A 55319-nucleotide genomic window follows, 5' to 3' on the forward strand; every position below is an offset into this window, starting at 1 on the left:
ATGCCGCAATCGCTGGCAAGCCAGCTCCCACAGGGGCCGCGTTGACTGGTCGACAGGTACTCCGCTGGGGACGAGATGTGCAGGTATCCATGACGTAATGGGGCACCAGCCACAACCTCATCACCTCACCCGCAACAACGGATCCTGCGGATTGATCGCCCGCAGCGTCTCGACCAGCCCATCGACCTTGTCCCGCTCCCCCGCCTGTTGCAGGTAACGCATCAACGCCAGCCGCACCTCGCGGTTGTACGGTTGCTGCCCGAGGCTCTGCCACAGTTGCTGGATGGCCGCGTCAGCCTGGCCCTGGTCATGCAATGCCACCGCCAGCACATAACCGAAACCGACATTCTCCGGCGCCAGTTCTGCCGCCTTGCGCAATGCTTTCAAGGCTTCTTCGCGCTGCCCCGAGCGGACCAGAGCCAAACCCCTGGCATGTTGCAGCAGCGCCGATTCGGGATGCCGGGTCAGGCCTTGGTCCAGTAGCCGCCGGGCTTGATCAGGCTGGCCGCGGGCATCCAGCCATTGCACCAGCGCCACCCGCGCGGGATCGAAGTCCTCGTCCCGTGACATTGCCGCGCGCAGGTACGGCTCGACCTGATCGAGCCGGCCGGTGGCGCGGTAGAGCAGTGCCAGGTTGACGTTGGCCTCGGCCCGGTCCTGCTGGCTCAACTGCGCCTGTTCGTATTCGCCGAGGGCCTTGTCGAAGGCCTGGCCCAAGCCGCTATTGCGCGCTGGCAGCAGGGCATAGGCGCTGGCGATGCGCACCGCGCGGACCGGGTCGTCGAGCAAGGGCGCCAGCAAGCGGATTCGTTGCTCGGCGGGGAGCAGGGCGGCCAGGGCTTCGACTGCCGCGACCCGCACTTGCGGCGCGTCGTTGCGCAGATCAGCGGAGGCGAGGTCGAGCGCACGCTGGCTGGGGTAGTTGGGCAGTTCGGCAAGCAAGGTGGCGCGACGGATCGCTGGCAGGTCGTCTTGCTGCAATTGCTCGAACAGTGCACTGGCCGCACCGGGCTTGCCGCTGCGCAGGGCATCGAGGCTGCGGGCGTAGCGCTGGGTCGGGGTGTCGTGCTCGCCGTACCAGAGGCGGAACTGTTCGGCGACCTTCTGTCCGGGCGTGGCCTGGTGACAGCCGAGGCAGGCGTCCGGGGTGCCGAGCTTCAGCGCCTGGGCCGGTGCCGGGATGCTGAAGCCATGGTCATGCCGCCAGTCGTTGACCATGTAGAACTTGCCGGGCATATGGCAATCCACGCACTGCGAGCCGGGCTGCCCCGGCACGTGCTTGTGGTGCTCCGCCGATTGATAGTCGCGGGCCTTCAAGCCGCTGCCGTCGACGCTGGCGATGCCGGTCTTGCCGGCCGGGTTGTGGCATTGCAGGCAGACACCGTTACCCTCGGCCCGCAGCTTGGTGCTGTGTGGTTCATGGCAGTTACTGCAACGCACGCCCTTGGCGAACATCTTGCTCTGGGTGAACGAGCCGTACTCGAACACCTCGTCCTGGATCTTGCCGTCCAGGGCATAGAGTTCGCGGGTCAGGCGGCTGGGCAGGAAGTCGTCCATCAGCCGGTGGCTATTCTTGAAACCATCGTCCAGCGGTGACCGGCGCGCATGGCAGCGGGCGCAGGTCTCCACTTCCTTGAGGTTGTCGCCGCCGCGCAGGCTTTGCTGGAAGCCGGCATGCTCGAGCGGGGTCTTTTTCGTGGTCCATGCCAGGTGGTCGGAGGCCGGGCCATGGCAGGCCTGGCAGCCTACCCCGAGGCTTTGCCACTGGCTGGCAAAGCGGTTTTCGGCGGCGTTGAAATTGCGCTTGAAGCCGGTGGTATGGCATTCCACGCACATGAAGTTGGCGTTCTGCTGCGGTGAGCTCCAGTGCAGCGGGCTCTTGAAGTCGACGCCCTGGCCCGGGTACAGGTGAAACCACTTCCTTTGCCGGGTATCCCAGGCCACGCCCAGGGCTTGCAGGTGGCCTGCGCCGGTATCGATCAGGTACTGCTGCAAGGGTTCGACGCCGAAGGCATAGGCCACCGGAAAATCCCTGGGCTTGCCGTCGCGCCCCGGGGTGTTGACCCAGAAACCGCCGTCGCGCTTGAAGAAGCGGGTGGTCTCGCGGTCGCTCTTGAAGGTGATGTCGTTGAAGTCGCCGAGCACGCTGGCGTCGTTCGCTGCCTGCATGGCCAATTGGTGATGGGAGCCTTGCCAGTGCTCGACCTGCTCGGCATGGCAGCCCTGGCATTGGTGTTCGTCGACCAGCTGTGGTGCGGCCTGTACAGGGGCGCCCAGGGCGAGCAGCAGACCCGCCAGCAACCCTCGGAGCAGGGACCAGCGGCGTGGCGGCGTGGCCACATCAGGCTTGTTCGGCATGCGGTGTTCCGTGTTTTTCTTCTAATAAGGCCGACCCGTTGCTTGTGGGGCGAACCTGGAATGCCGCGATGATACGGATTTCTCGCCGCGTCTGGGTGAAAGCTCGGCCTATGGTTTTTGTCATCAACAGAAATAGATTTTCATCCGGCCCCCGGGAAACCCGCGCGTAGGATGCACCTCTTATTCGGCAGTGGATTTTTCCTACATCGATCCTCCGAGGAGGCATGCAATGAACACCCGTGGTTTGCTCGATCAACTGCTCAAGTCCGGGCAGGACCTGCTGCAGAAACAGGCCGGCAGTGCTTCAGGTTCGCAGAAAGGCGGCGGCGCGCTTGGCGGGCTGCTCTCCGGTGTCGGTGGCAAGGTTGCGGCGGCAGGAGCCCTCGGCGCGCTGCTGGGCAGCAAGAAGGCCCGCAAGTACGGCGGCAAGGCCCTGACCTACGGCGGCCTGGCCGCCCTCGGTGTGCTGGCCTACAAGGCCTATGGCAACTGGCAGGCCCAGCAGGCCGCAGCGCCCAAGGGCGAGCCACAGACCCTCGATCGCCTGCCGCCGGCTCAGGTCGAGCAGCACAGCCAGGCGATCCTCAAGGCACTGGTGGCGGCCGCCAAGGCCGATGGCCATGTGGATGAGCGCGAGCGCGAACTGATCGAGGGCGAGTTCGTCAAACTGTCCGGCAACGACCGCGACCTGCAGCTCTGGCTGCATTCCGAGCTGAACAAGCCGCTGGACCCGTCGGACGTCGCCCGCGCCGCCGCCACTCCGGAAATGGCGGCGGAAATGTACCTGGCCAGCGTCATGCTGGTGGACGAGGAACATTTCATGGAGCGCGCCTATCTCGACGAACTGGCGCGCCAGTTGCGCCTCGATCCGCAGCTCAAGGTGGAGCTGGAACGGCAGGTTCATGCGACCTGAGTCAATAAAATGGGCAAATGGCCATGTCGTGTAGTCAATTTGCCCATTCAACCATGTAGGATCAGTCCCATAGGCGTGTAGGCCGTGGGCTATACTCAGCCCATTTTTCTTGCCGCGTACAACGCTCGAGGGCTGATTGTGAAGAACTGGACATTGCGCCAACGGATCCTGGCAAGTTTCGCCGTGATCATCGCCATCATGTCGCTGATGGTGGTCGCCGCCTATTCGCGGTTGATAGCCATCGAAGAAAGCGAGCAGGCGGTACGCGCCGACAGCATGCCCGGGGTCTACTACAGCTCGATGATCCGCAGTGCCTGGGTCGACAGTTACGTCCTGACCCAGCAACTGGTCGGCCTGAGCAACCATCGCGAGCTCACCGATGCCGACATGGCCCTGTACAAGAGCTATGACGAGCGCCTGCAACTGCAGATGGCCAACTACCGCAAGACCATGAACGACTCGGACGACGCCTCCAACTTCGCCCAGTTCGAAGGCATGGTCGGCGAGTACAAGCAGTCGCTCACCGCGGTGCTCAATGCCTACAGCAAGAAGGACTACCCGGAGGCCCAGCGCCTGCTCCTGGAAAACCTTGGCCCGACCTGGTCCGAGGGGCGCAAGCAACTCAACAGCCTGATCGACTGGAACCGTCGCTACGCCGATGAGGCCACCGACAATATCGTTTCCGCGGTGACCACGGCGAAGCTGAGCATGATGGTCTCCCTGGCACTGGCGGTGGTGGCTGCCGCGGTCTGCGGCCTGCTGCTGATGCGGGTCATCACCGAACCCATGCAGCGCATCGTTCGCGCCCTGGAAACCCTGCGCGGCGGCGACCTCAGCGTACGCATGAACCTGGACCGCAACGACGAATTCGGCGCCGTCGAGACCGGCTTCAACGAGATGGTCAGTGAACTGACCGGCCTGGTGTCCCAGGCCCAGCGCTCGTCGGTGCAGGTGACCACCTCGGTGACCGAGATCGCCGCCACCTCCAAGCAGCAGCAGGCCACCGCCACCGAAACTGCTGCGACCACCACCGAGATTGGTGCCACCTCGCGGGAAATCGCCGCTACTTCCCGCGACCTGGTGCGGACCATGACCGAAGTGACCACCGCTGCCGACCAGGCCTCGGTGCTCGCCGGTTCCGGCCAGCAGGGCCTGGCGCGCATGGAAGAGACCATGCACCAGGTGATGGGCGCCGCCGACCTGGTCAACAACAAGCTGGCGATCCTCAACGAGAAGGCCGGCAACATCAACCAGGTGGTGGTGACCATCGTCAAGGTCGCCGACCAGACCAACCTGCTCTCGCTCAACGCCGCCATCGAAGCCGAGAAGGCCGGTGAATACGGCCGTGGCTTCGCCGTGGTCGCCACCGAAGTGCGCCGCCTGGCCGACCAGACCGCCGTGGCCACCTACGATATCGAGCAGATGGTCCGCGAGATCCAGTCGGCGGTGTCCGCCGGGGTGATGGGCATGGACAAGTTCTCCGAGGAAGTGCGCCGCGGCATGTTCGAGGTGCAGCAGGTCGGCGAGCAGCTCAGCCAGATCATCCATCAGGTCCAGGCCCTGGCGCCGCGGGTGCTGATGGTCAACGACGGCATGCAGGCCCAGGCTACCGGCGCCGAGCAGATCAACCATGCCCTGGCCCAGCTCAGCGATGCCAGCAGCCAGACGGTGGAGTCGCTGCGCCAGGCCAGTTTCGCCATCGACGAGTTGAGCCAGGTCGCGGTCGGTCTGCGCGGCGGTGTGTCGCGGTTCAAAGTCTGAGGTGGCAATGACCGATCTCAGGCCTCGCCGCAGCCAGGACGCGGCTTGCCAGGGACGCCTGTTCCTGGTGTTCCGCGTTGGTGGTGAGCGTTTCGTTCTGGATACCCGGGAAATTGCCGAGGTGCTGCCACGGGTGCCGCTCAAGCCGATCGCCCATACCCCGGCCTATGTTGCCGGGGTTCTGGCCCATCGCGGCGCGCTGGTGCCGGTGATCGATGTCAGCGCGCTGAGCTTCGGCACTCCCGCGCCGCAGCGCACCAGCACTCGCCTGGTGCTGGTGCACTATCGCTTCGACCCGGCGCGTCCGGACCTGCTGCTCGGCCTGATTCTCGAACAGGCCAGCGACACCCTGCGCTGCGACCCGGCGGAGTTCCGCCCCTATGGCGTCGACAATCGCGAGGCGCCGTACCTCGGCCCGGTGCGCGAGGATGCCCAGGGCCTGATGCAGTGGATCGGCGTGCAGGACCTGCTCGACGATGCGGTGCGTGCCTTGCTGTTCCCTGAAGACGGGGGGCTGGCATGACCATCGAGCGACGCTTTTTCCGTTTTTTGCAGGAGCGCATCGGCCTCGATGTCGCTTCGGTGGGCGAGCAGATGGTCGAGCGCGCCCTGCGCCAGCGCTGCGCGGCATTGCCGGCCCACGACCTCGACGACTATTGGCTGCATTTGCAGCAGTCCCATGCCGAACAGCAGGCCTTGATCGAGGCGGTGATCGTTCCCGAGACCTGGTTCTTCCGCTACCCGGAATCCTTCGCCGCCCTGGTCGACCTGGCCCGCAAGCGCCTGGCCGAGCTCAATGGCGCCCGTGGCCTGCGCATCCTCAGCCTGCCGTGTTCCACCGGCGAGGAACCCTATTCCATCGCCATGGCCCTGCTCGATGCCGGCCTGCCGGCCCAAGCGTTCAAGGTCGAGGCCATGGATATCAGCCCCAATTCCATCGGTCGTGCCCAGCGCGCGGTGTATGGGCGCAACTCGTTCCGCGGTGCGGAGCAGGCTTTTCGCGAGCGGCATTTCAGTGAAGGGGAAGAGGGGCATCTGCTCGATGCGCGGGTGCAGCGCCAGGTGCAGTTCGAGGTGGGCAATGTGCTCGACCCGGCGTTGCTTGGTCGTCAGGGCAGCTATGACTTCGTGTTCTGCCGCAATTTGCTGATCTATTTCGACCTGGCGACCCAGCAGCGGGTGTTCGAGGTCCTGAAAAACCTGACCCATGCCGACGGCGTGCTGTTCATCGGCCCGGCCGAGGGCAGCCTGCTGGCACGATTGGGCATGCGCCCGCTGGGGATTGCCCAGTCATTCGCCTATGTTCGGCACGTGGCGCAAGCCAAGCCGGCGGCGCACAAGGTCGTCACTGCCACGGCACCGGTCGCGCCCTTGTCGCGCCCGATAGCGCCGGTCGTGCCTGCCGCCCCGGTGCGCCGGGCGATCACGCCGGTGCGCCCGCCTGCTGCCCATGGGCGCGACGAACAGGCCGGCGAGTTGCTGGCGCAGATCGCCGTGCTCGCCAATGGCGGTCACAGTGAACAGGCCCGTGCTGCCTGCCAGCGCTACCTCAAGCAATTCGAACCTTCGGCCCAGGTGTTCTACTGGCTGGGCCTGCTCAGCGATACCGCTGGTGACAGCGCCGATGCCATCAGCCAGTACCGCAAGGCGCTCTACCTGGAGCCGCAGCACCCCGAGGCGCTGGTGCACCTGGCCGCACTGCTGGCGTCCCAGGGCGATGCCGTCGGTGCCCGGCGCCTGCAGGAGCGTGCCGCGCGGCGCGAGCGGGAGGCTGATCGATGATCGATGAAATCAACATGCTGAGCGGTGATGTCGAGCGTATCGACGACTGCTGGAACCGCATCGGCGTACACGGCGACAAGAGCTGCCCGTTGCTGGAAGAGCATGTGCATTGCCGCAACTGTGCGGTGTATGCCGCCGCCGCCACGCGCCTGCTGGATCGCTATGCCCTGGCCCAGGACGCGCATGTTCGCGAGGCGGTCGAGGAGCAGGTGGTGCAGGGGCCGTCGCTGCTGCTGTTCCGTCTCGGCGAGGAATGGCTGGCGCTGGCCACCCGCTGCCTGGCCGAAGTGGCGCCGGTGCAGCCGGTGCATTCGCTGCCGCACCAGCGCTCCCGGGTGCTGCAGGGCGTGGCCAATGTGCGCGGTGCACTGGTGCCGTGCCTGTCCCTGAGCGACCTGCTCGGCCTGGAGCTGACCCAGGCCGCGCCGGGTTCGGCCCGGGTCATGCCGCGCATGCTGATCCTCGCGGCCAAGGGCGGCGCGGTGGTGCTGCCGGTGGACGAGGTGGACGGTATCCATGCCCTCGACCTGCGCCTGCATGGCGATGCTGCCTTTGAGAACCGCTTCACCCGCCAGGTTCTCCAGTGGCGCGGGCGAAGCGTACGAATTCTGGATGAAGACCAGGTGTTGTCCGCCGTCGACCGGAGCCTTTCATGACCCCAGAGCAAATGCGCGACGCTTCGTTGCTGGAGTTGTTCAGCCTCGAAGCCGAAGCCCAGACCCAGGTGCTCAGCGCCGGGCTGCTGGCGCTGGAGCGCAATCCGACCCAGGCCGACCAGCTCGAAGCCTGCATGCGCGCCGCGCACTCGCTCAAGGGCGCGGCGCGGATCGTTGGCATCGATGCCGGGGTCAGCGTTGCCCATGTCATGGAAGACTGTCTGGTTGAAGCCCAGGAAGGGCGCTTGCGCCTGCGCCCCGAGCATATCGATGCGTTGCTCCAGGGCACCGACCTGCTGATGCGCATCGCCACCCCTGGCGATGCCTCGGTCGAGGCGGCGGTACAGGCCTACCTGGTGCAGGTGGCCAATCTGTTGCAGCCCGGCTCGGCGGTTACGCCGCCGCCGACGCCGAGCGCGCCGCCAGTGATCGAGCCGGAGCCGGTGCTACCGCTCCCGGTGGTGCTGGAAGAGCCCGAGGCGGAACCCGAGCCCGAGCCGCGCCCGGCGCGCAAGAGCAAGGCGACCGAGGGCGGCGAGCGGGTGCTGCGGGTCACCGCCGAGCGCTTGAACAGCCTGCTTGACCTGTCGAGCAAGGCACTGGTGGAGACCCAGCGCTTCAAGCCCTTCCTCGCTACCCTGCAGCGCCTCAAGCGCGTGCAGGGCCAGGGCCTGCGCGCCCTTGACGGGCTCAAGGCGCAGATCGAGGCGGGCGAGCAGGGTGACGACGTGCGCGAAGCGCTGGCCCTGACCCAGCAGTTGCTCGGCGAGGCGCAGCAGATGCTGCAGCAGCAGGTGGTCGATCTCGACGAGCTGGGCTGGCAGGCCGGCCAGCGCGCGCAGAACCTCTACGATATGGCCCTGGCCTGTCGCATGCGTCCGTTCGCCGATGTGCTGACCGGACAAAGCCGCATGGTTCGCGATCTCGGCCGCTCCCTGGGCAAGCAGGTGCGCCTGGAGATCGAGGGCGAGAAGACCCAGGTCGACCGCGATGTCCTGGAAAAACTCGAAGCGCCGCTGACCCACCTGCTGCGCAACGCCGTCGACCATGGCATCGAGATGCCCGAGCAGCGTCTGGCGGCGGGCAAGCCCATGGAGGGCACCATTCGCCTGCGGGCTTCGCACCAGGCCGGTCTGCTGGTGCTGGAGTTGAGCGATGACGGTGGCGGGGTCGACCTTGAGCGGCTGCGCCGCAGCATCGTCGAGCGCCACCTGTCGCCGGCGGAAACCGTGGCGCAGATGAGTGAGGCGGAGCTGCTGACCTTCCTCTTCCTGCCGGGCTTCAGTCTGCGCGACAAGGTCACCGAGGTGTCCGGCCGCGGCGTCGGCCTGGATGCCGTGCAGCACATGGTTCGCCAGCTGCGTGGCCAGGTCGAGATGACCCAGGGCGATGGCAACGGCAGTCGCTTCCACCTGGAAGTACCGCTGACCCTGTCGGTGGTGCGCAGCCTGGTGGTGGAAGTCAGCGGCGAGGCCTACGCCTTCCCCTTGGCCCATATCGAACGCACCCTGGAGCTGTCGCCGGAGTCCATCGTGCAGATCGAGGGGCGCCAGCAGTTCTGGCACGAAGGCCGGCATATCGGCCTGGTTTCCGCCAGCCAACTGCTCAATCGGCCGGTCAGCCAGAACAGTGAACAGAGCATCAAGGTGGTGGTGATCCGCGAGCGGGAAACCCTGTACGGCGTGGCCATCGATCGCCTGGTCGGCGAGCGGGTGCTGGTGGTGATGCCGCTGGACGCGCGCCTGGGCAAGATCCAGGACATCTCCGCCGGAGCCCTGCTGGACGACGGCTCGGTGGTGCTGATCGTCGACGTCGAGGACCTGCTGCGCTCGGTGGAGAAACTCCTCAGCACCGGTCGCCTGGAACGTATCGAGCGCCGTGGCGCGGCCCGTGAGGTGGCGCGCAAGCGCGTGCTGGTGGTGGACGACTCGCTCACCGTGCGCGAGCTGCAACGCAAGCTGCTCGGCAACCGCGGCTACGAAGTGGCCGTGGCGGTGGATGGCATGGACGGCTGGAATGCCTTGCGCAGCGAGGATTTCGACCTGCTCATCACCGATATCGACATGCCGCGCATGGACGGCATCGAACTGGTGACCCTGGTGCGTCGCGACAGCCGTTTGCAATCGCTGCCAGTGATGGTGGTGTCGTACAAGGACCGCGAAGAAGACCGGCGGCGTGGCCTGGATGCCGGCGCTGACTATTATCTGGCCAAGGCGAGCTTCCATGATGACGCCTTGCTGGATGCCGTAGTCGAGCTGATCGGGAGTGCCCAAGGATGAAGATCGCCATCGTCAACGATATGCCGCTAGCGGTGGAGGCCCTGCGCCGTGCGCTGGCCTTCGAGCCGGCGCACGAGGTCATCTGGGTCGCCAGCAACGGTGTGGAGGCGGTGCAGCGTTGTGCCGAGCAGACTCCGGACCTGTTGCTGATGGACCTGATCATGCCGCAGATGGACGGGGTGGAAGCGACCCGGCGGATCATGGCCGAATCGCCGTGCGCCATCGTCATCGTCACTGTCGATCGCCGGCAGAACGTGCACCGGGTGTTCGAGGCCATGGGCCATGGCGCCCTCGACGTGGTCGATACCCCGGCCCTGGGCGGCGGCGATGCCCGCGAGGCGGCGGCGCCGCTGTTGCGCAAGATCCTCAATATCTCCTGGCTGATCGGCCAGCAGCGCGGCAGCAGCGTGCGCCCGGTGGCCACGCCCTTGCGCCAGGCCGCGCAGCGCCAGGGCCTGGTGGCCATCGGTTCTTCGGCCGGTGGGCCGGCGGCCCTGGAAGTGCTGCTCAAGGGCCTGCCCAAGGCGTTTCCGGCGTCGATCGTGCTGGTCCAGCATGTCGACCAGGTGTTCGCCGCCGGCATGGCCGAATGGCTCAGCAGTACCTCCGGGCAGAACGTGCGCCTGGCCCGCGAGGGCGAGCCGCCGCAACCGGGCCAGGTGCTGCTGGCCGGGACCAACCACCATATCCGCCTGCTCAAGGATTGCACCCTGGCCTACACGGCGGAGCCGGTGAACGAAATCTACCGCCCCTCGATCGATGTGTTTTTCGAAAGCGTGGCACGGTTCTGGCGTGGCGATGCGGTGGGCGTGCTGCTCACCGGCATGGGCCGCGATGGCGCGCAGGGGCTCAAGCTCATGCGCGAGCAGGGTTTCCTGACCATCGCCCAGGACCAGCAGAGCAGTGCGGTGTACGGCATGCCCAAGGCGGCCGTCGCCATCGACGCGGCCGTGGAAGTCCGCCCGCTGGAGCGGATAGCCCCACGACTAATGGAAATTTTCCCGAAATGACGATATGTATTGAGTCACGCCGGCGGCGCCGGCAGTGCCCAGGTGACAGCGCATGAATGATCTACCGATCGACGGCTTTTCAACCTCTGACGAGAACTCGGCGATGGTCCTGCTGGTCGACGACCAGGCGATGATCGGCGAAGCCGTGCGCCGGGGCCTGGCCCAGGAAGACAACATCGACTTCCACTTCTGTGCCGATCCGCACGAGGCGGTGGCCCAGGCCATCCGCATCAAGCCGACGGTGATCCTGCAGGACCTGATCATGCCGGGCCTCGACGGCTTGACCCTGGTCCGCGAGTACCGCGCCAACCCGGCGACCCAGGACATTCCGATCATCGTCCTGTCGACCAAGGAAGACCCGCTGGTCAAGAGCGCGGCCTTTGCCGCCGGGGCCAACGATTACCTGGTCAAGCTGCCGGACAATATCGAGCTGGTGGCGCGGATCCGCTATCACTCGCGCTCCTACCTGACCCTGCTGCAGCGTGACGAGGCCTATCGTGCCCTGCGCGTGAGCCAGCAGCAGTTGCTCGACACCAACCTGGTGCTGCAGCGCCTGATGAACTCCGACGGCCTGACCGGGCTGTCCAACCGCCGTCATTTCGACGAGTACCTGGAGCTGGAATGGCGCCGGGCGATGCGCGAGCAGTCGCAGCTGTCGCTGCTGATGGTCGACGTCGACTACTTCAAGTCGTTCAACGACACCTTCGGCCACCTGGCCGGTGATGAGGCCCTGCGCCAGGTGGCCGAGGCCATCCGTTCCTGCTGCGCGCGGCCGAGCGACCTGCCGGCGCGCTACGGAGGCGAGGAATTCGCCCTGGTGCTGCCCAACACCTCGCCGGGCGGTGCGCGCCTGCTGGCGGAAAAACTGCGCCAGACCGTCGAAGCCGCGCGGATCGCCCACATGATGCCGGCCCCGGACTCCTGGCTGACCGTGAGCATCGGCCTGGCCACCCAGACCCCGGCCATCGGCAGCCATTGCCGGCAACTGATCTCGGCGGCGGACAACGCCCTGTACCAGGCCAAGAACGCCGGCCGCAACCGGGTGGCGGTGGCCTGAGCGCCCTATCGCTGGCAATGCCAGCTCCCACAGGGATTTGTGTACACCGCCAAACCTGTGGGAGATTCTATGGCGGCAGGCAAGCAGATGGATGTTGTGACTGCTGGCCTCATCGTCGGCAACGCCGACTCCCACAGGGTTCTGAGCCGGCCACGGTATCTGTGCTCGACGCGGTCCTTGTGGGAGCTGGCGTTGCCAGCGATGAGGCCGGCAAGTGCAATGAAAATCTTCTGGTTCCCCTGCCGCCCGTAGCTTCCCGCTTGTCCCCCGCCACCCTGCCTGCGCTATACTCTCCGGCTTTTCACCGAATTACGCACGAGAGCAGCCCGCCCATGGAAATCAACCCGATTCTGAATACCATCAAGGACCTCACCGAGCGTTCCGAGTCCATTCGGGGGTATCTTTGACTACGATCACAAGCATGACCGCCTGATCGAAGTCAACCGCGAGCTCGAAGACCCGAACGTCTGGAACAAGCCTGAATACGCCCAGGCCCTGGGCCGCGAGCGCGCCATGCTGGCGCAGGTCGTCGAGACCCTGGACAAGCTGTCCGGTGGCCTGGCCGACTGCAAGGACCTGCTCGACATGGCTGTCGAGGAGAACGACGAGGGCGCCGTCGAGGACGTCATCGCCGAGCTGCAAAGCCTCGAAGAACACCTGGCGCTGCTCGAATTCCGGCGCATGTTCAGCGGCGAGATGGACATGAACAACGCCTACCTGGACATCCAGGCCGGTTCCGGCGGCACCGAAGCGCAGGACTGGGCCAACATCCTCCTGCGCATGTACCTGCGCTGGGCCGACAAGCGCGGCTTCGACGCGACCATCATCGAACTGTCCGAAGGCGAAGTCGCCGGCATCAAGGGCGCCACCGTGCACATCAAGGGCGAATACGCCTTCGGCTGGCTGCGTACCGAGATCGGTGTACACCGCCTGGTGCGCAAGAGCCCGTTCGACTCCGGCGCCCGTCGCCACACCTCGTTCTCGGCGGTGTTCGTGTCCCCCGAGATCGACGACAAGGTCGAGATCGAGATCAACCCGTCCGACCTGCGCATCGACACCTACCGCTCCTCGGGCGCCGGTGGTCAGCACGTCAACACCACCGACTCGGCGGTGCGTATCACCCACGTGCCGACCAACACAGTGGTCGCCTGCCAGAACGAACGCTCCCAGCACGCCAACAAGGACACCGCCATGAAAATGCTGCGGGCCAAGTTGTACGAGCTGGAAATGCAGAAGCGCAACGCCGCTTCCCAGGCGCTGGAAGACAGCAAGTCGGACATCGGCTGGGGTCACCAGATCCGTTCCTACGTGCTGGATGACTCGCGGATCAAGGACCTGCGTACCGGCGTCGAGCGCAGCGACTGCCAGAAGGTCCTGGACGGCGACCTCGACCAGTACCTGGAAGCAAGCCTCAAGCAGGGCCTGTAAACCGCACACCACTGCCGCGAGACCCGGCCTTGCGCCGGGATCGCGTGCCCTGCCCGGAAAGGGCAACGAATACCTGATGGAAAGAATGACGACATGAGCGACCTGAAAACCGAATCGCAAGACCTGCAACAGGAAGAAAACGCCCTGATCGCCCTGCGCAAGGAAAAACTTGCCGCAGAGCGCGCCAAGGGCCAGGCCTTCCCCAACGACTTCCGCCGTGACAGCTACTGCAACGACCTGCAGAAGCAATATGTCGACAAGACCAAGGAAGAGCTGGAAGCAGCGGCGATCCCGGTCAAGGTTGCCGGTCGCATCATGCTCAACCGTGGCTCGTTCATGGTCATCCAGGACATGACCGGGCGCATCCAGGTCTACGTCAACCGCAAGACCCTGCCGGAAGAAACCCTGGCTGCGGTGAAAACCTGGGACCTGGGCGACATCATCGCCGCCGAAGGCACCCTGGCCCGTTCCGGCAAGGGCGACCTGTACGTCGAAATGACCAACGTGCGCCTGCTGACCAAGTCGCTGCGCCCGCTGCCGGACAAGCACCACGGCCTGACCGACACCGAGCAGCGCTACCGCCAGCGCTACGTCGACCTGATCGTCAACGAGGACACCCGCGAGACCTTCCGCGTGCGTTCGCTGGTTATCTCGCATATCCGCAGCTTCCTGGCCAAGCGCGACTTCCTCGAAGTCGAAACGCCGATGCTGCAGACCATTCCTGGCGGCGCCGCGGCCAAGCCGTTCGAAACCCACCACAACGCCCTGGACATGCCGATGTTCCTGCGTATCGCGCCGGAGCTGTACCTCAAGCGCCTGGTGGTCGGTGGCTTCGAGAAGGTCTTCGAGATCAACCGCAACTTCCGTAACGAAGGCGTTTCGACCCGGCACAACCCCGAGTTCACCATGCTCGAGTTCTACCAGGCCTACGCCGACTACACCGACAACATGGACCTCACCGAAGAGCTGTTCCGCGAGCTGGCGCAGCTTGTACTGGGGACTACCGACGTGCCGTACGGCGACAAGGTGTTCCACTTCGGCGAGCCGTTCGCGCGCCTGTCGGTGTTCGACTCGATCCTCAAGTACAACCCGGAACTGACCGAGGCCGACCTGCTCGACGTCGACAAGGCCCGTGCCATCGCCAAGAAGGCCGGTGCCAAGGTCCTCGGCCACGAAGGCCTGGGCAAGCTGCAGGTGATGATTTTCGAAGAGCTGGTGGAGAGCAAGCTGGAGCAGCCGCACTTCATCACCGAGTACCCGTTCGAAGTCTCGCCGCTGGCCCGTCGCAATGATGCCAACCCGAACGTCACCGACCGCTTCGAGCTGTTCATCGGTGGTCGCGAGATCGCCAACGCCTACTCCGAGCTCAACGATGCCGAAGACCAGGCCGAGCGCTTCCTGGCCCAGGTGGCCGAGAAGGATGCCGGTGACGACGAGGCCATGCACTATGACGCCGACTTCGTTCGCGCCCTGGAATACGGCATGCCGCCAACCGCCGGTGAAGGCATCGGTATCGACCGTCTGGTGATGCTGCTGACCAACTCGCCGTCGATCCGCGATGTGATCCTGTTCCCGCACATGCGTCCGCAGGCCTGATTGCACCAGGCTTGAGGCCCTCATCGCTGGCAACGCCAGCTCCCACAGGTTTTGTGTCCGGCGCGGACCTTGTGGGAGCTGGCGTTGCCAGCGATGAGGCCCCTGAGGACACTTTGAATCAGCCGCCCAGTGCGGCTTTTTCATGCCCGTGAATTCCCGATCCCGAGGTACCCCGCCAGTGACCCCCACCCAGCCACAACAAGGCGCCGCCGGCGTTGCCACCGCGGTCGCGGAAAGCGTCCAGTACCAGGGCCGCAAGGCCAGCCGCCAGGGCAGCGAGCAGCGTCGCCAGCAGATCCTCGACGCGGCCATGCGCATCGTCGTCCGTGATGGCGTGCGTGGCGTGCGCCACCGTGCCGTCGCCGCCGAGGCGGGCGTGCCGCTGTCGGCCACCACCTACTACTTCGACGATATCCAGGACCTGCTCAGCGATACCTTCGCCCAGTACGTCGAGCGCAGCGCCGCCTACATGGCCAAGCTGTGGGAGAGCACCGAGGTGGTCCTGCGCCAGTTGCTCGCCCAGGGCGACGGCAGCCCGGCGTCCCGCGCGCGGCTGGCCGACGAGGTGGCGAAGATGACCTGCGAGTACGTCCAGCGCCAATTGCACAATCGCCGCGACTTCCTTATGGCCGAACAGGCCTTCCGCCAGGAGGCCTTGCTGTCGCCACGGCTGGCCGAACTGGTCAGGCTGCACGAGCAGATCCTCCTGCGCGGCGCCTGCCAGTTGTTGCAGGTGGTGGGCTCGCGCCAGCCACAACAGGACGCCATTGTATTGACGGCAATCATCGAGCAGATGGAGTATCAGGGCCTGCTCGAAGCCGCAAAACCGCAGGCTGAAGGGCAGATGCTCGCTATTCTTGTTCGTTACCTGCATCTGGTGCTGGCTGCGGAGTGAGTCGCGAGCGCCTCTCAAGGAGATTTCGATGAAAGCCTGGCGTGTGCTGCTGGCCCTGTCTTTCCTGCTGTTGAATGGCTGCCTGGTGACCTTCAACGAGCCGATTCCGGCCAACCAGGCAGCGCCCAAGGCCTTGCTCGGCAACTGGTCGAGCAAGGACGCCTGGGGCGAGCCGCTGACCCTGCAGATCAGTCGCTCTGGTGGCAACGCCTACAAGGCGGTGGCCACGGCCAAGGGCAAGCCTCGCGAGGAATACGCCTTTACCGTGTCGCGCCACGGCAACCGCTGGTATCTCTCGGCCGGCGTACCGAAGAAACTCGGCGGCAATTTCCTTATCGGTGGCTTCGAAGTGATCGATAACAAGGAACTGGTGGTCTACAACCTCGACGTCGAGCAGGTCACCCAGGCTCTGGACAAGAAAGAACTGAGCGGCCGCACCGTCGAAGTGCCCGAAGAGAACGGCGAAGGGGTGTTGATCGACAGCCCGGCCGAGCGTGTACTGGCCTACCTGGACGATCCGGCCAACTCCGACCTGTTCGTCGAAGTGGCGCGGTTCCAGCGGGCTGGCAAATAACGAGGAACAAGGAGTGAGCGTGGACGAGTACCAGCAGACGATCCGGGCCCTGTCCGACCGCATTGTCCAGGCACAGACGCCGATTCGCGTGCTCGACGCGGTGAAGTGGGACGACAGCATCCGCCAGGGCTTCCTCAAGGCCAAGGGCAAGGAGCCGCCGGCGGTCAGTCGCGAGTACTACCAGAACCGGCCGCTGTCCTTCGATTCCGGCGCGCTGAAGCTGGAGTTCCAGAACATCGAGCGCGATATCACCCGCCAGCTCGGCCAGTTCAACCCGGTCGGGCAGATCATGCGGCGCATGTGCAAGGAGTACCGCATGGTGGTGCGCATGCTCGAAGCGCGCGGTACCGACGACTTCGGGCTGATCTCGCAAGAGCTCTACGGCGCGGCTTCGGACGCCTTCCATGCGGGGGATCCGACCCTCGCCGACCTTGGCCTGATGCTCTCGGACTACCTGAACAACATCGATGGCCGTGGCGACCTCAAGGACGAGCCGAAGAACCTCACCGCCAAGGAAGCGGTGGAAATCCTCCAGCGCCGCCTGAACAAGGTGTTCGGCGAGGCCGAGGAGACCATTCGCGTGTTCGAGTCCGACGGTATCGTCGCCGATGCCGCGGCGGGCGCCGACTACATCAAGATCCGCGCCGATGCCATGTTCAACAGCCGTGATGTGCGCGCGCTGGAAGTTCACGAAGGGCTGGTGCATGTCGGCACCACCCTCAACGGCCTCAACCAGCCGATCTGCACCTTCCTGGCCAAAGGGCCGCCCTCGTCGACGGTGACCCAGGAAGGCCTGGCGATCCTTATGGAGGTGATCGCCTTCGCCTCCTACCCGAGCCGCCTGCGCAAGCTGACCAACCGTACCAGGGCCATCCACATGGTGGAGGAGGGCGCGGACTTCCTGCAGATCTACGAATTCTTCCGCGCCCAGGGCTTCGAAATGGCGGAAAGCTACGGCAATGCCAGTCGGGTATTCCGCGGCTCGGTGCCGAACGGTCTGCCATTTACCAAGGACTTGTCCTACCTCAAGGGTTTCATCATGGTTTACAACTACATTCAGTTGGCCGTGAGAAAGGGCAAGCTCGAGCAGATTCCCCTGCTGTTCTGCGGCAAGACCACCCTGGAAGACATGCGCACCTTGCGCCAACTGGTGGACGAAGGCCTGGTGGAGCCGCCCAAGTACCTGCCGGAGCAGTTCCGCGACCTCAATGCGCTGTCGGCGTGGATGTGTTTCTCCAACTTCCTCAACCACCTGAGCCTGGACCGGATTGAAGCCGACTACTCGAACATTCTCTGAGCGCTGGCGCGGGACTTTCGTCCTGTGCCTGTTGCTGCTGGGGCTGTCCGGGTGCAGTTCGCTGCTGTTCTATCCCGAGCCCGGGCAGCCGTTCACCCCCGAGAAGGCGAAAATCGCCTGGCGCGACCTGACCCTGACCGCCGCCGACGGCACCCGCCTGCATGGCTGGTGGCTGCCGGCCAAGGAGGGCGTCGAGGTCAAGGGTACGGTGCTGCACCTGCACGGCAACGGCGGCAACCTGGCCTGGCACCTGGGTGCCAGCTACTGGCTGCCGGAGCAGGGCTACCAGGTGCTGATGATCGATTACCGTGGCTACGGGCTGTCCGAGGGCAAGCCGGGGCTGCCAGAGGTCTACCAGGACATCGGCGCCGCCCTCGACTGGCTGGGAACGGCGCCCGAGGTGCAGGGCAAGCCGCTGGTGCTGCTGGGCCAGAGCCTCGGCGGGGCCATGGCGATCCACTACCTGGCGCAGCACCCGGAGCAGTCGCAGCGCTTCAAGGCGCTGGTGTTCGACGGCGTTCCGGCCAGCTACCGCGAGGTCGGGCGCTTCGCCCTGAGTACGTCGTGGCTCACCTGGCCGATGCAGGTGCCGTTGTCGTGGCTGGTGCCGGATGGCGACAGCGCGATCCGTTCCATCGCTGCCCTGAAGAGCCCGCCCAAGCTGTTCTTCCACAGCATCGACGACGCCCTGGTGCCCATGGACAACGGCATCCGCCTGTACCAGGCCGCGCCGCCGCCGCGGGTGCTGCAACTGGTGCGTGGTGGACATGTGCAGACCTTCGGCGACCCGACCTGGCGCCAGGTGATGCTGCGTTTCCTCGATGACCCCGAGCATTTCAACGGCCTGCGCCGCCTGGCCGAAGTCCCCAACTACCCTGACGAGAAGTCGCAATGAGTGAAGAACGCAACGCCATCCCCCTGATCATCACCGGAGTCTGCAGCATCGTCGGCACGGTCTGCGCCCTGTGGTACTACGGCTACCTGCATTTCGCCAAGCCGGAGGATGCGCTGCTGCTGTCGGAGTTCACCATGCTCAAGACCGTACCGGGCGAGGACTATCGGGTCTCCCTCAACCCTGCGCCGCAGACTGCCCAATGCATCGATGGCGTGCTGGTGCTGTTCGACATGCAGCAGAAAGGCCTGACCGGCGTGCTGGTGGACAACAAGAAGCAGGCGGTTCGCTGCATGGGGCAGGAGACGCCGCAGGAGGTCAAATGACCTTGTGTTGAGCTTTCGGGCCTCATCGCTGGCAAGCCAGCTCCCACAGATTCAGCGGTTCACGCGATCCTTGTGGGAGCTGGCATTGCCAGCGATTGCGGCAGTGCTGACAACGGGATTTCAGTGGGTGACGCGAGACTTTGCCGCGCCATAGGCTTGCTGGTTTTCCCGCTTGCCCACGGCAACCACCAGCACTACCAGTCGCTCATCGACAACCTGATACACCAACCGATAACCCGAGCTGCGCAGCTTGATCTTGTAGCAGTCCGGCATCCCGGAAAGCTTGTCCGCCTCCACCCTCGGCCCCGCCAGCCTGGATTTCAACTTTTTGGCCAGTTGCAAGCGGGTCGCTGCATCCAGCCTGTCGAATTCCTTCCTTGCTTTCAGATTGAATTCCAGTACGTACTCAGGTGCCGCTTCCTTCGGCTTCTGCGATGAGCTCATCGATGTCTACCTTGACGGTGGGCTCGCCACGCCGTTGGCGTACCAGCTCCGCCAGTTGGGCATCGTCGATCAGATCCATCATCGCTTCGTAGCGGTCGGGCGGGACTGCATAGAAGGCTGGTGCATTTCTGTTGAGAATGACCACGGTTTCGCCTTTGCCTTCGCGCAGGGTGCCCATGGGATCTTTTTTAAGGTCGGTGACCGATGCGGCAACATTGGCCAGAACCGCGAATGTCATTGCCATGGCAACACTTCCTGTGGAGTTCTGCTGTCAGGGGAGGGCGCCGGGATCGGTAGTCCCGGTCCGGATCGAAGTCAGTGAAACAGGATGGGGATACTAATACTTTAAAAGGTGTCTTTAAAGGTGCTTTTAAAGCGGCTTTTCTTGAGGGGCTGCAAAAAAAATCCCGCCAACCGGCGGGATTTTTCGTCACAGCCTGGGCGTTATTGCACGCTGCTCACACTACGCGGTGCCACCGGCTGGTTGTCGTTGGAAATGGTCACTTCCACCCGACGGTTCTGCGCGCGCCCGGAGTTGCTGGTGTTGTCCGCTACCGGGTACTCCTTGCCATAGCCCTGGGCGACGATGCGGGTCGGGTCGACGCCGGCACGTACCAGCGCCATGCGCACCGAGTTGGCGCGACGCTCCGACAGGCTCTGGTTGTAGTTGGCGCTGCCGACGCTGTCGGTGTAGCCCTCGACGATCACCTTGCGGTCAGGGTTTTCCTGGAGGAACTGCGCCAGCTTGGTGATGTTCGGGTAGGCGCTGCCCTTGAGCTCGGCCTTGTTGAAGTCGAACAGCACGTCACCGAAGGTCACCAGGGTGCCGCGGTCGGTCTGCTTGGCGTTGAGGCTCTCCTGGAGCTTCTTGATCTGCGCGTCGCGAGCGTCCAGGCGGGCCTGGGCACGTTGTGCGGCGGCGTTTTTCAGGTCGGCTTCGGCGGTGCGCAGGGCGATGGTCTGCTTGGCCACCTCGACGCGCTGGTTGGTCAGGTAGGCCAGTTGGTCGACCTTCTTGCTGTCTTCCTTGTCCATGTAGGCCTTGTCGGCCTTGTTCAGCCAGTCCTGGGCGTCCTTGGTTTCAAGAGCAGCAACCTTGCTCGACTGCGGATCGCTCTGCAGCGCCGAGAAGTTGGTGCGGGCCGATTCCAGGTTGGGGTTCGGCTGGTGGGCGCAGGCGACCAGGCCCATGCTCACGGCCAGAAGGGCGGGAATCATCACGTGGTTACGCATAGTGTTCGTCCTTTATCGATTTCGAATGCACGAAGCGCTGCTGCGCTTATGGCTGCGGCTGCATCGGGTCGGCGGCACGCATGCCTTCCTCGCGTACGTCCTGAACGCCCTGGCGGGCATCCTGCACGGCCTTCTGCGCCTTCATGGCCTGGGCCTTGCGCTCGGCGACGCGGGCGTCCCACTCGGCCTGTTCGGCGAGCAGCTTGGCTTCGTCATACTTCTTGTCGTGCATGGCGATTTCGGCTTGCTTGAACTTGTCCTGCGCGGCCTTCATCTCGACGGCGGCGTACTCGGTACCGCCGGCGCTCACCGCGGAGTTAACCGCCGACTGGGTCACGGCGTACTGCTCGGTGGGTGGCTTGCCAGCGCAACCGGCCAGGACCAGGCTGCTGCCCAGGGCCAGCGCGGCCAGCTTGATCCCGCGCAGTTGGAACGGGGATTTTTCGATGCGGGTCTTCATGGTGGTCAACTCCATTGGATCACTCCTGATGAACATCCGTAACAGTCCATCGACACACCTCTCCGGGTAGAGGCCGGGAGGGATTTTTGCCGTAGTGGCTAATGGCTGGGAGTCGAGCGTTTTTTCAAAAGTTCAGAAAAAGTACCGCTTGATGGGCGATTTTTTCTGACTGATTGGTCAGTGGGTTTGCGCGGGAACTTTTGCGGGGGAGGCGGGGTATCCACCGATCTTTCGGCCGGCGGTGCCCTCTGTGGGAGCTGGCTTGCCAGCGATAGGCATAGGTATCTACACATCTCTACCTAGGTGCAGCCGCCGAGTCTGAAATGTTTTTCAGCTTTTGCTTTTCCTGGCATCGATCTTCCAGACGACACCGATTCGGCCCGTCAGGAGGCCGAGTGGAGGTGCCGCGGAGCCGGGATGGCGGGCAGGAGCCCGCCAAGCGCCGTCAGGCCAGGGATGGCCCGTCGGCGCGTGCCCGGTGGAGCGGTGCCGGAAGGAGGGAACCCGGAGCGAAGCGTAGGGCCGGATGTCGGGCTGGGGCGTTTTTGGTTACTTTTGCCGCCCAGCAAAAGTGACCCGCCGTAAGGGCGGAAAGGTGAATTGACGTCGCTGCCTTAATGGATATGTTCCCGGTTTCCGGGCCTACCTTTCGGACGTTGTTTGGTTCTGGTGTCGGGGGCTTATCCATTCACGATGGTGACGGGAAGTTACCTTTCCGCTTTTACAGCGGGTCACTTTTGACGGCGCAAAAGTAACCAAAACGCCTTCCGTCCTACATACGGCCCTGCGCTGCGCTCCGGGTTCCTTCCTTCCGCATACGCTCCGTGGGGGGCGCGCCGACGGGCCGTCCATGGCCCGACGGCGCTTGCGGGCCATCCATGGCCCTTACCCCCACTCCGCGCATGCTCCACTCAGCCTTCTGAAGGCCGGGGCAGATCAAGATCAAAAGCAGAGCAAGAGCCAAAGCAAGAGCCAAGCAAGAGCGGTGTGTTACAGACCGGGTCCATCATTGGTAAAGATGTGTAGATACCCATGCTCATCGCTGGCAAGCCAGCTCCCACAAGGGGCTATGTGTCAGGGTTACTAGTGAGTGGAACCATCCTTGCCGCTGCTCAAGGCATGCAGATGCCGTCGTGACAGTGCGAGGAAGCGCGGCGTAGGCCCGACATCCTCGTACAGCGGATCGCCTTCCTCATCGGTGGCGATCACCTGCTTGCCCTGGATGTAAGGGAAGCTCGCCTCCAGCTCCTCCAGGGCCGCGCCAAGCAGTTCGCCGAGCAGTTCTTCAGGGGTGCGCTTGGGATACATCTCCGCCAGCGCCGCCAGGCGCGCGGAGGCTTCGACATCCAGGTGCAGGATATGACCGGTGGGGCTCAGACGCCCCTTGGCGTTCTGCTCCCAGTGCTGCGCAAGTTCGCGAATCTTCATGATGCCCTCCGTAAAACCATTGGGACTGGTTACAGCGTAGCCAGTTCGCCCGCGCCTGCGCCTTGAAAGCACGAGCGGTAGTGGGGCACTCTGCAAGGCAGGCAGTTTTTCCAGGGTATGGAGAAGGTTGATGACCGATATCGATGTGCGCTTGCGGGAAGATGTTCATCTGTTGGGCGAGCTGTTGGGCGATACCGTGCGCGAGCAGCATGGCGAGGCGTTTTTGCAGAAGATCGAAGCGATCCGCCACAGTGCCAAGGCCGATCGCAGCGGCGGAGAAGAGCAGCTCAGCTCGACCCTCGCCGACCTCGCCGACGATGAATTGCTGCCGGTGGCCCGGGCCTTCAACCAGTTCCTCAACCTGGCCAACATCGCCGAGCAATACCAGTTGATCCGCCGTCGCGATGGCGACCAGCCGGAGCCCTTCGAGGCCCGGGTGTTGCCCGAGCTGCTGGCGCGTCTCAAGGCCGCCAGCCACAGTGACGACGCCCTGGCCCGCCAACTGGGCAAGCTGAACATCGAGCTGGTGCTCACCGCCCACCCCACCGAAGTGGCACGACGCACCCTGATCCAGAAGTACGACGCCATTGCCGCGCAACTGGCGGCTCAGGACCACCGCGACCTGACCCCGGCCGAGCGCGAGCAGGTGCGCCAGCGCCTGCAACGGCTGATCGCCGAAGCCTGGCACACCGAGGAAATCCGCCGCACCCGGCCGACCCCGGTGGACGAGGCCAAGTGGGGCTTCGCGGTGATCGAGCATTCCCTCTGGCAGGCCATCCCCAGCCATATGCGCAAGGCCGACAAGGCCCTGCACGACGCCACTGGTCTGCACCTGCCGCTGGAGGCGGCGCCGATTCGCTTCGCCTCGTGGATGGGCGGCGACCGCGATGGCAACCCCAATGTCACCGCGGCGGTCACCCGCGAAGTGCTGCTGCTGGCGCGCTGGATGGCCGCCGACCTGTTCCTGCGCGATGTGCATTCCCTGGCTGCCGAACTGTCGATGCAGCAGGCCAGCCCGGCATTGCGGGCCAAGGTCGGGGAGTGCGCCGAGCCCTATCGCGCCTTGCTCAAGCCGCTGCGCGAACGCCTGCGGGAAACCCGTGCCTGGGCCCAGTCGGCCCTGACCAGTGCGCAGGTGCCCGGCCCGCTGGTGTTGCAGGACAACCGTGAACTCTTCGAACCCCTGCACCTGTGCTTCGAGTCCCTCCACGAATGCGGCATGGGCGTGATCGCCGATGGCCCGCTACTGGACTGCCTGCGGCGTGCGGTGACATTCGGTCTGTTCCTGGTGCGTCTCGATGTGCGCCAGGACTCCAGCCGTCATGCTGCCGCCCTCAGTGAAATCACCGAATACCTGGGCCTGGGCAGCTACGCCGAGTGGAACGAAGAGGCGCGGATCGACTTCCTCCAGCGCGAGCTGGCCAGCCGCCGGCCATTGTTGCCGCCGCACTACAAGCCGCAGGCGGAAACCGCCGAAGTCCTCGCCACCTGTCGCGAAATCGCGGCGGCGCCGGCGGCGTCCCTGGGCTCCTATGTCATTTCCATGGCTGGCGCCGCGTCCGACGTGCTGGCGGTGCAACTGCTGCTGAAGGAAGCCGGCCTGCAACGGCCGATGCGCGTGGTGCCGCTGTTCGAAACCCTGGCCGACCTGGACAACGCCGGTCCGGTGATGCAGCGCCTGCTCGCGCTGCCGGGTTATCGCGCCGGGCTGCACGGCCCGCAGGAGGTGATGATCGGCTATTCCGATTCGGCCAAGGACGCCGGCACCACCGCCGCTGCCTGGGCGCAGTACCGCGCTCAGGAAACCCTGGTGAAGATCTGCCGCGAGCAGGAGGTCGAACTGCTGCTGTTCCACGGTCGCGGTGGCACCGTTGGCCGTGGTGGCGCGCCAGCTCACGCGGCGATCCTCTCCCAGCCACCGGGATCGGTGGCCGGGCGGTTCCGCGCCACCGAACAGGGCGAGATGATCCGCTTCAAGTTCGGCCTGCCGGACATCGCCGAGCAGAACCTCAACCTGTATCTGGCCGCCGTGCTGGAAGCCACCTTGCTGCCACCGCCGCCGCCCCTGCCGACCTGGCGCGAAGTGATGGATCAACTGGCTGCGGACGGAGTGAAGACCTATCGCGGCGTTGTGCGAGAAAACCCCGATTTCGTCGAGTACTTCCGCCAGTCCACCCCGGAACAGGAACTCGGTCGTCTGCCGCTGGGCAGTCGTCCGGCCAAGCGCCGCGCCGGGGGTATCGAAAGCCTGCGCGCCATCCCGTGGATCTTCGGCTGGACCCAGACCCGTCTGATGCTGCCGGCCTGGCTCGGCTGGGAGGCGGCGCTGAACAATGCCCTGGCCCGTGGTCAGGGGCCGCTGCTGGCGCAGATGCGCGAGGAATGGCCGTTCTTCCGTACCCGCATCGACATGCTGGAGATGGTCCTGGCCAAGGCCGACGCGGAAATCGCCCGCTCCTACGACGAACGTCTGGTGCAACCGCAACTGCGACCTTTGGGTGAACATCTGCGCGACCTATTGTCGCAGGCGTGTCAGGTAGTGCTGGGCCTGACCGGGCAGCCGGTGCTACTGGCGCACAGCCCCGAGACCCTGGAGTTCATCCGCCTGCGCAACACCTACCTGGACCCGCTGCACCTGCTCCAGGCCGAGCTACTGGCCCGCTCCAGGGAGCGCGAAGCCGCTCTGGACAGCCCCTTGGAGCAAGCCCTGCTGGTGACCGTGGCAGGTATTGCCGCCGGTTTGCGCAACACGGGTTGAGTGTCGGATGAGTGCCTGCGGGATGTAAGAATGCATCCCGCAGTTTGTACGAAATAGTCTTGTGAAGGGGCGGTTGCGCTGGGCGCAACCTGTATACAGCGTGGCGTCCTGTCGCAGGTTTTTCCGACTTTCGACCGCTTGTATGGTCCCCATGCGCTGTGTATCTTGGGCAGCCTTTTGACCGATTTATGGTCATCGCCCGATTTCCTGCGATTCGCCAATCTCGCGAATCCATTGATTTGCTTATAAAAAATGAGGAGCACAAGATGCGCGTAATTCTGCTGGGAGCTCCCGGGGCCGGTAAAGGTACTCAGGCAAAGTTCATCACCGAAAAATTCGGTATTCCGCAGATCTCCACCGGCGACATGTTGCGTGCCGCGGTCAAGGCCGGCACTCCGCTGGGCCTGGAAGCCAAGGCCGTGATGGATGCCGGCAAGCTGGTCTCCGACGACCTGATCATCAACCTGGTCAAGGACCGTATCGCCCAGCCCGACTGCGCCAACGGTTTCCTGTTCGACGGTTTCCCGCGCACCATCCCTCAAGCTGAAGCCATGGTCGCTGCCGGCGTTTCCCTGGATGCCGTAGTCGAAATCGCTGTCGACGACGAAGAGATCGTCCAGCGTATCGCCGGTCGCCGCGTCCACCTGGATTCCGGCCGTGTCTACCACGTGGTCTACAACCCGCCGAAGGTTGAAGGCAAGGATGACGTCACCGGCGAGGACCTGATCCAGCGCCCTGACGACAACGAAGAAACCGTGCGTGGCCGCCTGAAGGTCTACCACGAGCAGACCAAGCCGCTGGTGGACTTCTACCAGAAGCTCGAAGCCGCCGATGGCAAGCCGAAGGTCAGCCATATTCCTGGCGTCGGTTCGGTCGAAGCCATTACCGCCAAGGTGCTGGCAGCCCTGAGCTGATCCCTTTCGTTGTGTCGCCAACGGCCCGCTTGCGGGCCGTTGTCGTTTATACTGCCGCTCTTTTTTCTCTCGCCTGGAACCCCCGATGACCACCTTGCTGGCCCTGGATACCGCCACTGAAGCCTGCTCCGTTGCCTTGCTGCACGATGGCAAGATCACGAGCCACTACGAGGTGATCCCGCGCCTGCACGCACAGAAGCTGTTGCCGATGATCCAGACGCTGCTGGCCGATGCCGGTATCGCCTTGTCGGCGGTGGATGCGATCGCTTTTGGCCGCGGTCCGGGGGCATTTACCGGCGTGCGTATCGCCATCGGCGTGGTCCAGGGCCTGGCCTTCGCCCTGGAGCGTCCGGTACTGCCGATTTCCAACCTGGCGGTCCTGGCCCAGCGCGCCTTGCGCGAGCACGGTGCCAACCAGGTCGCGACGGCCATCGATGCGCGAATGGACGAAGTCTATTGGGGCTGCTATCACCAAGTAGAAGGGGAGATGCAATTGCAGGGGGCCGAAGCCGTGTTGCCGCCCGAGCAGGTTGCACTTCCCGAGGGCGCCAGCGGTTCGTGGTTCGGTGCTGGCACAGGCTGGAGCTACGCAGAGCGGCTGGCGGTCAAGGTCGATGGTCAGGACCAGGCGATGCTGCCCCATGCCCTGGACCTGCTGACCCTGGCCAGGTTCGCCTGGGATCGCGGCGAAAGCGTACCGGCCGAGCAGGCCCAGCCGGTGTACCTGCGCGACAAGGTGGCCACACCCAAAAAGGGGTGACGACCTCCGGTCGGTTATCGCCAATCGCCGTAAACCAAATTGTGTATATGTGGTCCAGTTATCAGTAGCGCATTTGCCAAGGAACTCAGGTGCCGCTAAATTGCCATCATAGCCCCCGAGTTTGATTGCCATGCGTATCGACGGCTTTTCTTCATCGAGTTACCCGCTCAAGCGCCCTCAGCGCAAAGGGCCGGTGCGCGTGGAAGAGTCGGAAGACGACATCGTCGGCGAAGTCGAGGCGCAACCCGCCAGCAACACCGGCAATGCCCAACGCGCTACGCCCAACCTGCCGGCCCGCCCGCAGGACATGATCTTCCCCCGCGCACGTGACCGGCGCACCGCTGGCGCCCTGGCCAGCTACCTGACCACCGCCGGTTTCGTCGATTGGGAGATGGAAGTGCTGGGGCTGGATCTGTACATTTGAGCCAATGAGCTCAGCATCCCTACCTTATTTCCTCGGTTGTCCCTCCTGGAGCGAAAACGCCTGGCGCGACTACCTGTATCCCGCCGACGCGAAGAGCACCGATTTCCTCGGGCTGTACTGCCAGGTGTTCAATGCCGTCGAGGGCAATACCACCTTCTATGCCCGTCCGGCGCCGGCCACCATCGAGCGCTGGGCCCAGGTCATGCCCGGGCATTTCCGCTTTACCGCCAAGTTTCCCGGCGATATCAGCCATAGCGGTGACCTGCGTGCGCAACTGGATGCGGCGCGGACCTTCGTGCAATTGCTCAAGCCGCTGGGCGAGCGGGTCTCGCCGTACTGGCTGCAACTGCCGGCGATGTTCGGCCCGGCGCGCCTGGGCGAACTGATGCATTTCATCGACGAGCTTGCCGTGCCGGTGGCCGTTGAGGTGCGCAACGACGCCTTCTTCTCCAAAGGCGAGGAGGAGCGCCAGCTCAATCGCCTGCTGCACGAGCGCGGTATCGAGCGCATCTGCCTCGATCCGCGGGCGCTGTTCAGTTGCACCTCCCGCGAGCCAAGCGTGCTGCATGCCCAGTCGAAGAAGCCGCGGGTGCCACCGCGTCCGACGGCGTTCAGCCAGCAGCCCCAGGTGCGCTTCATCGGGCACCCTGAGCTGGAGGCCAACGAGCCCTTTCTGCAGCAGTGGCTGGACAAGGTCGCCGCCTGGATCGAGGAAGGCCGCAGCCCCTACGTTTTCCTGCATACCGCCGACAACCGCCTGGCGGCGGCTCTGGCCCAGCGTTTCCATCGCGGCCTGATGGAGCGCTTGCCGGGGCTGGCGCCTTTGCATGAACCCGACCGGGGCCCGGAGGTCGAACAACTCGGCCTGCTGTGATTTCCTGTCGTCTGCCTGGGAGTTCCACCATGGATGTGCAAACCCTGCGTGCCGAAGCCTTCAGAGCGCTGCACGAGCGCCCCGGAACCTTCGTCATTCCCAACCCCTGGGATGCCGGTTCGGCCAAGCTGCTCGCCAGCCTTGGCTTCGAGGCCCTGGCCACCAGCAGCGCCGGCCTGGCCTTCGCCCTGGGGCGACCCGATGCCGAGGGTGCGGTCAGCCGCGACGAAACCCTGGCCAATGCCCAGTCCATCGTCGATGCCACGGCCTTGCCGGTGGCGGCCGATCTGGAGAACGGCTTCAGCGACGAACCGTCGGAGTGCGCCGAAACCATCCTGCAAGCGGCCAAACTCGGATTGGTGGGGGGCTCCATCGAGGATGCAACGGGCCGCGAGGACGAGCCGATCTACAACTTCCACCGTGCCGTGGAGCGGGTCGAGGCCGCCGTCGCCGCTGCCCGCAGCCTGGACTTCCCCTTCATGCTCTGTGCCCGCGCGGAAAACCTGCTGCACGGGCGCAATGACCTCGACGACACCATCGCCCGCCTGCAAGCTTTCGCCGAGGCTGGCGCCGATGTGCTCTATGCCCCCGGCTTGCGTACCGCGCAGGACATCGAGCGGGTGGTCAAGGCGGTGGCACCCAAACCGGTCAATGTGCTGATGGGGCTGGCGGGCGTCGATCTGAGCTTCGACGACCTCAAGGCGCTCGGTGTGAAGCGCATCAGTGTCGGCTCCTCATTGGCCAGGGTCGCCTACGGCGCGTTTTTCGACGCGGCGACGCGGATTCGCGGAGAAGGGCGCTTCGATTACGGCGACAAGGCCATGACCTTCGCCCAGCTCAACGATCTGTTCAGGCGCTAGGTGTTGAGGCGTTACGGCGGGTTGCTGCTTCTGGCGGTGCTGGCCGGCGTGGCGCTGTTCGGCTGGCGGCAGGGTTGGCGATTGCCGGATCAATGGAATCCATGGGCGCCGCTGGATGTGCGTGAATCCCCCAATTTCCTCACTTCGTGGAAGCTCGGCCGCCTGCGGGATGATCCGCAGTTATGTGCCGAGGTTCTCGCCACCTCCGGCTTGCGTGTTACCCGGCAGGCAGACACCACCAGCGGCAACTGTCCGTTGACCAACGTAGTCCGTGTCCAGGGCGCAGAGGTGAAGCTGAGCAGCAGCTTTCTGGCCACCTGCCCGGTAGCGGTGGCCTTTGCCCTGTTCGAGCGTCATGGCCTGCAACCGGCAGCGCAGCGGGTCTTCGGGCAGCCGGTGGCGCAGGTGGATCATCTCGGTAGCTACGCCTGCCGCAATGTCTACAACCGCGCCGAAGGCCGGCTCAGTCAGCACGCCACGGCCAATGCCCTGGATATTGCCGGCTTTCGCCTGAAGGACGGTCGGCGCATCGAATTGCAAAAGGACTGGAGCGGGGACGGACCCAAGGCGCGCTTCCTGCGCGAGGTTCGCGACGGAGCCTGCGAGAGTTTCAACACGGTGCTGGGGCCTGACTACAACGCTGCCCACCACAACCACTTCCATCTGGATATGGGGCGTTGGCAGGTCTGCCGTTAGGCGGCGATCCGCACGTTGTTCAGCACTACAGGGCGTGCCCACTGTATATCGAAGTCCAGATCGTGCTGCTGCTTGGCCAGGGTGGCTTCGTCGAAGGGTTCTGCCGCCGGATCCAGCAGCTTGCGTTCCAGTTCGGCGATCGGCAGGTGCAGCGGACGGGACGCTGGCGCCGGGCCCGGCTCGGGATGCGGATGGCCCTGGCTCATGACCACCGGGCGCACCCAGTTGTTGCTGATGTCCAGCTGGCGCTGCTGTTCGATCAGTTCGGCGGCGCTGAAGGGCGGGGCGGGTTTGTCCAGCAGGTCCAGCTCGAATTCGGCGATCGGCAGGAACAAGGGTTCTGGCGGGGCGACTTCGGTATCGGTGACGTTGCACAGGCGCTGGCTTTGGATCTGCGCCAGGGTCTGGCTGCCGGTGATCGGCTCGCCGGTTTGCACATCCACTTCTTCAACCGGCAGCGGCTCGCGCACCACGCCTTCTTCCTGCTGCGCGGCCAGGGCGCGAGCGAAGAAGTCCGACCACAGGTGGCTGACGCCGCCCAGGGCCTGGGTGTTGTGGCGGCTGTAGTCACCGACGGGTGACAGGTAGCCTGAGGGAAGTTGAAGAATCTCTGACATGGTTGTCGAAGAGCTCTGGCAAAATGGCGCGTACTTTGTGTATCGGCCGCGGGCGCCGATCTTTAACTTTTTTTCGAGCAGGAAGGTGAGTGTGGAGCAGCAGGTCGAAGGCGGGATCCGGGTCGAGGCACTGAGCGCCGAATATCAGGCCCAGGCCGAGCACTGGGCGGCGCGTCTGGGCCTGCCGCTGGATGACGCCGACGCCGGGTTTGCCGTGCAGATCGGCGTGGACGGGCTGCAGATCCAGCAGCTTGGCCCGCAGGCTCCCGGCCCGGTGCGGGTGGATTTCCTCGAAGGCGGTGCGGCCCATCGGCGTTTGTACGGCGGTGGCGCCGGACAGATGATCGCCAAGGCGGTGGGGATTGCCCAGGGCGTCCGTCCGCATGTGCTGGATGCCACGGCCGGGCTCGGCAAGGATGCCTTTGTGCTCGCCACCCTGGGTTGCCGGATGCAGTTGATCGAACGCCAGCCGCTGGTGGCGGCGCTGCTGGAGGATGGGCTGGCCCGTGCTGCGGGGGATGACGAGGTCGGGCCGATCGTGGCGCGGATGGAGCTGTTGCACGGCAATTCCATCGAGCGCATGCGTGGCTGGCAGGGCGAACCGCCGCAGGTGATCTACCTCGATCCGATGTTCCCGCACCGCGACAAGAGCGCCCTGGTGAAGAAGGAAATGCGCGTGTTCCGCCCGCTGGTGGGCGATGACCTGGATGCCCCGGCCCTGCTGGAAGCCGCGCTGGCCCTGGCGACCCACCGGGTGGTGGTCAAGCGCCCGCGCAAGGCGCCGATCATCGACGGGCCGAAGCCGAGTCACAGCCTGGAAGGCAAGTCCAGTCGCTATGACATCTATCCGAAGAAGGCGCTCAAGCCCTGATCCGATCTGACCGGCACTACAAGAACCTGTGGGAGCTGGCTTGCCAGCGATGAGGCCGGCACTGACAAAGATGTTGTCAGAGAGGGCCTCATCGCTGGCAAGCCAGCTCCCACAGGGGTTTTGTGGTGTCTGGGCTAGACCCGATAGGCCCGCAGGAACAACTCCACCACTTCCCGCACATGCGCCTCGGCCGCTTCCGCCTCCAGCGGCCCGGCGCAGCCCAGCAGCAGCCTGAAGTTGGCCCCGCCCTTGAGCAGGCAGAAGAAGTGCTCCGCCGCCGAAGACGGATTTGCAATCCGCAGCATGCCGCGCTGGTCGGCCAGCCTCAGCAATGCCTCGGTTTCACGCAGGACCCGGTCCGGTCCCGCCTCGAAGAACATCTGCCCCAACTGCGGATCCTGCGGTCCCTGGGCAATGATCAGGCGGTGCAGCTTCACCGAATGGTCGCTGTTGATCAGCACCTGGAAGCCGCGGCCGATATTCAGCAGCACCTGCTCCAGCGGCACGCCCTCGGGCAGCTCGAAGATCAGCCCCGGCAACTGGGTCTGGCAGGTGGCGATGATCGCTTCCTTGAACAGGTTTTCCTTGTCGTTGAAGTGGCTGTAGACCGTCAGTTTCGACACACCTGCCGCTGTCGCGACCGCATCCATGCTGGTGCTGGCATAGCCATTGGTGAGAAACAGCTCCTTGGCGGCTTCGAGAATGGCCTGGCGCTTGGCCAGATCCTTGGGCCGTCCTGGGCCGTTGGATGCGATGGGATCTTGATACATGGGGCACGTTTGCAGGCTTTGAAGCGCTAGATAGTACAACGCCCAGGCGGTGCGGTCAGGTTGGTCTGCCGAGCTGCCGGGCTTATTGCCATCAGCCCGGCCATGTGGAACGGGGCGAGTTGCGATTGCCCCCCTGTCTCGCCTGGGGCGCTATCCCTCCTTGGCGCGATACTCGGTGGTGGTCATTCCCGCATAGCCCCAGTTATCCGTGTCCACTTCCTCTATCACGATATGGGTCAGGTCCGGGCGCTTGCCGAGAACCCGCTCCAGGGTCTCGGTGAACTCCCGGATGACCTGGGCTTTCTGTTCCCGGGTCACTCCGTCGCGGGTGATGCGAAGGCTTACGAAAGGCATGTCGTGCGCTCCTGTGTGATGGATTTTCCGCTTACCACTTGCCCGTGCTCATGCCGCCATCCACCGGCAGGACCACGCCGGTGGTGAAGTCGGCATTTGCCAGGTACAGCACGGCGTCGGCGATGTCCGCGATACGCCCGATGCGCCCGCTTGGCTGCAACCCGGCGAGGAAACCGTGGATCGCCGGGTCGTGCATAGGCGTCTCGATGATCCCGGGGGCCACCGCGTTGACCTGGATATTGTGTGGCGCCAGTTCCAGGGCCAGGGCACGGGTCATCTGGTTCAGACCGCCCTTGATCAGCACAGGCAGGGCCGCCGGTACCGCCTGGTTGGCCTGCAACGCCACGGCAGCGGTGATGTTGACGATGTGGCCCCGCTGGCGACCGATCATGTGCCGGGCCGCGACCTGCGAAGCGTAGACCACCCCCTTGAGGTTGGTTTCCAGCAGGTTGTCCAGCTCCGCTGGGGTGTAGTCGGTGAAGGGCTTGGGCAGGAAGAACCCGGCATTGTTGACTAGCACATCTACCGCGCCGAAGGTCTCGATCGCCGCCTGGAACAGCTGTTCGGCGGTCTCCGGCCGGGCGATGTCGCCAGCAACGCCGATGTAGTCGGCCGGATTGCCCAGGGCTTGTTTGCTTTCCCGCAACCGCTCTTCGCTGCGGGCATTGCCAACGACGTTGTAGCCGCGCGCCAGGAAGGCCTGGGCCAGGCCCAGGCCGATACCGCTGGAAGTACCAGTGATCACGACTGTTTGCTTGCTCATGGTGTTTCTCCGCAAAGGTTTCGAAGGGGTGATCAGCGCGCTGTTGGCAGCCACTATATTTTTGCGGAGAAAAGCGATAAACAGGCCTTTGGGCACTTCAGTTGATACATGGTGTAATCAATGCCGAAACGACAATTCGACGATGTGCTGCTAGGCAGCATCGAGCTGTTCTGCCTGGCGGCAGAAGAGGGCAGCTTTACTGCGGCGGCGTTGTCTGCGGGAGTGACGCCGGCGGCGGTGAGCCGTTCGGTGGCGCGCCTGGAAGAGCGTCTCGGTGTACGCCTGTTCATCCGCACCACCCGCAGCATCCGCCTGACCGAGGGCGGCCGTAGCTACTACGAGCAGAGCCGGCAGGCCCTGACTCAGCTGGTCGATGCCGAGCGCGAGGTCATGGGGCAGCAGGTTGAGCCTGCCGGCACGCTGCGCATCAGCCTGCCGACCACCTACGGCCATCACCGTATCCTGCCGCTTTTGGCGGAATTTCGCGGGCGTTATCCGAAGGTCAGCGTCGATATCAACCTGAACAACCGCAACATCGACTTCGTGGGTGGGGGCTATGACGCGGCCATTCGCGTGCGGGCGCAGCCGGACTCGACGCTGATCGCGCGGCTGCTGGAGGATGCCCCGCTGGTGGTGATCGCCACCCCCGATTACCTGGCGCGGGTGGGCGAACCGCTTGCGTTGGCCGATCTGGAGCGGCATGAGTGCATCCAGTTCGAATTGCCCAGCAGCGGGCGACGGATATCCTGGCTGTTCAATGAAAACGGCGAGTTGCGGGAGATTCTCGCCAGTGGCAGCTATGTGTGCTCCGAAGACGTGCTCGGTGGCGTGACCCTGGCCAAGAGCGGGGTGGGGTTGTTCCAGACCTATCGTTTCATTGTCGAGCAGGAACTGGCCGACGGCACGTTGGTGGAGGTGCTGAAAGACTTCGGCGGGTGCTCGCGGCCGTTCAGTCTGCTGTACCCTCACGGGCGGCATGTGCCGCTCCGGCTGCGGGCATTCATCGATTTCCTGATGGAGAAAAAGGGCGCCTGGGAGCGCCCTTGATTCCCCGAACCGTGCGCGCACGGGAGGCGTCAGGTCAGTGGGGCCTGGCTTCACCCAGCTTGCTGACCAATGCCTTGCCCAGTTCATGATCGGAAAACGGGTTCTGCCCAGTGATCAGTTCCCGATCCACCACCACGTTCGGATTCCACGCTGGTGCATAGCTCATGTTTCCGCCAGCGCCCTCCATCGCCCTGGCCGGATAGAACAGGATGCGGTCGCCCTTCAGCGAGCTTTCGAACACCTGCTCTTCGGCGTTGGCGAAGATGGTCATGCGGTAGCCCTGGTAGATCCAGTTCTTGGCCGCCGGCTTCTCGCCCCGCGCCAGCGCTGCCTGGTAGGCCGCTGGATCGGCTTGGGCCGAAAGCAGGGAAATCGGGCCATGGCAGATCGCTGCGGTCGGCTTGCCGGACTGGTGGAAGTGTCGCAGCAGGGCGCCGACCTCCGGGTTGTTGGCGAGGTCGATCAGCGGTGCGTGACCCCCGGGGATCAGCAAGCCGGCGTAGTGATCCAGGTCACCGGCCAGCACTTCCTTGAGCGACAGGGTGTCGTCGATTCCGGGCAGGCTCGCCACCAGTTGCTGGATGCGCTTCATCTCCGTGGCGTCGCCAGCGAAGTACTGCGGGTCCACCGAGCGTTCGTCGACGCTGGGTGCATTGCCCTTTGGCGTCACCAGCACCAGCTTGTAGCCGGCCTTGAGCAGGTGGTCGGCCGGTACTCCAAATTCATTGAGGTAGTAACCGGTGGGGTATTGCTTGCCATCTTGCAGCGGCAGCCGGTTTTCGCTGGATAGCAGTACCAGCACTTCGCCCTTGGGCGCGGCGATGGCGGAAGCGCAAAGCAGGGCACCGGTGACAGCCATGGCCAGTCGAGTGATCTTGGTCATGAAAACTTCCTGAAATCAGTTGAGCGGAGCGAGGTCCGGCGGACGGGTGAGACGAACCTCGGTGGGCGAGGCCAGCCAGGCTACGGAGGCCTGATGTCCATGAGAGGTCTCCCGAAGGTCGAACGCCATCTTCCGACAGTTACTATGATTCAGTAATTCGAAAGCTTTTATCGCAGCCTTCCAAAAAATGAATATCGCCAAGAAAGATCTAAACCTGCTGCTGGTCTTCCATGTGCTTTACCAGGAGCGCAATGCCTCTGTCGCCGCCGAGCGCATGTCCCTCAGCCAGCCAGCGTTGAGCCACAAGTTGAACAAGCTGCGCCATCAGTTTGGCGACCCGCTGTTCGTCCGCGCACCCCGTGGGCTGACGCCGACACCCCGAGCCCATGAACTGGCGCCGCGAGTCCGGCAACTGGTGGAGGACCTGGAGGCCTTTTACGACCTCTGCGACGGCCAGGACTTCCTCGCCCGCGTCGAGCGCCTGCACCTCTACAGCACCGATTACATGGAGCAGATCCTTCTGCCGCGGCTGTTGCCAGTGCTGCGCAGGGAGGCGCCGAACCTGGTGCTGATCACCCACAACACCCGCGGCGTGCTGCCCCGGGAGGAACTGGAAAAGGGTACCTGCGACCTGGCCATTGCCGGTTTCTACACCGACCTGCCGGAGACCTTTCATCAGCAGCGACTGCTCGGCGAGGGCTTCGTCGTGCTTGCCTCCCGTGGCAATCCTCGCTTGGCCAATGGGTTGGACCTGCAGGCCTTCATCGACTGCGAACACCTGATCACCACGCTGACCGGTGATCTCGATGGACTGGTGGACCGGGCGTTGAAGGCGCGGGGGTTGGAACGTCGGGTGGTGGCGGGGCTTTCCAGCTTCATCGCCCCTACCCGTCTGGTGCAGGGGACCGATCTGCTGCTGACCTGTCTGCGCTCGCTGGCGGAAGAGGCGGTTGCAAGGGATCCGGACCTGCGTCTGTACCCGCTGCCACTGGAACTGCCGCAGGTGGACGTGATGCAGATCTGGCATGCGCGGACTCATGGTGACCGGTTGCGGCGGTGGTTTCGGCAGCAGGTGTTCGAGTCGTTGCAGGGATAGTCCGCCAAACGAGACACCCTGCCGCAGCAGGGTGTAAGGTCAGATGCGCCATGTGGCAGCCTTGTAGACTTCGTCATCGCGTCGAGCACCGATACAGAGGATCAGCACGATCTCGACGCCGTCGATCCGGTAGACAATCCGAACATCTCCAGTGCGGATTCGACGATAGCCGGCAAGCGCTCCGTTCAGCGGCTTGCCGGTCTTGTCGGGTTCCCCTTCGGCGATGCGCTCGCGGACCACCTTCAGGACTCTTCTTGCCTCGGCCGTTCCCAACTGCTTGAGGTCCTGCTCGACTTCAGGGTGAAAGCGTACGTTCCATCGCATCGGTGCCTGCCTACTTGAAGCGAGCCTCCATGTCCTCGAGGCTCACTGTCTTTTCTTCGTCCAATGTGGAAAGCCGGTCAATGGCCTTGCGCTCGGCGCGCAGGTCATCGAGTTCATCATGGAGTGCCTGGAAGGCCGCGACGCCCATCAACACAGCGGCTGGCTCGTTGTCCTTGAAAATCACCAGATGGGGGACTTTCCCGCTGGTAACTTCCTTCAATTTCGCACTGAAGCCGCGAACCATCGCGGTAGCAGACACCGCCTGCTCGGCACGATCAAGAAGTGCGCTCATGGTTTTTGCCTCAATTTGTTTGGTTGGGCTGTCACCGTAGGTGGTGACGCATGTCGTGAAGTATATGCAATGTAATGCGTAAAAAAATACGCATATGTAGTGCTCACCTTCTCAGTGATAGGCTGTGGCAAAGTGCCTGTCGCCATCTTTCGCAGCGCAACACCCTGATTTAATATACCCGCCAGTATAAATATTCGAAGCACCCCTCTTCGCGAAAGGTCATTACCCATGTTGCGCCATGCCTTGCCCCTCGCTCTGCCCGTCGTTCTGGTCGCGCTATTGTCCGCTTGCGGACAGGAAGCCGCGGCACCCACCGTCATCCGCCCCGCCATGGTGGTGCAGCCGCAGCCGGCTTCGGCGGCGGTGGACAGCTACCCCGGCGAGGTGCGCGCGCGCTTCGAGCCGGAGCTGGCGTTCCGCATCGGAGGCAAGGTGAGCAAGCGCCTGGTGGAGGAGGGCCAGCGGGTCAAGGCCGAGCAGCCATTGGCCGAACTGGACCCGCAGGACGTGCGTCTGCAACTGGAAGCGACCCGCGCCCAGGTCGCCGCCGCCGAGGCCAACCTGAACCTGGTGCAGGCCGAGCGCGATCGCTACAAGAAACTGCTGGACCGGCAGATGGTCAGCCATTCCCAGTACGACAATGCGGAAAACCTCTATCGCGCAGGTCTGGCCCGGGTCAAGCAGATGCGCGCCGAACTCGATGTGGCCGGCAACCAGGCCGCGTACTCGGTGTTGCGTGCGTCCCAGGATGGCGTGGTGTCCAAGCGCCAGGTCGAGGTCGGCCAGGTGGTGGCTGCCGGGCAGACGGTGTTCACCCTCGCCGCTGATGGCGAGCGCGAGGTGCTGATCAGCCTGCCGGAGCAGAATTTCGGCCGCTTTGCCGTGGGCCAGCCGGTGACGGTTGAGCTCTGGTCGCAACCCGGCCAGCGTTTCGACGGGCGCATCCGTGAGCTGTCGCCAGCCGCTGATCCGCGTTCGCGCACCTTCGCCGCACGTATCGCCTTCAATACCGGGAAGATCCCCGCCGAACTGGGCCAGAGCGCCCGGGTGTTCATCCAGCATGCCGAGCAGATTCCCCTGGCCGTGCCACTGTCGGCCCTGAGCGCGGAAAACGGCCAGACCTACGTCTGGCGTGTCGACGCCAACAACACCCTGCAGCGCGTCCCGGTGCGCGTCGGTGCCTACGGTCAGGACACGGTGCCGGTGCTCGAAGGCCTCAGCGCCAGCGACTGGGTGGTCGCCGCTGGCGGCCATGTGCTGCACGAAGGACAACAGGTACGGCCGGTGGACCGGTCCAATCGCACGGTGAATCTGGCGGCCAAGGAGTAAGTCCCGATGGGTTTCAACCTTTCCGCCTGGGCCCTGCGCAACCGGCAGATCGTGCTGTTCCTGATGCTTCTGCTGGCCTTGGTCGGGGCACTGTCCTACACCAAGCTCGGCCAGAGCGAAGATCCACCCTTCACCTTCAAGGCCATGGTCATCCGCACCTTGTGGCCCGGTGCCAGTGCCGAGGAGGTCTCGCGCCAGGTCACCGAGCGCATCGAAAAGAAGCTGATGGAGACCGGCGAGTACGAAAAGATCGTGTCGTTCTCGCGGCCCGGTGAGTCCCAGGTCACCTTCATGGCCCGGGATTCCATGCATTCGGCGGACATTCCCGAGCTGTGGTACCAGATCCGCAAGAAGGTCGCGGACATCCGCCACACCCTGCCGCCGGGTATCCAGGGGCCGTTCTTCAACGACGAGTTCGGCACCACCTTCGGCAATATCTATGCGCTGACCGGCGAGGGCTTCGACTACGCCGTGCTCAAGGACTACGCCGACCGCGTGCAGATCCAGCTGCAACGGGTGAAGGACGTGGGCAAGGTCGAGCTGCTCGGCCTGCAGGACGAGAAGATCTGGATCGAGCTGTCCAATACCAAGCTGTCCACCCTCGGCCTGCCGCTGGCCGCCGTGCAGCAGGCGCTTGAAGAGCAGAACGCGGTGAGTACCGCCGGCTTCTTCGAAACGCCGAGCGAGCGCCTGCAACTGCGGGTGACCGGGCGCTTCGACAGCGTCGAGCAGATCGAGCAGTTCCCGATTCGCGTGGGCGAGCGTACCTTCCGTATCGGCGATGTCGCCCAGGTGCATCGCGGCTTCAACGATCCGCCCGCACCGCGCATGCGCTTCATGGGCCAGGATGCGATCGGCCTGGCGGTGTCGATGAAGGCCGGCGGCGACATCCTGGTGCTGGGCAAGGCGCTGGAAGCCGAGTTCGCCCGTATCGCCAACAACCTGCCGGCGGGCATGGAGTTGCGCAAGGTCTCCGACCAGCCGGCGGCGGTGAAGACCGGTGTCGGCGAGTTCGTCCGGGTGCTGGTGGAGGCGCTGGCGATCGTGCTGCTGGTGAGTTTCTTCTCCCTCGGCATGCGCACCGGCCTGGTGGTCGCGCTGGCGATTCCGCTGGTGCTGGCGATGACCTTCGCCACCATGTATTACCTGGGCATCGGCCTGCACAAGATTTCCCTGGGGGCGCTGGTGCTTGCCCTGGGCCTGCTGGTGGACGACGCGATCATTGCCGTGGAGATGATGGCGATCAAGATGGAGCAGGGCTTCGACCGGCTCAAGGCGGCCAGCTATGCCTGGACCAGCACGGCGTTTCCGATGCTCACCGGTACCCTGATCACCGCGGCGGGCTTCCTGCCGATCGCCACCGCGCAGTCCGGCACCGGCGAATACACCCGCTCGATCTTCCAGGTGGTGACCATCGCCTTGCTCGCCTCGTGGGTCGCGGCGGTGGTGTTCGTACCGTACCTGGGCGAGCGCCTGCTGCCGGACCTGGCCAAGCTGCACGCGAAGAAGCACGGCACCACCAATGGCGAAACCGATCCCTACGGCACGCCGTTCTACCAGCGCGTGCGCCGGGTGGTGGGCTGGTGCGTGAGCCGGCGCAAGACGGTGATCGTGCTGACCGTGGCGCTGTTCGTCGGCAGCGTGATGAGCTTCCGTTTCGTCGAGCAGCAGTTCTTCCCGGCGTCCGGGCGACTGGAGTTGATGGTCGACCTGAAGCTGGCCGAAGGTGCGTCGCTGAGCAACACCGCCGAGCAGGTCAAGCGTCTGGAGGAACTGCTCAAGCAGCGTGATGGCATCGACAACTACGTGGCCTATGTCGGTACCGGTTCGCCGCGCTTCTACCTGCCGCTGGACCAGCAGTTGCCGGCCGCCAGCTTTGCCCAGTTCGTTGTCCTGGCCAAGACCATCGAGGACCGCGAGGCCCTGCGCACCTGGCTGATCGAGACCCTCAACGAGCAGTTCCCCGACCTGCGTTCCCGTGTGACGCGCCTGGAAAACGGCCCGCCCGTGGGTTATCCGGTGCAGTTCCGGGTGACCGGCGAGCATATCGAGGAAGTCCGCGCCCTGGCGCGCAAGGTGGCGGCCAAGGTGCGCGAGAATCCGCATGTGGCCAACGTCCATCTGGACTGGGAAGAGCCGAGCAAGGTGGTCTATCTGAACATCGACCAGGACCGCGCCCGCGCCCTCGGCGTCAGTACCGCTGCGCTGTCGCGCTTCCTGCAGAGTTCCCTGACCGGCAGCAGCGTCAGCCAGTATCGCGAGGACAACGAGTTGATCGAGATCCTCCTGCGCGGTACCCAGGAGGAGCGCACCGAACTGGCCCATCTGTCGAGCCTGTCGGTGCCCACCGACAATGGCCGCAGCGTTGCCCTGTCCCAGGTGGCTACCCTTGAGTACGGCTTCGAGGAAGGCATCATCTGGCACCGCAACCGCCTGCCGACCGTGACCGTGCGTGCCGATATCTACGGCAAGGACCAGCCGGCGACTCTGGTCAAGCAGATTCTGCCGACCCTCGATCCGGTCCGCGCGCAATTGCCGGACGGCTACCTGCTGGAGGTTGGCGGCACGGTAGAAGACTCGACCCGTGGGCAGAACTCGGTGAATGCCGGGGTGCCGCTGTTCATCGTGGTGGTGCTGACCCTGCTGATGCTGCAACTGCGCAGCTTCTCGCGGATGGCCATGGTCTTCCTTACCGCGCCCCTGGGACTGATCGGCGTGGTGCTGTTCCTGATGGTGTTCCGCCAGCCGTTCGGCTTCGTCGCCATGCTCGGCACTATTGCCTTGTCGGGGATGATCATGCGCAACTCGGTGATCCTGGTGGATCAGATCGAGCAGGACATCGCGGCGGGGTTGAGTCGCTGGCAGGCGATCGTCGAAGCGACGGTGCGGCGCTTCCGGCCGATCGTGCTGACCGCCCTGGCGGCGGTGCTGGCGATGATTCCGTTGTCGCGCAGTGTGTTCTTCGGGCCGATGGCGGTGGCGATCATGGGTGGGTTGATCGTAGCGACGGCGCTGACCTTGCTGTTCCTGCCGGCGTTGTATGCGGCGTGGTTCAGGGTCAAAAAGGAGGAGTGAAACCTGTATTGCCGGCTGACCGGTGACCCTGTGGGAGCTGGCTTGCCAGCGATAGGGCCTGACTTGGCAACATCTTTGTCATTGTCGGCCTCATCGCTGGCAAGCCAGCTCCCACAGGGTTTGTGTTCAGCCTCTATATCGAGTGCAAATCAAAGCGCCCCGAACACCTTCTTCGCCAGGCTGGTCGCCGCCGCCGCCGGGTTCTCGCGGATAGTGGCTTCCTGCTTGCCGATCATCTCGAACAGGCCATTGAGCGCCTGTTCGGTCACGTAACCTTCCAGGTTCGCGCTTTTCGCGTCGATTGCACCGAAGGTCGCGGCCTGACCAGCGAACTTGTTGTACTGCTGGGCCAAGCCGACCTTGTCGGTGGCGTTCTTGACGATCGGCAGGAATTTCTCGCGGATCTGCTCGCGGCTGGTCTTGCTCAGGTACTGGGTCGCCGAGTCGTTGCCGCCACTGAGAATGGCCTTGGCGTCATCCACGGTCATCTTCTTCACTGAATCCAGCAACAGCGCCTGGGCTTGCGGCACCGCAGCCTCGGCGGCCTTGTTCATGCTGGTTTCCAGCTCTTCGACCTGAGCGCCCATGCCGATCATCTTGAGCTTTTGTGCTGCCTTGCCGAGTTTGCCCGGCAGTTCGATGCGCACGTCCGGGTTGTTGCTGAAGCCGCCCGGCGTACCCAGTTGCTTGACGGCAATCTGCGCGCCCTGGCTGAGGGCGTCCTTCAGGCCGCCGGAGGCGTCTTTCTGCGACAGGTCGCTGAGCGACAGGGCCAGGGCACTGGCGGACAGCAGCAGGCCGGCGCACAGGCCGGTGAAGGTGAGGGTACGACGGAGCATGATGGTTTTCCTTGATCTGCAAGCGGGTGAACGGGGAAGTCAGCGCACCGGATCAACCTTGATCTTCAGCGGCTGCGGGTCGTTGCCGTCGAGCGTGACGCTGTGCTGCCGGGTGTTGATGAACAGCAGCTTGCCGTCCAGCTCGATCCGGGCACTGACGGCGTAGCGGTGTCCGGGTTTGACCTGGGCCGGATCGTAGCTCAGATGGAAGGGCAGTGGCACCTGGCCTTTAACCGGACCGCTCTGACGCGCCAGGGTAACGGCGGGGGCGTCGGCGAGGGAAATGTCCTGCAGGGCGACAGTCAGGGTCGCACTGGGGGGCAAGGCGCTGCGCTGCAGGTAGAACACTTCGCCATCGAGGCTGGCTTTGGAAGACAGGGCTTGGCTGGAGCAGGCTGCGAGCAGGGAGGCGCAGCACAGCATCAAGAGCTTTTTCATGGGATCTCCGTGAATGGGTGTCGGCAACGCGCCGACATTTCAGGACTGTAGCGGAATATTGAGTAGCCGATGTCCCGGCCTGCTGTAGGACTAATCATCAGTAGCAGGCCGGGAAGGCGTTCAGGCGGGTTGTTCGCTGCCGCTGTGTTCATCGCGGTGCAGGGCTACCTGGCGGATCGACAGGCGCACTTCGGCCGACAGCACGCGCTTGGCCGCGCCCTCGGCCAGTTCGCCGAGCTTGTCGTGGAAGCCCAGCTTGCCGGCCTCGTCCGGACGCAACACGCGTTGCTCCACCAGGGTCTGGATGAAGTGGCGGAACAGGCTCTTGTCGAAGAACTCCGGAGCGTTCAGGCCGTGCAGGATCGACAGCCGCTGGGCCATGACCACGCACAGGTCTTCCAGCTCTTCGGCGCTGAGGCTGTGCTGGCCGCTGTTGAGCAGCAGCGAAGTGGCCATGTAGAAGCGTTGCAGGGTCTGGGTGATGGCCCGGGCCAGCAGGGTGAGCAGGACGAACTGCCGCGAGCTTGGCGCAGGGCGCAGGTACACGTCGTTTTCGTGACGCAACAGGCCTTGCTCGACGAAGGCGGCCAGCCACTGGTCGACCACCGCATCCAGTTCGTCCGCTTCCCAGCGGATGAACAGCTCGGACTGCAGGTAGGGGTAAAGCGCACGCACGTATTGCAGGATCAGCTCGCGGCTCATGCGCGAGCTGCTCTGGAAGAAGCTCGCCAGCAGCGCCGGCAGGGCGAAGATGTGCAGGACGTTGTTGCGGTAGTAGGTCATCAGGACGGCGTTCTGCTCGTCCAGGTAGAGGATGCGGCCGAGGGCATCGCGTTGCTCGGCGAGCAGGTCCATGCCACGAACATGCTCGATCAGCGCCTGTCCGTCGCCCTCCGGCAGGGTGGTGTGAGGCGAGTAGGGCACCTGGCGCAGCAGGGCCAGGTAGAGGTCGAGGACGCGGGTCAGGGCGCGTTCGTCGAGGGCCAGGCGGCTGGTGGAGAGCAGCGCCAGGGCAACCAGGTTGACCGGGTTGATTGCCGCCGCTTCGTTGAGGTGGCGGGCGACTTTCTCACCCAGGCGCGAAGTGGCTTCGTTCAGCCAGGCCGGGCGGAACTGCGGCGCCAGTTGCTGTTCGCGCCAGCCGGGTTGCTGCTGGTCGAGGAACTGGTTGAGGCGGATCGGCTCGCCGAAGTTCACCGACACCTGGCCGAAGCGCTGCTTGAGCGCGCCGAGCACCTTGAAGATGTCGAAGATCGACTCTTTCTTCTTGCTCGCCCCGCGCAGTTCGCCGAGGTAGGTGCGACCTTCCAGCACCCGCTCGTAGCCGATGTACACCGGCACGAACACGATCGGCGTGCGCGACGAACGCAGGAAGCTGCGCAGGGTGATGGCCAGCATGCCGGTCTTGGGCTGCAGCATGCGCCCGGTGCGCGAGCGCCCGCCTTCGACGAAGTACTCCACCGGGAAGCCCTTGGTGAACAGGGTGTGCAGGTATTCGTTGAACACTGCGGTGTACAGCGGATTGCCCTTGAAGGTGCGGCGCATGAAGAAGGCCCCGCCCCGGCGCAGCAGGCCGCCGATCACCGGCATGTTGAGGTTGATACCGGCGGCGATGTGCGGCGGGGTCAGGCCGTTGCGGAACAGCAGGTAGGACAGCAGCAGGTAGTCGATATGGCTGCGGTGGCAAGGGACGTAGATCACCTCGTGGCCGGGGGCGATGCCCTGGACCTGCTCGATATGATTGACCTTGATGCCGTCGTAGATCTTGTTCCAGAACCAGCTCAGCACCACTTCGAGGAAGCGGATCGCCGTGTAGGTGTAGTCCGAGGCGATTTCGTTGCCGTACTTCAGGGCCGTTGCTTCGGCCTTGGCCAGCGGGATTTTCTCCCGTTCGGCCTCGTCGGCGATCGCCTGGCGCACCAGCGGGTCGTGGACCAGGCCCTTGACCAGATTGCGCCGGTGAGAAATGTCCGGGCCGATCACCGCCGACTTCAGGTTGCGGAAATGCACCCGCAGCAGGCGCTGGGCCATGCGCACGGTGCGCTCGTGGCCCTTGTTGTGGTCGACCAGTTCGCGCAGATGGATGGGGGCGGAGAACTGCACCCGGGTCTTGCGTCCGAGGATCAGGATGGTCAGCAGCCGACGCAGGCGCCCGGTGACCGCCCAACTGTCGGCGAACAGCAGTTTCCACGGGCTCGATTCGCTGGCCGGCGACTGGCCCCAGAACACGCTGACCGGAATGATCTGCGCATCCTGCTCGGGCTGCTGGCTGACCGCGCTGACCAGCCGGCCCAGGGTCGGTGGCGCGCCGCGCTTGTACTGGCGGCCGAGCCAGTCGGGCTCCGGGGTCAGGTAGAAGAACGCGGCAGGTTCCATCAGGTCGCCGACGGCCACGGGCAGCACCGGGCGCGGCAGCCCTGCTTTGGTGCATTCCTTGTCCAGTACCGCGAGGTCGGTCAGCGAGGGCGACTGGATGGCATAGAACACCGGACGGCTGCGGTCCAGGTTGAGGGTGAAGGAGGATTGGTTGATGGTCTCGGAGCGAACCCACAGGTACAACAGTCGGCGCAGTGCGCCAAAGATCAGGCGGCGCAGGGGGGAATGGATCATGTGGAGTGTGCTCTGGAAAGTGGAACGCTAGTGCAGATAGGCGGCAAGTGTGCCGTATCCGCGTAAGTTGAGCAAAAACCGGCCTGGTCATGAAAAATAATTTATGTCTGTCTTATACTCGGTCCGCTGTTTGCAGGAAGTTTCGGCAAGCGGCGTACGCAGGGGTTCCATGCCCCCGCTGACAAGGCGAGTCCAAAATAAAAATCCGGAGTGTTACTGATGTCGTCTCGTGAGACTGGAAGTGTGAAGTGGTTCAATGACGCCAAGGGCTATGGCTTCATTCAACGTGAAGGCGGGGCGGACGTTTTCGTTCACTACCGTGCAATTCGTGGCGAGGGGCACCGTACCCTGCTCGAAGGGCAACAGGTCGAATACAGCCTCACCCAGGGCCAGAAAGGCCTGCAGGCCGAGGATGTAGTCGGACTGTAAGGATTCAGCCACAAGCTGCAAGCTGACCGCGCCAGGCTTGCAGCTTGCAGTCCCTCAACTGGTGCGCCAGGTGATCTCTTCTTCACCATCGGCACTGATGCGGATCCAGCGATCGGCATCTTCTTCGCCTTCTTCCTCGACCCAGCTACCCGGTGCGCAACGCACTTCGACGTTCAGCGCGGCGTGGGCGGCGCGGGCACAGGCGATGTCGTCTTCCCACGGCGTGTTGTCACTTTCCAGGTAAAGACTGTTCCATTTTCCTACGGCCTTGGGCAGCCAGGTAACAGGAATGTCACCGGCGGTGCATTTGAAGGTCTGGCCTTTCTGCTTCCACTCGCTGCACGGACCCAGTGCTTCGGTCAGCCAGGTGGTGATCTGCTTGTGGTCGACGTCGGCGTCCTTCAGGTAGATCTCGATATCGGGTTGGCGCATGGGGATTCTCCGCAAAGGCCTCAGTCAGGCAGGACAAAATAGTCGTAACGCATCGACACCGTGACCTCGAACGGCGCTGCCTGCTCGATCACTGCCGTGCGTCGTTCGGCGCTGGCACGCCAGCCGTGAGGCGTCATCGCCAGCAGGTTGGCGCGGTCGGCGGGGTTGGCCAGGCTCAGGCGGAATTCGAGGATTTCGCTGTGGGCATGGGACATGTCCGCCGGGACCAGGGCCAGGTGCTTGTCGTCGCTGTAGTCACGGACTTCGTCGTAGAGCTTCTGGCGCAGTTCCATCAGGTGGCCGCTGGTGGGGCCGACCCGCATCAGGCCGCCGCCGGGGCTCAGCAGGCGGCGTGCCTCCTGCCAGTCCAGCGGGCTGAACACGCTGGCGATGAACTGGCAACTGGCGTCGGCCAGCGGCACCCGGGCCATGCTCGCCACCAGCCAGGTCAGTTGCGGGCTGCGTTTGCAGGCGCGCTTCACTGCTTCGCGGGAGATGTCCAGGGCATAACCGTCGGCTGCCGGCAGCGCTTCGGCGAGTTGCGCGGTGTAGTAACCCTCGCCGCAACCGATATCCACCCAGCGCCCGGGATTGCGCTCGGCGGCCAGCTCGGCCAGGCGCCGGGCCACCGGGGCGTAATGACCGGCATTGAGGAAGTCGCGGCGGGCCTCGACCATGGCTTGGTTGTCGCCCGGGTCGCGGCTGTTCTTGTGCTGCACCGGCAACAGGTTCAGGTAGCCCTGGCGAGCCCGGTCGAAACGATGGCCGGCGGGGCAGCCGACACCGTTGTCGAGTTCGCGCAGGGGCTCCCGGCAGATAGGGCAGGTGAGCATCAGGCGAGCAACCGGGTCAGGGTCTGGTAGTAGATCTCGGTCAGCACGTCGAGGTCGCTGGCGAGGATGCGCTCGTTGACCTGGTGGATGGTGGCGTTGACCGGGCCCAGTTCGACCACCTGGGTACCGAGGGTGGCGATGAAGCGCCCGTCGGAGGTGCCGCCGCTGGTGGAAGCCTTGGTCTCGCGGCCGGTGACCGCCTTGATGCTGGCGGATACGGCGTCCAGCAGGTCGCCCGGTTCGGTGAGGAACGGCAGGCCGGACAGCGCCCATTCCACGTCCCAGTCCAGTTGGTGCTTGTCGAGGATCGCTGCGACGCGCTGTTGCAGGCCTTCGACGGTGGATTCGGTGGAGAAGCGGAAGTTGAACAGCGCGGTCAACTCGCCCGGGACCACGTTGGTGGCGCCGGTGCCGGAGTTCAGGTTGGAGATCTGGAAGCTGGTTGGCGGGAAGAACGCGTTGCCTTCGTCCCAGTGCTCGGCGGCCAGGTCTGCCAGGGCCGGGGCGGCCAGGTGGATCGGGTTCTTCGCCAGGTGCGGGTAGGCCACGTGGCCTTGCTTGCCGCGCACGGTGAGCTTGGCACCGAGGGAGCCGCGACGGCCGTTCTTGACCACGTCACCGACCAGGGTGGTGCTCGACGGCTCGCCGACGATGCACCAGTCCAGGCGCTCGCCACGCTCGCGCAGGCGTTCGACCACGGCCTTGGTGCCATGGTGGGCCGGGCCTTCTTCATCGCTGGTGATCAGGTAGGCGACCTTGCCGCGGTGGTTCGGGTAATCGGCGACGAAGCGCTCGGTGGCGACGATCATCGCGGCCAGGCTGCCTTTCATATCGGCGGCGCCGCGACCGCAGAGCATGCCGTCGGCATCGATCAGCGCCTCGAACGGATCGTTCTGCCAGGCCTGCACCGGGCCGGTGGGAACCACGTCGGTATGCCCGGCGAAGCACAGCACCGGACCGTCCTGGGTGCCGTGGGTGGCCCAGAAGTTATCGACGTCCTCGATGCGCATCGGCTCCAGGGTGAAACCCGCGTCGCCCAGGCGCTGCATCATCTGTTTCTGGCAATCGAAGTCGAGCGGGGTCACCGAGGGGCGGCGAATCAGGTCGCAGGCCAGTTCGAGGGTGGGCGAGAGTTCGGCGGGGGCCGTCATGAAGGACTCCGGGAGCAAGGCAGGGGGTACGATTTTGGGGCGTTATCTTATAGCAAATGTGTGGCGGGAGGACGGCGGATCGCTGCTGTTTGTCTGGGAGCACAAGGCTGGAGGGGAGTGCTGTGACTGATGGCCTCATCGCTGGCAAGCCAGCTCCCACAGGGTCCATGCAGTCCTTGTGGGAGCTGGCTTGCCAGCGATGAGGCCATCAGCCACACCATCGATCAGGGGTCAGGAGGCCTGTGCCGGCTCCACGGCTTCAGCCGGCTTGGGCAGCGACGACAGCATCGCCATCACCAGCGCCGCCACATACGGCAGCGACTGCACCAGCAGCATGGCCACCCAGAAGCGCATGTCGTTGCTCGGCAGGCCCTGGACCAGGTAGATCCCGGCCGCCGCGCCCCACAGCAGGAGCATGATGAACAGCTCTTCACGGGCCTCCGACAGGGCCACCAGCAAACCATGGCTGTCGGCATTCTTGGGCGTGCGGAAGAACGGGATGCTGCTGGTGAAGAAACCGTACAGCACCGCCTTGGCGATGGTGTGCGACAGCGCCAGGCCAGCCAGGGCGGCGGCGAAGGCGTCCTTCATGTTGACCCCGACCGCGCGGCGGTAGAGGAACACGATCTTGCCCACCTTGAACACGAACAGCGCCAGCGGCGGGATGGCGAAGATCAGCAGCGGCGGGTCGACCCGCTGCGGCACGATGATCATCGCCGCCGACCAGAGCAGCGCGCCGACGGTGAAGAAGATGTTCATGCCGTCGGCGATCCATGGCAGCCAGCCGGCCAGGAAGTGATAACGCTGGCCACGGGTCAGTTCGCTGTCCTTGCCGCGCAGCAGCGAGGCGGCATGGCGCTTGATGATCTGGATGGCGCCATAGGCCCAGCGGAAGCGCTGTTTCTTGAAGTCGATGAAGGTGTCCGGCATCAGCCCCTTGCCGTAGCTGTGGTGGGCATAGGCGGCGGAGTAACCCTTCTCGAACACGCGCAGGCCCAGCTCGGCGTCCTCGCAGATGCACCAGTCGGCCCAGCCCAGTTCTTCCAGCACCGAGCGCCGGGTCATGGTCATGGTGCCGTGCTGGATGATCGCGTCGCGGTCGTTGCGGGTGACCATGCCGATATGGAAGAAGCCCTTGTATTCCGAGTAGCAGAGCTTCTTGAAGGCGCTTTCGTTCTGGTCGCGGTAGTCCTGCGGCGACTGCACCACGGCGATCTTCGGATCGGCGAAGTGCGGAACCATGTGCTTGAGCCAGTTGCGGTCGACGCAGTAGTCCGAGTCGATCACTGCGATCACTTCGGCGTCCGGGGCGGTGTGCGGGATCAGGTAGTTCAGCGCACCACCCTTGAAACCGGCCAGGGGCGAGACGTGGAAGAACTTGAAGCGCTCGCCGAGCAGTTCGCAGTGGGCCTTGATCGGTTCCCACACCGCCGGGTCCTTGGTGTTGTTGTCGATGATCAGGACTTCGTAGTCCGGGTAATCCAGGGCGGCCAGGGCGTTGAGGGTCTGCTTGACCATCTCCGGCGGCTCGTTGTAGCACGGCACATGCACCGAGACCTTGGGCCGGTAGGCTTCGTCGGCGTGCACCGGGAGGAACTCGCGGCGGCGCTTGTTCCACACGGTTTCCGCCAGTTCGTGGGCCTCGGTCAGCAGGACGATGAACACCCCGAGCGCACCGAGGGCGAGGAGGAAGCCCACGGTCAGGCTGAACCAGGTGCTGTATTGCTGGCTGTAGTCGTAGCCGATCCACACCAGCACCGATCCGCAGAGGAAGGCGATGAAGGTCAGGAAGGTGCGGCCGCGCTGGCGCAGGGCCGAGCCGTCGATCAGCAGCAGGGTCAGCGAGAGCAGGGCGAGGACCACCGAACCCACCGCCAGCACCCGCCATTGCGGGATCGCCACCACCGGGCCTTCGAAGTTGAATTTCTGCTGGCGGGCGGCGTTGAACACGCCCCAGTAGGCGCCCACCGAGCCTTCGTCGCTGGCCTTCCACGGCTGGTCGTAGGCTTCGATGACAAAGTAGTTGTAGCCCTGGCGGTTGAGCTTGTTGACCAAGGTGCGCAGGTAGATCGCCTGGTCGGCCTGGGTCGCGTCGGCACCGCCGCGCATGCGCCCGTTGCTTGGCCAGCCGACCTCGGACAGCAGCAGCGGTTTGCGCGGGAACATGCGCTTGAGGTCACGGGCGCGGTCGAGGACGAACTGGCCGGCATCCTTCATCGGAATGAATTCCCAGTACGGCAGGATGTGCGCGGCGATCAGGTCGACGTGCTTGGCCAGTTGCGGGGTCTTTTCCCAGATATGCCATTGCTCGCTGGTGGTCACCGGCACCTTCACCGCCGCGCGGACCCGGTCCAGATAGACGATCAGCGCCTCGGGGGTGATTTCTTCGCGGAACAGCGCCTCGTTGCCGACCACCACGCGCACTACGCTGCGGGTGGTGTTGGCCAGTTCGATGGCTTTCTGGATTTCCCGTTCGTTGCGCTCCTGGTCCGGGCTGATCCAGATCCCCAGGGTCACCCGCAGGCCGAATTCCTCGGCCAGCCGCGGGATTTCCGCCTGGGTGCCTTCGACGGTGTAGGTACGGATGCTGTCGGTCAGCTTGCTCAGCTGTTCGAGGTCCGCGCGCATTTCCTCCTCGGTCGGGTATTGGCCCTTCTGCGGGCTTTCACCGAGGCGGAACGGCGAATAGGAGAAACCGGAGATCTGCTCCGGCCAGTTCGGCGCGGACACCGGGCGGTTGATCAGCGCCCAGAACCCGGTGAAAAGCGCGGCGATCGCCATGACGATCACCAGGTTGAGACCAAATTTACGCGATGACATAAGTAGTTCTGGTTCCGGAGAGTGGAACGGGCCAGCGCGGGAGGCGCGGATCCAGGGCGGCGTCTGGTCGGTTCTTGTGGGAATGTTGACCGGACCGCCATTGGATTTTCTTAAGAGGTCTAAGTTCTCAAGCCCGTCGGTGTCGTCCAAGACTTTTTGCAGCGTAGGACATTTCGTCGGACATTAAAGCAGCATTGCCCGCCTCCTGACCAATGCCGGGCCGTCCAAAGGCGCTGTCATTGCCATCGCAGGGGCCTATAATGCGCGCCGGTTTTTTGCGGGGTGCAGGACATGAGCAACGAAGATCCACGGTTTGCCGGCATCGCCCGGCTGTACGGCCTCGACGGCCTGCAACGCTTGCGCGACGCCCATGTGGCGGTGGTCGGTATCGGCGGCGTCGGCTCGTGGACGGCGGAAGCCCTGGCCCGCAGCGGGGTGGGCGAGATCTCGCTGTTCGACCTCGACGATGTCTGCGTCAGCAACACCAACCGCCAGGCCCATGCCCTGGAAGGCAACGTCGGCAAGGCCAAGGTCGAGGTGACGGCCGAACGCCTGCGCGCCATCAACCCGGCGTGCCGGGTGCATGCGGTGAGCGACTTCGTCACCCGCGAGACCATGGCCGAGTACATCACCGAGGACATCGATTGCGTGATCGACTGCATCGACAGCGTGATGTCCAAGGCCGCGCTGATCGCCTGGTGCAAGCGACGCAAGATCACCATCATCAGCACCGGCGGCGCCGGCGGGCAGATCGACCCGACGCAGATCCAGGTCGCCGACCTCAACCGTACCTACAACGACCCGCTGGCCTCGCGAGTGCGTTCGACCCTGCGCCGCGACTACAACTTCTCGCGCAACCAGAGCCGCAGCTACGGCGTGCCGGTGGTGTTTTCCACCGAGCAACTGCGCTATCCGCAGCCCGACGGCAGCGTGTGCCTGGACAAGAGCTTCGTAGGTGAGGGGACGCGGCTGGACTGCGCCGGCGGCTTTGGCGCGGTAATGATGGTGACCGCGACCTTCGGCATGGTCGCCGCGAGCAAGGCGGTGGACAAGCTGGTGGCCGGCGCCCGCCGGCCATCCGAGCGCAAGCCGGCTCAGCCTCCGGCGGCGAGCTGAGCCATGCGTTGCAGCACGGCGTTCAGGCCGTTGCTGCGTGAAGGCGAGAGCTGGCGGCCAAGGCCCAGCTGATTGAACCAGCCGGGCAGGTCGAGTTGCTGCAACTCGGCGCTGGACAGGCCTTCGACCCGCACCAGCAGCAGGGCCAGCAAGCCACGGATCAGGCGCGCATCACTGGCTGCGGCAAAGCGCCAGCGCCCGTCGTCCTGCCGGGCGACCAGCCAGACCTGGCTTTCGCAACCGTGGACGCGGTTGTCCTCACCCTTTTCTTCATCCGTCAGTGGCGCCAGGCGTTCGCCCCATTGCATCAGCAGGCGCGCGCGCTGTTCCCAGCCGGAGGCGGCGGCGAAAGTGTCGAGCGCCTCCTGGGCGCCGCTTGGCAGGCTCATCGCAACAGCTCCAGGGCCTGGTCGAGGGCGCTGAAGAAGTGCTGGAGATCGTCCGAGTCGTTGTACAGCGCCAGGGACACGCGGATCGCGCCGTCCAGGCCGAGGCTGTTGACCAGCGGCATGGCGCAGTGATGACCGGCGCGTACGGCGATGCCCTGTTCGGTCAGCAGGTGGGACAGGTCGGCGTTGTGCACGCCCTCCACCACGAAGCTGGCCAGGGCCGCTTGTGGCGCACCGAGGAGGCGGATGCCTTCGCGGTCGTTGAGGCCGCGCAGCAGGTGGCGGTGCAGGGCGGCTTCATGTTCGGTCACCGCGTTGGCGTCGAGGCTGGCCAGGTAATCGAGTGTCGCGCCCAGGCCGATCACGCTGGCGATTGGCGGGGTGCCGGCTTCGAAGCCCAGTGGTGCCGGGCGGAAGCTGGATTCCTGGTAGCCGGCCAGTTGCACCATCTCGCCGCCGAACTGCCAGTGCCGCAGCCGAGTCAGCGCTTCGTTGCGCCCGTAGAGCACGCCGAGGCCGTCCGGGCCGTACAGCTTGTGGCTGGAAAATACATAGAAGTCGCAGCCGAGGCGGCTGACGTCGTGGCGACCGTGGACGATGCCCTGGGCACCGTCGACCACGGTCACGGCGCCCTGGGCGCGAGCGTGATCGAGCAGCGGTTGCAGGGGTTGCCAGGTGCCGAGCACGTTGGACAACTGGCTGACCGCCAGCACCCGGGTACGCGGGCCGATCAGTTGCAGGGCCGCGTCCAGGTCAATCTGGCCGTTGTCCGCCAGCGGCAGGATCACCAGCTTGAGGCCGCGGCGCTTGGCCAGCTGTTGCCAGGGCAGCAGGTTGGCGTGGTGTTCGAGGGCGCTGACGGCGATCTCTTCGCCGGCTTCCAGGCGATGCTCAAGGCCATAGGCCAGCAGATTCAGCGCCGAGGTGGCGCCATGGGTGAAGACGATCTGCCCGTTGCTTCCGGCATTCAGCCAGGCGGCAGCCTTGTCGCGACTGGCTTCGAAAGCCTGGGTGGCGAGGGCGCCGGGCAGGTGCTGGGCGCGATGCACATTGGCTGCGCCATGCGCGTAGTAGTGGGTCAGGGCGTCGAGCAGGGCCTGGGGTTTTTGCGTGGTTGCCGCACTGTCCAGATAGGTCTGGTGCTGGCGTTGCAAGGTGGCGATGGCGGGAAAATCCGCGCGCCAGGGAGAGGGCTGGAACATGTTCGTAGGGCCTGGGTATCGGGTCTGGCGAATGGCCAGACCCGATCGTACCACTTAGTTGTGGGCGTGCAGCGCTTCGTTCAGCTCGATCGCCGACTTGTGGGTCTTGCACTCCACGGCACCGGTCACCGAGTTGCGGCGGAACAGCAGGTCGGTCTGGCCGGCCAGGTCGCGGGCCTTGACCACTTTCACCAGCTGGTTCTGCTCGTCGAGCAGTTGCACCTTGGTGCCGGCGGTGATGTACAGGCCGGCTTCGACGGTGTTGCGGTCGCCCAGCGGGATGCCGATACCGGCGTTGGCGCCGATCAGGCAGCCTTCGCCGACCTTGATGACGATGTTGCCGCCGCCGGACAGGGTGCCCATGGTCGAGCAGCCGCCGCCCAGGTCCGAACCCTTGCCGACGAAGACACCCGCGGATACGCGGCCTTCGATCATGCCCGGGCCTTCGGTGCCGGCGTTAAAGTTGACGAAGCCTTCGTGCATGATCGTGGTGCCTTCGCCGATGTAGGCACCCAGGCGTACGCGGGCGCTGTCGGCGATACGCACGCCGCTCGGCACGACGTAGTCGGTCATCTTCGGGAACTTGTCCACCGAGAACACTTCCAGCAGCTCGCCTTTCAGGCGCGCCTCCAGTTGCGCTTCGGCCAGTTCGCCGAGGTCGATGGCGCCCTGGCTGGTCCAGGCCACGTTCGGCAGCAGCGGGAAGATGCCGGCCAGGCTCAGGCCATGCGGCTTGACCAGGCGGTGCGAGAGCAGGTGCAGCTTCAGGTAGGCTTCCGGCGTCGAAGCCAGGGTGGCGTCTTCGGCGAGCAGGGTGGCGACCAGCGGCTTGCTGCTTTCGGCCAGGCGGGTCAGCAGGGCGGCCTGGACCGGGTCGATCGACTTGACCGCGTCGGCCAGTTGGCCGGCCTGGGCCGGGCTGAAGGCGATGGCCTGGTTGCCACCTTCATAGCCCAGCAGCGGGGCGACGGCGGCGACCAGCTCGGCTGGCGGGTTGAGCAGCGGCTGGGCGTAGAACACTTCCAGCCAGGCGCCTTGACGGTTTTGCGTGCCGACGCCGAAGGCCAGGCTGAACAGGGAGTTGGACATGCGGTTACCTCGTACTGAAATGGATTGAAAGCGGGCGGCTCACTGCAGGGCGGCTGCGTACAGGTCCGGTTTGAAACCCACCAGGGTCTTGCCGCCGAGGTCGAGGACCGGGCGCTTGATCATCGACGGTTGGGCGAGCATCAGTTCGACGGCCTTGGCCTGGTCGAGGTCGGCCTTCTGCGCGTCATCGAGCTTGCGGAAGGTGGTGCCGGCACGGTTGAGGATGGTTTCCCAGCCGTGCTCGTCGCACCAGCGGTTCAGGCTGTCGCGGTCGATGCCCTGGGTCTTGTAGTCGTGGAAGTCGTAGCCGATGGCTTTATCTTCGAGCCAGGTACGCGCTTTTTTCATCGTGTCACAGGCTTTGATGCCGTAGAGAATGTAAGCCATTGAACGTCCAGGGTCGCCAGGCGTGCCTGGGACGACCCCACAACTCCTCGAAAATTGGGGTGGCGGGATTATGCGGTATCAATCGGCACGGCGCCACGGCTGTGGCGCCGGCTTCTGACCGATGCGTTATCAGGCGTTGCCCAGCAGTTGCCGCGACTCGATGAAAATCACCCCGGCCTGCTCCAGTTCGGCCATGGCCTGTTCCAGCGAGCCGTTGCTGTCGATGGCCCGGCAGGCGTCCAGCACCACATAGGTGGTGAAACCCTCGCGACGCGCATCAAGGGCGGTCCAGGTCACGCAGAAGTCCAGGGCCAGGCCCACTACGTAGACGCTTGCGATGCCCTTTTCGCGTAGGGCACCGGCCAGCCCGGTGGTGGTCTTGCGGTCGGCCTCGAAGAACGCCGAGTAGCTATCCACCAGGGGATTACCGCCCTTGCGCACGATCAGTTGGGTGTGGGGAATGTCCACCTGCGGATGGAATTCGGCAC

General features: G+C 64.5%; 54 protein-coding genes (1 of these 54 running past the window's edge). 29 read left to right on the forward strand and 25 right to left on the reverse strand.

The annotated features are described in order from the left end of the window. Window positions 1–120 precede the first annotated feature (120 nt). Window positions 121–2358, reverse strand: a complete 2238-nt coding sequence (locus ACODSK_RS05000) for a tetratricopeptide repeat protein (RefSeq protein ID WP_489014300.1) — start codon at window positions 2356–2358, stop codon at window positions 121–123. 229 nt (window positions 2359–2587) lie between these two features. Here ACODSK_RS05000 and ACODSK_RS05005 point away from each other — a divergent pair, with 229 nt between their 5' ends. The 15 genes from ACODSK_RS05005 (at window position 2588) to ACODSK_RS05075 (ending at window position 18824) form a co-directional block, all read left to right on the forward strand. Then, a complete protein-coding gene (locus ACODSK_RS05005; RefSeq protein ID WP_489014302.1) occupies window positions 2588–3271 on the forward strand; it encodes a tellurite resistance TerB family protein in 684 nt (227 codons plus the stop codon). A gap of 138 nt (window positions 3272–3409) precedes the next feature. After that, window positions 3410–5032, forward strand: coding sequence for a methyl-accepting chemotaxis protein (locus tag ACODSK_RS05010; RefSeq protein WP_489014303.1), 1623 nt, complete (start codon window positions 3410–3412; stop codon window positions 5030–5032). 7 nt (window positions 5033–5039) lie between these two features. Then, entirely contained in the window at window positions 5040–5555 is a 516-nt protein-coding gene (locus ACODSK_RS05015) for a chemotaxis protein CheW (RefSeq protein ID WP_489014305.1), read from the forward strand. Further along, window positions 5552–6814 carry a CheR family methyltransferase gene (locus ACODSK_RS05020; protein ID WP_489014307.1) on the forward strand — a complete coding sequence of 421 codons (1263 nt, stop codon included), beginning with the start codon at window positions 5552–5554 and terminating at the stop codon, window positions 6812–6814. Before ACODSK_RS05015 ends, ACODSK_RS05020 begins: the two co-directional genes overlap by 4 nt. After that, complete coding sequence (locus tag ACODSK_RS05025) at window positions 6811–7470, forward strand: chemotaxis protein CheW (RefSeq protein WP_489014308.1); 660 nt, start codon at window positions 6811–6813, stop codon at window positions 7468–7470. Before ACODSK_RS05020 ends, ACODSK_RS05025 begins: the two co-directional genes overlap by 4 nt. Further along, a complete protein-coding gene (locus ACODSK_RS05030) occupies window positions 7467–9749 on the forward strand; it encodes a hybrid sensor histidine kinase/response regulator (RefSeq protein WP_489014310.1) in 2283 nt (760 codons plus the stop codon). The genes ACODSK_RS05025 and ACODSK_RS05030 overlap by 4 nt, the downstream gene beginning before the upstream one ends. Then, on the forward strand, window positions 9746–10759 hold the full coding sequence (locus ACODSK_RS05035) for a chemotaxis response regulator protein-glutamate methylesterase (RefSeq protein WP_489014311.1): 1014 nt from the start codon (window positions 9746–9748) through the stop codon (window positions 10757–10759). Before ACODSK_RS05030 ends, ACODSK_RS05035 begins: the two co-directional genes overlap by 4 nt. A gap of 52 nt (window positions 10760–10811) precedes the next feature. Beyond that, a complete protein-coding gene (locus tag ACODSK_RS05040; protein WP_489014313.1) occupies window positions 10812–11816 on the forward strand; it encodes a diguanylate cyclase in 1005 nt (334 codons plus the stop codon). A gap of 332 nt (window positions 11817–12148) precedes the next feature. Further along, window positions 12149–13244 (forward strand): peptide chain release factor 2 gene (prfB, locus tag ACODSK_RS05045; RefSeq protein WP_489014314.1). Its coding sequence is split into 2 segments (ribosomal slippage): window positions 12149–12220 and window positions 12222–13244, totalling 1095 coding nucleotides; the frame shifts between segments, so codons are not numbered across the junction. A gap of 93 nt (window positions 13245–13337) precedes the next feature. Beyond that, window positions 13338–14840 (forward strand): lysine--tRNA ligase, encoded by a 1503-nt coding sequence (lysS, locus tag ACODSK_RS05050; protein ID WP_489014316.1) that lies wholly within the window; start codon window positions 13338–13340, stop codon window positions 14838–14840. Between the two features lie 142 nt (window positions 14841–14982). After that, window positions 14983–15735 (forward strand): TetR/AcrR family transcriptional regulator, encoded by a 753-nt coding sequence (locus ACODSK_RS05055; protein WP_489014318.1) that lies wholly within the window; start codon window positions 14983–14985, stop codon window positions 15733–15735. A 28-nt stretch (window positions 15736–15763) separates the two neighbouring features. Beyond that, complete coding sequence (locus ACODSK_RS05060; protein ID WP_489014320.1) at window positions 15764–16309, forward strand: hypothetical protein; 546 nt, start codon at window positions 15764–15766, stop codon at window positions 16307–16309. Between the two features lie 19 nt (window positions 16310–16328). Continuing rightward, window positions 16329–17606, forward strand: a complete 1278-nt coding sequence (locus ACODSK_RS05065; protein ID WP_489014626.1) for a flavohemoglobin expression-modulating QEGLA motif protein — start codon at window positions 16329–16331, stop codon at window positions 17604–17606. Beyond that, complete coding sequence (locus tag ACODSK_RS05070) at window positions 17578–18501, forward strand: alpha/beta hydrolase (protein WP_489014321.1); 924 nt, start codon at window positions 17578–17580, stop codon at window positions 18499–18501. The genes ACODSK_RS05065 and ACODSK_RS05070 overlap by 29 nt, the downstream gene beginning before the upstream one ends. Continuing rightward, a complete protein-coding gene (locus ACODSK_RS05075) occupies window positions 18498–18824 on the forward strand; it encodes a PA3694 family proteiin (protein ID WP_489014322.1) in 327 nt (108 codons plus the stop codon). The genes ACODSK_RS05070 and ACODSK_RS05075 overlap by 4 nt, the downstream gene beginning before the upstream one ends. Before the next feature lie 120 nt (window positions 18825–18944). Here the strand turns inward: ACODSK_RS05075 and ACODSK_RS05080 are convergent, their stop codons facing one another. The 5 genes from ACODSK_RS05080 to ACODSK_RS05100 form a co-directional block, all read right to left on the reverse strand. Next, the gene (locus ACODSK_RS05080) at window positions 18945–19268 is read right to left on the reverse strand and encodes a type II toxin-antitoxin system RelE family toxin (RefSeq protein WP_489014324.1); all 324 of its coding nucleotides are present in this window, start codon (window positions 19266–19268) and stop codon (window positions 18945–18947) included. Next, entirely contained in the window at window positions 19231–19506 is a 276-nt protein-coding gene (locus ACODSK_RS05085; RefSeq protein WP_489014628.1) for a type II toxin-antitoxin system Phd/YefM family antitoxin, read from the reverse strand. Before ACODSK_RS05085 ends, ACODSK_RS05080 begins: the two co-directional genes overlap by 38 nt. Window positions 19507–19712: 206 nt before the next feature. After that, window positions 19713–20501: a lipotoxin F family OmpA-related lipoprotein LptF gene (gene lptF, locus ACODSK_RS05090; protein WP_489014325.1), complete on the reverse strand. Its 789-nt coding sequence runs from the start codon at window positions 20499–20501 to the stop codon at window positions 19713–19715. A 46-nt stretch (window positions 20502–20547) separates the two neighbouring features. After that, window positions 20548–20976: a DUF4398 domain-containing protein gene (locus tag ACODSK_RS05095; RefSeq protein ID WP_489014327.1), complete on the reverse strand. Its 429-nt coding sequence runs from the start codon at window positions 20974–20976 to the stop codon at window positions 20548–20550. A gap of 1068 nt (window positions 20977–22044) precedes the next feature. Next, window positions 22045–22389, reverse strand: a complete 345-nt coding sequence (locus tag ACODSK_RS05100; RefSeq protein WP_489014329.1) for a pilin assembly protein — start codon at window positions 22387–22389, stop codon at window positions 22045–22047. Between the two features lie 130 nt (window positions 22390–22519). On the opposite strand from ACODSK_RS05100, the gene ppc reads away from it, so the two are divergent. From ppc to ACODSK_RS05135, 7 genes are all read left to right on the forward strand, one after another. After that, complete coding sequence (gene ppc / locus ACODSK_RS05105) at window positions 22520–25147, forward strand: phosphoenolpyruvate carboxylase (RefSeq protein WP_489014330.1); 2628 nt, start codon at window positions 22520–22522, stop codon at window positions 25145–25147. 266 nt (window positions 25148–25413) lie between these two features. After that, window positions 25414–26061, forward strand: a complete 648-nt coding sequence (adk, locus tag ACODSK_RS05110; protein WP_330076953.1) for an adenylate kinase — start codon at window positions 25414–25416, stop codon at window positions 26059–26061. A gap of 85 nt (window positions 26062–26146) precedes the next feature. Next, window positions 26147–26821: a tRNA (adenosine(37)-N6)-threonylcarbamoyltransferase complex dimerization subunit type 1 TsaB gene (gene tsaB / locus ACODSK_RS05115; RefSeq protein ID WP_489014331.1), complete on the forward strand. Its 675-nt coding sequence runs from the start codon at window positions 26147–26149 to the stop codon at window positions 26819–26821. 130 nt (window positions 26822–26951) lie between these two features. After that, window positions 26952–27245 (forward strand): hypothetical protein, encoded by a 294-nt coding sequence (locus ACODSK_RS05120; RefSeq protein WP_489014333.1) that lies wholly within the window; start codon window positions 26952–26954, stop codon window positions 27243–27245. Between the two features lie 4 nt (window positions 27246–27249). Beyond that, complete coding sequence (locus ACODSK_RS05125; RefSeq protein ID WP_489014334.1) at window positions 27250–28119, forward strand: DUF72 domain-containing protein; 870 nt, start codon at window positions 27250–27252, stop codon at window positions 28117–28119. A 29-nt stretch (window positions 28120–28148) separates the two neighbouring features. Next, window positions 28149–28979 (forward strand): isocitrate lyase/PEP mutase family protein, encoded by an 831-nt coding sequence (locus tag ACODSK_RS05130; protein WP_489014336.1) that lies wholly within the window; start codon window positions 28149–28151, stop codon window positions 28977–28979. A 3-nt stretch (window positions 28980–28982) separates the two neighbouring features. Further along, window positions 28983–29675 carry an extensin-like domain-containing protein gene (locus tag ACODSK_RS05135; RefSeq protein ID WP_489014338.1) on the forward strand — a complete coding sequence of 231 codons (693 nt, stop codon included), beginning with the start codon at window positions 28983–28985 and terminating at the stop codon, window positions 29673–29675. Here the strand turns inward: ACODSK_RS05135 and ACODSK_RS05140 are convergent. Continuing rightward, complete coding sequence (locus tag ACODSK_RS05140; RefSeq protein ID WP_489014339.1) at window positions 29672–30292, reverse strand: energy transducer TonB; 621 nt, start codon at window positions 30290–30292, stop codon at window positions 29672–29674. The two genes, ACODSK_RS05135 and ACODSK_RS05140, sit on opposite strands and share 4 nt — an antisense overlap. Before the next feature lie 91 nt (window positions 30293–30383). On the opposite strand from ACODSK_RS05140, the gene ACODSK_RS05145 reads away from it, so the two are divergent. Beyond that, a complete protein-coding gene (locus tag ACODSK_RS05145; protein WP_489014340.1) occupies window positions 30384–31163 on the forward strand; it encodes a class I SAM-dependent methyltransferase in 780 nt (259 codons plus the stop codon). 134 nt (window positions 31164–31297) lie between these two features. Here ACODSK_RS05145 and ACODSK_RS05150 read toward each other — a convergent pair whose 3' ends face one another. The 3 genes from ACODSK_RS05150 to ACODSK_RS05160 all read right to left on the reverse strand — a co-directional run bounded on the left by ACODSK_RS05150 (window position 31298) and on the right by ACODSK_RS05160 (window position 33050). Continuing rightward, window positions 31298–31933 (reverse strand): TetR/AcrR family transcriptional regulator, encoded by a 636-nt coding sequence (locus tag ACODSK_RS05150; protein WP_489014342.1) that lies wholly within the window; start codon window positions 31931–31933, stop codon window positions 31298–31300. Between the two features lie 150 nt (window positions 31934–32083). Continuing rightward, window positions 32084–32287, reverse strand: a complete 204-nt coding sequence (locus tag ACODSK_RS05155) for a tautomerase family protein (protein ID WP_458978704.1) — start codon at window positions 32285–32287, stop codon at window positions 32084–32086. Between the two features lie 31 nt (window positions 32288–32318). Further along, window positions 32319–33050, reverse strand: coding sequence for an SDR family NAD(P)-dependent oxidoreductase (locus tag ACODSK_RS05160; protein ID WP_489014344.1), 732 nt, complete (start codon window positions 33048–33050; stop codon window positions 32319–32321). A gap of 120 nt (window positions 33051–33170) precedes the next feature. Between ACODSK_RS05160 and ACODSK_RS05165 the strand changes: the two genes are divergently transcribed. Further along, entirely contained in the window at window positions 33171–34097 is a 927-nt protein-coding gene (locus ACODSK_RS05165; protein ID WP_489014345.1) for a LysR family transcriptional regulator, read from the forward strand. Between the two features lie 34 nt (window positions 34098–34131). Here ACODSK_RS05165 and ACODSK_RS05170 read toward each other — a convergent pair whose 3' ends face one another. Then, window positions 34132–34980 (reverse strand): type 1 glutamine amidotransferase domain-containing protein, encoded by an 849-nt coding sequence (locus ACODSK_RS05170; RefSeq protein ID WP_489014347.1) that lies wholly within the window; start codon window positions 34978–34980, stop codon window positions 34132–34134. A 187-nt stretch (window positions 34981–35167) separates the two neighbouring features. Between ACODSK_RS05170 and ACODSK_RS05175 the strand changes: the two genes are divergently transcribed. Next, window positions 35168–36076 carry a LysR substrate-binding domain-containing protein gene (locus tag ACODSK_RS05175; RefSeq protein ID WP_489014348.1) on the forward strand — a complete coding sequence of 303 codons (909 nt, stop codon included), beginning with the start codon at window positions 35168–35170 and terminating at the stop codon, window positions 36074–36076. A 39-nt stretch (window positions 36077–36115) separates the two neighbouring features. Here ACODSK_RS05175 and ACODSK_RS05180 read toward each other — a convergent pair whose 3' ends face one another. Further along, window positions 36116–36400: a type II toxin-antitoxin system RelE family toxin gene (locus tag ACODSK_RS05180; protein WP_489014350.1), complete on the reverse strand. Its 285-nt coding sequence runs from the start codon at window positions 36398–36400 to the stop codon at window positions 36116–36118. Between the two features lie 10 nt (window positions 36401–36410). After that, entirely contained in the window at window positions 36411–36644 is a 234-nt protein-coding gene (locus ACODSK_RS05185) for a type II toxin-antitoxin system Phd/YefM family antitoxin (RefSeq protein WP_489014630.1), read from the reverse strand. Between the two features lie 276 nt (window positions 36645–36920). On the opposite strand from ACODSK_RS05185, the gene ACODSK_RS05190 reads away from it, so the two are divergent. After that, entirely contained in the window at window positions 36921–38021 is a 1101-nt protein-coding gene (locus ACODSK_RS05190) for an efflux RND transporter periplasmic adaptor subunit (RefSeq protein ID WP_489014351.1), read from the forward strand. 6 nt (window positions 38022–38027) lie between these two features. Further along, on the forward strand, window positions 38028–41096 hold the full coding sequence (locus tag ACODSK_RS05195; RefSeq protein WP_489014352.1) for an efflux RND transporter permease subunit: 3069 nt from the start codon (window positions 38028–38030) through the stop codon (window positions 41094–41096). Window positions 41097–41245: 149 nt separating this feature from the next. On the opposite strand, the gene ACODSK_RS05200 is transcribed toward ACODSK_RS05195, so the two are convergent. The 3 genes from ACODSK_RS05200 to plsB form a co-directional block, all read right to left on the reverse strand. Further along, a complete protein-coding gene (locus ACODSK_RS05200; protein ID WP_489014353.1) occupies window positions 41246–41935 on the reverse strand; it encodes a DUF4197 domain-containing protein in 690 nt (229 codons plus the stop codon). A 39-nt stretch (window positions 41936–41974) separates the two neighbouring features. Beyond that, window positions 41975–42373 carry a YbaY family lipoprotein gene (locus ACODSK_RS05205; RefSeq protein WP_489014354.1) on the reverse strand — a complete coding sequence of 133 codons (399 nt, stop codon included), beginning with the start codon at window positions 42371–42373 and terminating at the stop codon, window positions 41975–41977. Between the two features lie 120 nt (window positions 42374–42493). Then, window positions 42494–44983: a glycerol-3-phosphate 1-O-acyltransferase PlsB gene (gene plsB / locus ACODSK_RS05210; protein ID WP_489014356.1), complete on the reverse strand. Its 2490-nt coding sequence runs from the start codon at window positions 44981–44983 to the stop codon at window positions 42494–42496. Between the two features lie 219 nt (window positions 44984–45202). On the opposite strand from plsB, the gene ACODSK_RS05215 reads away from it, so the two are divergent. Further along, window positions 45203–45412, forward strand: a complete 210-nt coding sequence (locus ACODSK_RS05215) for a cold-shock protein (RefSeq protein ID WP_009395290.1) — start codon at window positions 45203–45205, stop codon at window positions 45410–45412. A gap of 54 nt (window positions 45413–45466) precedes the next feature. Here ACODSK_RS05215 and ACODSK_RS05220 read toward each other — a convergent pair whose 3' ends face one another. The 4 genes from ACODSK_RS05220 to ACODSK_RS05235 form a co-directional block, all read right to left on the reverse strand. Next, window positions 45467–45844, reverse strand: a complete 378-nt coding sequence (locus ACODSK_RS05220; protein WP_489014357.1) for a hypothetical protein — start codon at window positions 45842–45844, stop codon at window positions 45467–45469. A 20-nt stretch (window positions 45845–45864) separates the two neighbouring features. Further along, window positions 45865–46677, reverse strand: a complete 813-nt coding sequence (locus ACODSK_RS05225) for a putative RNA methyltransferase (RefSeq protein WP_489014358.1) — start codon at window positions 46675–46677, stop codon at window positions 45865–45867. Beyond that, window positions 46677–47828: a succinyl-diaminopimelate desuccinylase gene (gene dapE, locus ACODSK_RS05230; protein WP_489014360.1), complete on the reverse strand. Its 1152-nt coding sequence runs from the start codon at window positions 47826–47828 to the stop codon at window positions 46677–46679. The genes ACODSK_RS05225 and dapE overlap by 1 nt, the downstream gene beginning before the upstream one ends. Before the next feature lie 231 nt (window positions 47829–48059). Next, window positions 48060–50648 (reverse strand): glycosyltransferase, encoded by a 2589-nt coding sequence (locus ACODSK_RS05235; RefSeq protein ID WP_489014362.1) that lies wholly within the window; start codon window positions 50646–50648, stop codon window positions 48060–48062. A 291-nt stretch (window positions 50649–50939) separates the two neighbouring features. Here ACODSK_RS05235 and tcdA point away from each other — a divergent pair, with 291 nt between their 5' ends. Continuing rightward, the gene (gene tcdA, locus ACODSK_RS05240) at window positions 50940–51764 is read left to right on the forward strand and encodes a tRNA cyclic N6-threonylcarbamoyladenosine(37) synthase TcdA (RefSeq protein WP_489014364.1); all 825 of its coding nucleotides are present in this window, start codon (window positions 50940–50942) and stop codon (window positions 51762–51764) included. Here tcdA and ACODSK_RS05245 read toward each other — a convergent pair. From ACODSK_RS05245 to pncA, 5 genes are all read right to left on the reverse strand, one after another. Then, window positions 51743–52153 (reverse strand): SufE family protein, encoded by a 411-nt coding sequence (locus tag ACODSK_RS05245; protein WP_489014366.1) that lies wholly within the window; start codon window positions 52151–52153, stop codon window positions 51743–51745. The genes tcdA and ACODSK_RS05245 overlap by 22 nt on opposite strands. Next, complete coding sequence (locus tag ACODSK_RS05250; protein ID WP_489014368.1) at window positions 52150–53355, reverse strand: aminotransferase class V-fold PLP-dependent enzyme; 1206 nt, start codon at window positions 53353–53355, stop codon at window positions 52150–52152. The genes ACODSK_RS05245 and ACODSK_RS05250 overlap by 4 nt, the downstream gene beginning before the upstream one ends. Window positions 53356–53409: 54 nt before the next feature. After that, a complete protein-coding gene (dapD, locus tag ACODSK_RS05255) occupies window positions 53410–54444 on the reverse strand; it encodes a 2,3,4,5-tetrahydropyridine-2,6-dicarboxylate N-succinyltransferase (protein WP_489014370.1) in 1035 nt (344 codons plus the stop codon). Window positions 54445–54483: 39 nt separating this feature from the next. Continuing rightward, complete coding sequence (locus tag ACODSK_RS05260) at window positions 54484–54831, reverse strand: ArsC family reductase (RefSeq protein WP_489014372.1); 348 nt, start codon at window positions 54829–54831, stop codon at window positions 54484–54486. Between the two features lie 129 nt (window positions 54832–54960). Next, window positions 54961–55319: the 3' portion of a bifunctional nicotinamidase/pyrazinamidase gene (pncA, locus tag ACODSK_RS05265; protein WP_489014373.1), read on the reverse strand. It continues 307 nt past the right edge of the window; the window shows 359 of its 666 coding nt (coding positions 308–666); its start codon lies off the right edge, out of view; it ends in the stop codon at window positions 54961–54963.

It is taken from the genome of Pseudomonas sp. FG98 (assembly GCF_057808595.1).

Excerpts from the sequence above, each read along its gene's own strand:
- ACODSK_RS05000 (WP_489014300.1), bottom strand. The coding sequence starts at position 2,358 with ATGCCGAACAAGCCTGATGTGGCCACGCCGCCACGCCGCTGGTCCCTG.
- ACODSK_RS05005 (WP_489014302.1), top strand. The coding sequence starts at position 2,588 with ATGAACACCCGTGGTTTGCTCGATCAACTGCTCAAGTCCGGGCAGGAC.
- ACODSK_RS05015 (WP_489014305.1), top strand. The coding sequence starts at position 5,040 with ATGACCGATCTCAGGCCTCGCCGCAGCCAGGACGCGGCTTGCCAGGGA.
- ACODSK_RS05020 (WP_489014307.1), top strand. The coding sequence starts at position 5,552 with ATGACCATCGAGCGACGCTTTTTCCGTTTTTTGCAGGAGCGCATCGGC.
- ACODSK_RS05025 (WP_489014308.1), top strand. The coding sequence starts at position 6,811 with ATGATCGATGAAATCAACATGCTGAGCGGTGATGTCGAGCGTATCGAC.
- ACODSK_RS05030 (WP_489014310.1), top strand. The coding sequence starts at position 7,467 with ATGACCCCAGAGCAAATGCGCGACGCTTCGTTGCTGGAGTTGTTCAGC.
- ACODSK_RS05035 (WP_489014311.1), top strand. The coding sequence starts at position 9,746 with ATGAAGATCGCCATCGTCAACGATATGCCGCTAGCGGTGGAGGCCCTG.
- ACODSK_RS05040 (WP_489014313.1), top strand. The coding sequence starts at position 10,812 with ATGAATGATCTACCGATCGACGGCTTTTCAACCTCTGACGAGAACTCG.
- lysS (WP_489014316.1), top strand. The coding sequence starts at position 13,338 with ATGAGCGACCTGAAAACCGAATCGCAAGACCTGCAACAGGAAGAAAAC.
- ACODSK_RS05055 (WP_489014318.1), top strand. The coding sequence starts at position 14,983 with ATGCCCGTGAATTCCCGATCCCGAGGTACCCCGCCAGTGACCCCCACC.
- ACODSK_RS05060 (WP_489014320.1), top strand. The coding sequence starts at position 15,764 with ATGAAAGCCTGGCGTGTGCTGCTGGCCCTGTCTTTCCTGCTGTTGAAT.
- ACODSK_RS05075 (WP_489014322.1), top strand. The coding sequence starts at position 18,498 with ATGAGTGAAGAACGCAACGCCATCCCCCTGATCATCACCGGAGTCTGC.
- ACODSK_RS05080 (WP_489014324.1), bottom strand. The coding sequence starts at position 19,268 with ATGAGCTCATCGCAGAAGCCGAAGGAAGCGGCACCTGAGTACGTACTG.
- ACODSK_RS05085 (WP_489014628.1), bottom strand. The coding sequence starts at position 19,506 with ATGACATTCGCGGTTCTGGCCAATGTTGCCGCATCGGTCACCGACCTT.
- lptF (WP_489014325.1), bottom strand. The coding sequence starts at position 20,501 with ATGCGTAACCACGTGATGATTCCCGCCCTTCTGGCCGTGAGCATGGGC.
- ACODSK_RS05095 (WP_489014327.1), bottom strand. The coding sequence starts at position 20,976 with ATGGAGTTGACCACCATGAAGACCCGCATCGAAAAATCCCCGTTCCAA.
- ACODSK_RS05100 (WP_489014329.1), bottom strand. The coding sequence starts at position 22,389 with ATGAAGATTCGCGAACTTGCGCAGCACTGGGAGCAGAACGCCAAGGGG.
- ppc (WP_489014330.1), top strand. The coding sequence starts at position 22,520 with ATGACCGATATCGATGTGCGCTTGCGGGAAGATGTTCATCTGTTGGGC.
- adk (WP_330076953.1), top strand. The coding sequence starts at position 25,414 with ATGCGCGTAATTCTGCTGGGAGCTCCCGGGGCCGGTAAAGGTACTCAG.
- tsaB (WP_489014331.1), top strand. The coding sequence starts at position 26,147 with ATGACCACCTTGCTGGCCCTGGATACCGCCACTGAAGCCTGCTCCGTT.
- ACODSK_RS05120 (WP_489014333.1), top strand. The coding sequence starts at position 26,952 with ATGCGTATCGACGGCTTTTCTTCATCGAGTTACCCGCTCAAGCGCCCT.
- ACODSK_RS05125 (WP_489014334.1), top strand. The coding sequence starts at position 27,250 with ATGAGCTCAGCATCCCTACCTTATTTCCTCGGTTGTCCCTCCTGGAGC.
- ACODSK_RS05130 (WP_489014336.1), top strand. The coding sequence starts at position 28,149 with ATGGATGTGCAAACCCTGCGTGCCGAAGCCTTCAGAGCGCTGCACGAG.
- ACODSK_RS05140 (WP_489014339.1), bottom strand. The coding sequence starts at position 30,292 with ATGTCAGAGATTCTTCAACTTCCCTCAGGCTACCTGTCACCCGTCGGT.
- ACODSK_RS05150 (WP_489014342.1), bottom strand. The coding sequence starts at position 31,933 with ATGTATCAAGATCCCATCGCATCCAACGGCCCAGGACGGCCCAAGGAT.
- ACODSK_RS05155 (WP_458978704.1), bottom strand. The coding sequence starts at position 32,287 with ATGCCTTTCGTAAGCCTTCGCATCACCCGCGACGGAGTGACCCGGGAA.
- ACODSK_RS05160 (WP_489014344.1), bottom strand. The coding sequence starts at position 33,050 with ATGAGCAAGCAAACAGTCGTGATCACTGGTACTTCCAGCGGTATCGGC.
- ACODSK_RS05165 (WP_489014345.1), top strand. The coding sequence starts at position 33,171 with ATGCCGAAACGACAATTCGACGATGTGCTGCTAGGCAGCATCGAGCTG.
- ACODSK_RS05170 (WP_489014347.1), bottom strand. The coding sequence starts at position 34,980 with ATGACCAAGATCACTCGACTGGCCATGGCTGTCACCGGTGCCCTGCTT.
- ACODSK_RS05175 (WP_489014348.1), top strand. The coding sequence starts at position 35,168 with ATGAATATCGCCAAGAAAGATCTAAACCTGCTGCTGGTCTTCCATGTG.
- ACODSK_RS05180 (WP_489014350.1), bottom strand. The coding sequence starts at position 36,400 with ATGCGATGGAACGTACGCTTTCACCCTGAAGTCGAGCAGGACCTCAAG.
- ACODSK_RS05185 (WP_489014630.1), bottom strand. The coding sequence starts at position 36,644 with ATGGTTCGCGGCTTCAGTGCGAAATTGAAGGAAGTTACCAGCGGGAAA.
- ACODSK_RS05190 (WP_489014351.1), top strand. The coding sequence starts at position 36,921 with ATGTTGCGCCATGCCTTGCCCCTCGCTCTGCCCGTCGTTCTGGTCGCG.
- ACODSK_RS05195 (WP_489014352.1), top strand. The coding sequence starts at position 38,028 with ATGGGTTTCAACCTTTCCGCCTGGGCCCTGCGCAACCGGCAGATCGTG.
- ACODSK_RS05200 (WP_489014353.1), bottom strand. The coding sequence starts at position 41,935 with ATGCTCCGTCGTACCCTCACCTTCACCGGCCTGTGCGCCGGCCTGCTG.
- ACODSK_RS05205 (WP_489014354.1), bottom strand. The coding sequence starts at position 42,373 with ATGAAAAAGCTCTTGATGCTGTGCTGCGCCTCCCTGCTCGCAGCCTGC.
- plsB (WP_489014356.1), bottom strand. The coding sequence starts at position 44,983 with ATGATCCATTCCCCCCTGCGCCGCCTGATCTTTGGCGCACTGCGCCGA.
- ACODSK_RS05215 (WP_009395290.1), top strand. The coding sequence starts at position 45,203 with ATGTCGTCTCGTGAGACTGGAAGTGTGAAGTGGTTCAATGACGCCAAG.
- ACODSK_RS05220 (WP_489014357.1), bottom strand. The coding sequence starts at position 45,844 with ATGCGCCAACCCGATATCGAGATCTACCTGAAGGACGCCGACGTCGAC.
- ACODSK_RS05225 (WP_489014358.1), bottom strand. The coding sequence starts at position 46,677 with ATGCTCACCTGCCCTATCTGCCGGGAGCCCCTGCGCGAACTCGACAAC.
- dapE (WP_489014360.1), bottom strand. The coding sequence starts at position 47,828 with ATGACGGCCCCCGCCGAACTCTCGCCCACCCTCGAACTGGCCTGCGAC.
- ACODSK_RS05235 (WP_489014362.1), bottom strand. The coding sequence starts at position 50,648 with ATGTCATCGCGTAAATTTGGTCTCAACCTGGTGATCGTCATGGCGATC.
- tcdA (WP_489014364.1), top strand. The coding sequence starts at position 50,940 with ATGAGCAACGAAGATCCACGGTTTGCCGGCATCGCCCGGCTGTACGGC.
- ACODSK_RS05245 (WP_489014366.1), bottom strand. The coding sequence starts at position 52,153 with ATGAGCCTGCCAAGCGGCGCCCAGGAGGCGCTCGACACTTTCGCCGCC.
- ACODSK_RS05250 (WP_489014368.1), bottom strand. The coding sequence starts at position 53,355 with ATGTTCCAGCCCTCTCCCTGGCGCGCGGATTTTCCCGCCATCGCCACC.
- dapD (WP_489014370.1), bottom strand. The coding sequence starts at position 54,444 with ATGTCCAACTCCCTGTTCAGCCTGGCCTTCGGCGTCGGCACGCAAAAC.
- ACODSK_RS05260 (WP_489014372.1), bottom strand. The coding sequence starts at position 54,831 with ATGGCTTACATTCTCTACGGCATCAAAGCCTGTGACACGATGAAAAAA.